54 protein-coding genes and 2 pseudogenes (1 of these 56 only partly in view) are annotated in these 55,232 nt (G+C 71.7%); 18 read left to right on the top strand and 38 right to left on the bottom strand.

What is annotated here, in order from left to right:
- A protein-coding gene (locus ACFWV2_RS24925) for a right-handed parallel beta-helix repeat-containing protein (protein WP_384407819.1) crosses the window boundary here: on the bottom strand, positions 1–459 show its start. Its footprint begins 1,974 nt before the window's first position; the window shows 459 of its 2,433 coding nt (coding positions 1–459); it begins with the start codon at positions 457–459; the stop codon falls past the left edge of the window.
- A gap of 168 nt (positions 460–627) precedes the next feature.
- Here ACFWV2_RS24925 and hmgA point away from each other — a divergent pair, with 168 nt between their 5' ends.
- The 3 genes from hmgA to ACFWV2_RS24910 all read left to right on the top strand — a co-directional run bounded on the left by hmgA (position 628) and on the right by ACFWV2_RS24910 (position 4,046).
- Positions 628–1,950 (top strand): homogentisate 1,2-dioxygenase, encoded by a 1,323-nt coding sequence (gene hmgA / locus ACFWV2_RS24920; RefSeq protein WP_384407817.1) that lies wholly within the window; start codon positions 628–630, stop codon positions 1,948–1,950.
- A 41-nt stretch (positions 1,951–1,991) separates the two neighbouring features.
- Positions 1,992–2,741: a GntR family transcriptional regulator gene (locus ACFWV2_RS24915; protein ID WP_384407815.1), complete on the top strand. Its 750-nt coding sequence runs from the start codon at positions 1,992–1,994 to the stop codon at positions 2,739–2,741.
- 153 nt (positions 2,742–2,894) lie between these two features.
- Positions 2,895–4,046 (top strand): type ISP restriction/modification enzyme, encoded by a 1,152-nt coding sequence (locus ACFWV2_RS24910; RefSeq protein WP_384407897.1) that lies wholly within the window; start codon positions 2,895–2,897, stop codon positions 4,044–4,046.
- Here the strand turns inward: ACFWV2_RS24910 and ACFWV2_RS24905 are convergent.
- On the bottom strand, positions 4,033–4,194 hold the full coding sequence (locus ACFWV2_RS24905; protein WP_384407813.1) for a hypothetical protein: 162 nt from the start codon (positions 4,192–4,194) through the stop codon (positions 4,033–4,035). The two genes, ACFWV2_RS24910 and ACFWV2_RS24905, sit on opposite strands and share 14 nt — an antisense overlap.
- A 115-nt stretch (positions 4,195–4,309) precedes the next feature.
- On the opposite strand from ACFWV2_RS24905, the gene ACFWV2_RS24900 reads away from it, so the two are divergent.
- The gene (locus ACFWV2_RS24900; protein WP_384407810.1) at positions 4,310–5,506 is read left to right on the top strand and encodes a CaiB/BaiF CoA transferase family protein; all 1,197 of its coding nucleotides are present in this window, start codon (positions 4,310–4,312) and stop codon (positions 5,504–5,506) included.
- Between the two features lie 245 nt (positions 5,507–5,751).
- On the opposite strand, the gene ACFWV2_RS24895 is transcribed toward ACFWV2_RS24900, so the two are convergent.
- Positions 5,752–6,024 (bottom strand): hypothetical protein, encoded by a 273-nt coding sequence (locus ACFWV2_RS24895; protein ID WP_030551510.1) that lies wholly within the window; start codon positions 6,022–6,024, stop codon positions 5,752–5,754.
- Between the two features lie 312 nt (positions 6,025–6,336).
- Here ACFWV2_RS24895 and ACFWV2_RS24890 point away from each other — a divergent pair, with 312 nt between their 5' ends.
- The gene (locus ACFWV2_RS24890) at positions 6,337–7,395 is read left to right on the top strand and encodes a protein kinase (protein WP_384407808.1); all 1,059 of its coding nucleotides are present in this window, start codon (positions 6,337–6,339) and stop codon (positions 7,393–7,395) included.
- On the opposite strand, the gene ACFWV2_RS24885 is transcribed toward ACFWV2_RS24890, so the two are convergent.
- On the bottom strand, positions 7,379–8,185 hold the full coding sequence (locus ACFWV2_RS24885) for an SGNH/GDSL hydrolase family protein (RefSeq protein WP_384407806.1): 807 nt from the start codon (positions 8,183–8,185) through the stop codon (positions 7,379–7,381). The two genes, ACFWV2_RS24890 and ACFWV2_RS24885, sit on opposite strands and share 17 nt — an antisense overlap.
- Before the next feature lie 645 nt (positions 8,186–8,830).
- On the opposite strand from ACFWV2_RS24885, the gene ACFWV2_RS24880 reads away from it, so the two are divergent.
- The 4 genes and pseudogenes from ACFWV2_RS24880 to ACFWV2_RS24865 all read left to right on the top strand — a co-directional run.
- Positions 8,831–9,661, top strand: coding sequence for a glycosyltransferase family 2 protein (locus tag ACFWV2_RS24880; RefSeq protein WP_384407804.1), 831 nt, complete (start codon positions 8,831–8,833; stop codon positions 9,659–9,661).
- Complete coding sequence (locus ACFWV2_RS24875) at positions 9,658–10,713, top strand: glycosyltransferase family 2 protein (RefSeq protein WP_384407802.1); 1,056 nt, start codon at positions 9,658–9,660, stop codon at positions 10,711–10,713. Before ACFWV2_RS24880 ends, ACFWV2_RS24875 begins: the two co-directional genes overlap by 4 nt.
- Positions 10,714–10,826: 113 nt before the next feature.
- Positions 10,827–11,591, top strand: coding sequence for a polysaccharide deacetylase family protein (locus tag ACFWV2_RS24870; RefSeq protein WP_384407894.1), 765 nt, complete (start codon positions 10,827–10,829; stop codon positions 11,589–11,591).
- Positions 11,592–11,601: 10 nt separating this feature from the next.
- A pseudogene (locus ACFWV2_RS24865) lies at positions 11,602–11,799 on the top strand (ATP-binding protein); the annotation flags it as partial.
- Between the two features lie 21 nt (positions 11,800–11,820).
- On the opposite strand, the gene ACFWV2_RS24860 reads toward ACFWV2_RS24865, so the two are convergent.
- Entirely contained in the window at positions 11,821–12,195 is a 375-nt protein-coding gene (locus tag ACFWV2_RS24860; protein WP_360794006.1) for a GntR family transcriptional regulator, read from the bottom strand.
- 74 nt (positions 12,196–12,269) lie between these two features.
- Between ACFWV2_RS24860 and ACFWV2_RS24855 the strand changes: the two genes are divergently transcribed.
- A complete protein-coding gene (locus ACFWV2_RS24855; protein WP_384407800.1) occupies positions 12,270–13,193 on the top strand; it encodes a GNAT family N-acetyltransferase in 924 nt (307 codons plus the stop codon).
- The gene (locus ACFWV2_RS24850) at positions 13,174–13,701 is read left to right on the top strand and encodes a DUF402 domain-containing protein (RefSeq protein ID WP_384407797.1); all 528 of its coding nucleotides are present in this window, start codon (positions 13,174–13,176) and stop codon (positions 13,699–13,701) included. The genes ACFWV2_RS24855 and ACFWV2_RS24850 overlap by 20 nt, the downstream gene beginning before the upstream one ends.
- Before the next feature lie 14 nt (positions 13,702–13,715).
- On the opposite strand, the gene ACFWV2_RS24845 is transcribed toward ACFWV2_RS24850, so the two are convergent.
- The 16 genes and pseudogenes from ACFWV2_RS24845 to ACFWV2_RS24770 form a co-directional block, all read right to left on the bottom strand.
- Positions 13,716–13,865: a hypothetical protein gene (locus ACFWV2_RS24845; protein ID WP_384407795.1), complete on the bottom strand. Its 150-nt coding sequence runs from the start codon at positions 13,863–13,865 to the stop codon at positions 13,716–13,718.
- A gap of 11 nt (positions 13,866–13,876) precedes the next feature.
- Positions 13,877–14,125: pseudogene (locus ACFWV2_RS24840) on the bottom strand (DUF6299 family protein); the annotation flags it as partial.
- Positions 14,126–14,449: 324 nt separating this feature from the next.
- Positions 14,450–15,613, bottom strand: a complete 1,164-nt coding sequence (gene xerC / locus ACFWV2_RS24835; RefSeq protein WP_384407793.1) for a tyrosine recombinase XerC — start codon at positions 15,611–15,613, stop codon at positions 14,450–14,452.
- A 61-nt stretch (positions 15,614–15,674) separates the two neighbouring features.
- Positions 15,675–15,914, bottom strand: a complete 240-nt coding sequence (locus ACFWV2_RS24830; RefSeq protein ID WP_384407791.1) for a helix-turn-helix domain-containing protein — start codon at positions 15,912–15,914, stop codon at positions 15,675–15,677.
- 485 nt (positions 15,915–16,399) lie between these two features.
- Complete coding sequence (locus ACFWV2_RS24825) at positions 16,400–17,872, bottom strand: ATP-binding protein (RefSeq protein WP_384407789.1); 1,473 nt, start codon at positions 17,870–17,872, stop codon at positions 16,400–16,402.
- A gap of 2 nt (positions 17,873–17,874) precedes the next feature.
- A complete protein-coding gene (locus ACFWV2_RS24820; RefSeq protein ID WP_384407787.1) occupies positions 17,875–18,747 on the bottom strand; it encodes a bifunctional DNA primase/polymerase in 873 nt (290 codons plus the stop codon).
- An 86-nt stretch (positions 18,748–18,833) separates the two neighbouring features.
- Entirely contained in the window at positions 18,834–19,286 is a 453-nt protein-coding gene (locus ACFWV2_RS24815) for a hypothetical protein (RefSeq protein ID WP_384407785.1), read from the bottom strand.
- A 12-nt stretch (positions 19,287–19,298) separates the two neighbouring features.
- Positions 19,299–19,487 (bottom strand): hypothetical protein, encoded by a 189-nt coding sequence (locus tag ACFWV2_RS24810; protein WP_384407783.1) that lies wholly within the window; start codon positions 19,485–19,487, stop codon positions 19,299–19,301.
- 42 nt (positions 19,488–19,529) lie between these two features.
- Positions 19,530–19,835 carry an RRQRL motif-containing zinc-binding protein gene (locus tag ACFWV2_RS24805; RefSeq protein ID WP_384407781.1) on the bottom strand — a complete coding sequence of 102 codons (306 nt, stop codon included), beginning with the start codon at positions 19,833–19,835 and terminating at the stop codon, positions 19,530–19,532.
- Positions 19,832–20,431 carry a hypothetical protein gene (locus ACFWV2_RS24800; RefSeq protein WP_384407779.1) on the bottom strand — a complete coding sequence of 200 codons (600 nt, stop codon included), beginning with the start codon at positions 20,429–20,431 and terminating at the stop codon, positions 19,832–19,834. Before ACFWV2_RS24800 ends, ACFWV2_RS24805 begins: the two co-directional genes overlap by 4 nt.
- A 228-nt stretch (positions 20,432–20,659) precedes the next feature.
- Positions 20,660–22,990: an FtsK/SpoIIIE domain-containing protein gene (locus ACFWV2_RS24795; protein ID WP_384407777.1), complete on the bottom strand. Its 2,331-nt coding sequence runs from the start codon at positions 22,988–22,990 to the stop codon at positions 20,660–20,662.
- Positions 22,991–23,073: 83 nt separating this feature from the next.
- Positions 23,074–23,397, bottom strand: coding sequence for a hypothetical protein (locus ACFWV2_RS24790; protein WP_384407775.1), 324 nt, complete (start codon positions 23,395–23,397; stop codon positions 23,074–23,076).
- A 30-nt stretch (positions 23,398–23,427) separates the two neighbouring features.
- Positions 23,428–24,624: a hypothetical protein gene (locus ACFWV2_RS24785; protein WP_384407773.1), complete on the bottom strand. Its 1,197-nt coding sequence runs from the start codon at positions 24,622–24,624 to the stop codon at positions 23,428–23,430.
- Positions 24,621–24,860 carry a hypothetical protein gene (locus ACFWV2_RS24780; RefSeq protein ID WP_384407771.1) on the bottom strand — a complete coding sequence of 80 codons (240 nt, stop codon included), beginning with the start codon at positions 24,858–24,860 and terminating at the stop codon, positions 24,621–24,623. Before ACFWV2_RS24780 ends, ACFWV2_RS24785 begins: the two co-directional genes overlap by 4 nt.
- A complete protein-coding gene (locus ACFWV2_RS24775) occupies positions 24,857–25,045 on the bottom strand; it encodes a hypothetical protein (RefSeq protein ID WP_384407769.1) in 189 nt (62 codons plus the stop codon). Before ACFWV2_RS24775 ends, ACFWV2_RS24780 begins: the two co-directional genes overlap by 4 nt.
- Positions 25,042–25,311: a hypothetical protein gene (locus ACFWV2_RS24770; RefSeq protein WP_384407767.1), complete on the bottom strand. Its 270-nt coding sequence runs from the start codon at positions 25,309–25,311 to the stop codon at positions 25,042–25,044. The genes ACFWV2_RS24775 and ACFWV2_RS24770 overlap by 4 nt, the downstream gene beginning before the upstream one ends.
- A 607-nt stretch (positions 25,312–25,918) precedes the next feature.
- Between ACFWV2_RS24770 and ACFWV2_RS24765 the strand changes: the two genes are divergently transcribed.
- Positions 25,919–27,052 carry an XRE family transcriptional regulator gene (locus ACFWV2_RS24765; protein WP_384407765.1) on the top strand — a complete coding sequence of 378 codons (1,134 nt, stop codon included), beginning with the start codon at positions 25,919–25,921 and terminating at the stop codon, positions 27,050–27,052.
- Here the strand turns inward: ACFWV2_RS24765 and ACFWV2_RS24760 are convergent.
- From ACFWV2_RS24760 to ACFWV2_RS24750, 3 genes are all read right to left on the bottom strand, one after another.
- Complete coding sequence (locus ACFWV2_RS24760; RefSeq protein WP_384407763.1) at positions 27,036–27,812, bottom strand: NUDIX domain-containing protein; 777 nt, start codon at positions 27,810–27,812, stop codon at positions 27,036–27,038. The genes ACFWV2_RS24765 and ACFWV2_RS24760 overlap by 17 nt on opposite strands.
- A 307-nt stretch (positions 27,813–28,119) precedes the next feature.
- A complete protein-coding gene (locus ACFWV2_RS24755) occupies positions 28,120–28,590 on the bottom strand; it encodes a hypothetical protein (RefSeq protein WP_384407761.1) in 471 nt (156 codons plus the stop codon).
- A gap of 101 nt (positions 28,591–28,691) precedes the next feature.
- Entirely contained in the window at positions 28,692–29,516 is an 825-nt protein-coding gene (locus ACFWV2_RS24750) for a hypothetical protein (protein WP_384407759.1), read from the bottom strand.
- Between the two features lie 610 nt (positions 29,517–30,126).
- Here ACFWV2_RS24750 and ACFWV2_RS24745 point away from each other — a divergent pair.
- A complete protein-coding gene (locus tag ACFWV2_RS24745) occupies positions 30,127–31,206 on the top strand; it encodes a lytic polysaccharide monooxygenase (protein WP_384407757.1) in 1,080 nt (359 codons plus the stop codon).
- Positions 31,207–31,296: 90 nt separating this feature from the next.
- Here the strand turns inward: ACFWV2_RS24745 and ACFWV2_RS24740 are convergent, their stop codons facing one another.
- From ACFWV2_RS24740 to ACFWV2_RS24725, 4 genes are all read right to left on the bottom strand, one after another.
- Positions 31,297–32,445: a hypothetical protein gene (locus tag ACFWV2_RS24740; protein ID WP_384407755.1), complete on the bottom strand. Its 1,149-nt coding sequence runs from the start codon at positions 32,443–32,445 to the stop codon at positions 31,297–31,299.
- A 218-nt stretch (positions 32,446–32,663) separates the two neighbouring features.
- Positions 32,664–33,542 carry an esterase/lipase family protein gene (locus ACFWV2_RS24735; protein ID WP_384407753.1) on the bottom strand — a complete coding sequence of 293 codons (879 nt, stop codon included), beginning with the start codon at positions 33,540–33,542 and terminating at the stop codon, positions 32,664–32,666.
- 166 nt (positions 33,543–33,708) lie between these two features.
- Positions 33,709–34,668, bottom strand: coding sequence for a hypothetical protein (locus tag ACFWV2_RS24730; protein WP_384407892.1), 960 nt, complete (start codon positions 34,666–34,668; stop codon positions 33,709–33,711).
- Entirely contained in the window at positions 34,665–38,123 is a 3,459-nt protein-coding gene (locus tag ACFWV2_RS24725; RefSeq protein ID WP_384407751.1) for a DNA polymerase III subunit alpha, read from the bottom strand. Before ACFWV2_RS24725 ends, ACFWV2_RS24730 begins: the two co-directional genes overlap by 4 nt.
- Before the next feature lie 170 nt (positions 38,124–38,293).
- On the opposite strand from ACFWV2_RS24725, the gene ACFWV2_RS24720 reads away from it, so the two are divergent.
- Entirely contained in the window at positions 38,294–39,337 is a 1,044-nt protein-coding gene (locus tag ACFWV2_RS24720) for a DUF3533 domain-containing protein (RefSeq protein WP_384407749.1), read from the top strand.
- Positions 39,338–39,443: 106 nt separating this feature from the next.
- On the opposite strand, the gene ACFWV2_RS24715 is transcribed toward ACFWV2_RS24720, so the two are convergent.
- The 8 genes from ACFWV2_RS24715 to ACFWV2_RS24680 form a co-directional block, all read right to left on the bottom strand.
- Positions 39,444–40,250 carry a DUF1684 domain-containing protein gene (locus ACFWV2_RS24715; protein ID WP_384407747.1) on the bottom strand — a complete coding sequence of 269 codons (807 nt, stop codon included), beginning with the start codon at positions 40,248–40,250 and terminating at the stop codon, positions 39,444–39,446.
- Entirely contained in the window at positions 40,247–41,536 is a 1,290-nt protein-coding gene (locus tag ACFWV2_RS24710) for an NtaA/DmoA family FMN-dependent monooxygenase (RefSeq protein ID WP_384407890.1), read from the bottom strand. Before ACFWV2_RS24710 ends, ACFWV2_RS24715 begins: the two co-directional genes overlap by 4 nt.
- A gap of 29 nt (positions 41,537–41,565) precedes the next feature.
- Positions 41,566–42,594, bottom strand: coding sequence for an LLM class flavin-dependent oxidoreductase (locus ACFWV2_RS24705; protein ID WP_384407745.1), 1,029 nt, complete (start codon positions 42,592–42,594; stop codon positions 41,566–41,568).
- A 79-nt stretch (positions 42,595–42,673) separates the two neighbouring features.
- Entirely contained in the window at positions 42,674–43,648 is a 975-nt protein-coding gene (locus ACFWV2_RS24700; protein ID WP_384407743.1) for an ABC transporter substrate-binding protein, read from the bottom strand.
- A gap of 42 nt (positions 43,649–43,690) precedes the next feature.
- Entirely contained in the window at positions 43,691–44,497 is an 807-nt protein-coding gene (locus tag ACFWV2_RS24695; protein WP_384407741.1) for an amino acid ABC transporter ATP-binding protein, read from the bottom strand.
- Positions 44,494–45,390 carry an amino acid ABC transporter permease gene (locus ACFWV2_RS24690; RefSeq protein ID WP_384407739.1) on the bottom strand — a complete coding sequence of 299 codons (897 nt, stop codon included), beginning with the start codon at positions 45,388–45,390 and terminating at the stop codon, positions 44,494–44,496. Before ACFWV2_RS24690 ends, ACFWV2_RS24695 begins: the two co-directional genes overlap by 4 nt.
- Positions 45,391–45,429: 39 nt before the next feature.
- Positions 45,430–47,235, bottom strand: a complete 1,806-nt coding sequence (locus tag ACFWV2_RS24685; protein WP_384407737.1) for an FAD/NAD(P)-binding protein — start codon at positions 47,233–47,235, stop codon at positions 45,430–45,432.
- Entirely contained in the window at positions 47,232–48,080 is an 849-nt protein-coding gene (locus ACFWV2_RS24680) for an amino acid ABC transporter permease (protein ID WP_384407735.1), read from the bottom strand. The genes ACFWV2_RS24685 and ACFWV2_RS24680 overlap by 4 nt, the downstream gene beginning before the upstream one ends.
- 433 nt (positions 48,081–48,513) lie before the next feature.
- Here ACFWV2_RS24680 and ACFWV2_RS24675 point away from each other — a divergent pair, with 433 nt between their 5' ends.
- Positions 48,514–48,993 (top strand): GNAT family N-acetyltransferase, encoded by a 480-nt coding sequence (locus tag ACFWV2_RS24675; protein WP_384407733.1) that lies wholly within the window; start codon positions 48,514–48,516, stop codon positions 48,991–48,993.
- Entirely contained in the window at positions 48,990–49,970 is a 981-nt protein-coding gene (locus ACFWV2_RS24670; RefSeq protein WP_384407731.1) for an ABC transporter substrate-binding protein, read from the top strand. Before ACFWV2_RS24675 ends, ACFWV2_RS24670 begins: the two co-directional genes overlap by 4 nt.
- Positions 49,971–50,004: 34 nt before the next feature.
- Here the strand turns inward: ACFWV2_RS24670 and ACFWV2_RS24665 are convergent, their stop codons facing one another.
- Positions 50,005–51,309, bottom strand: a complete 1,305-nt coding sequence (locus tag ACFWV2_RS24665; protein ID WP_384407729.1) for a DUF5685 family protein — start codon at positions 51,307–51,309, stop codon at positions 50,005–50,007.
- A 312-nt stretch (positions 51,310–51,621) separates the two neighbouring features.
- On the opposite strand from ACFWV2_RS24665, the gene ACFWV2_RS24660 reads away from it, so the two are divergent.
- Positions 51,622–52,056 carry a cell division protein SepF gene (locus tag ACFWV2_RS24660; protein WP_384407727.1) on the top strand — a complete coding sequence of 145 codons (435 nt, stop codon included), beginning with the start codon at positions 51,622–51,624 and terminating at the stop codon, positions 52,054–52,056.
- Positions 52,057–52,098: 42 nt separating this feature from the next.
- Here the strand turns inward: ACFWV2_RS24660 and ACFWV2_RS24655 are convergent, their stop codons facing one another.
- On the bottom strand, positions 52,099–53,880 hold the full coding sequence (locus ACFWV2_RS24655; protein ID WP_384407725.1) for an MFS transporter: 1,782 nt from the start codon (positions 53,878–53,880) through the stop codon (positions 52,099–52,101).
- 471 nt (positions 53,881–54,351) lie between these two features.
- Here ACFWV2_RS24655 and ACFWV2_RS24650 point away from each other — a divergent pair, with 471 nt between their 5' ends.
- Positions 54,352–55,155 carry a phosphatase PAP2 family protein gene (locus tag ACFWV2_RS24650; RefSeq protein WP_384407723.1) on the top strand — a complete coding sequence of 268 codons (804 nt, stop codon included), beginning with the start codon at positions 54,352–54,354 and terminating at the stop codon, positions 55,153–55,155.
- Positions 55,156–55,232: the final 77 nt, after the last annotated feature.

Genomic DNA, 55,232 nt, shown 5'->3' with positions numbered 1-55,232 from the left:
CGGGCACTGCCGCTGCTGCGCGTAGCTGAGGATCTGGTAGCCCAGCGCGGACGTGGGGGCCTGGAGGGTGGCGCAGGCCCCGGTGGGCGGGGGCAGTGAGGGCTCCTCCTCGTAGAGCCCGGGGAGGACCGCGATGGTGAGGCCGGGGCGGTCGACGGCGTCGACGGCCTGTTGGAGGTGGCGGTGGCCGTCCTGGACGCAGCGCTCGAACAGGGCGAGGTTGCGGGCCTTGAGCGGGGCCGGGAAACGGGAGATCCGGCGCTCGAACTCGGCTCGGTCGGTCTTGCAGACGACGAGGTCGGGTTCTCCGGTGCGGAGCTTCGGCACGCTGCCGGAGCCGTCGGGGAAGGTGACGGGCCGCTCCTCGTGGGCCTGGGCCCCGGGGGCGGTGAACAGGGCCGCGGCGAGCGCCGCGAGCACGACCGAGAGCGCGAGGACGAACCTTCGGGTCCAGGACATGCGCGTGAGAGTAGAGGATTGTTCATCTTTTTTGACCCCCTCGCGCCGGGATTGCCGGCAGGGGGTGTCCCCAGGGGCGCCCCGATGCCCGATGCCGTTGACGGGAGCCCCGCGGAATCCTACGGTCATCCATAGGATTCCCTTGCGGGCTCAGGACAGGAGCGGGCGATGACCACGGAGCAGGCCAGGAAGACGGCCGAGGCGCTCGGCTACAGCACCGGTTTCGGCAACGAGCACAGCTCGGAGGCGATCCCCGGCGCGCTGCCGCACGGCCGCAACTCGCCGCAGCGCGCCCCCCTCGGCCTCTACGCCGAGCAGCTGAGCGGCAGCGCCTTCACCGAGCCGCGGGCCCACAACCGCCGCTCGTGGCTCTACCGCATCCGCCCCTCGGCCGCTCACCCGCCGTTCACCCGGATCGACAACGGCGCGCTGCGCGGAGCCCCCTTCACCGAGACCGTGCCCGACCCCAACCGGTTGCGCTGGGACCCGCTGCCCGAGCCCGCGCCCGGCACCGACTGGCTGGCCGGCCTGTGGACCCTCGGCGGCAACGGCGACGCGACCCAGCGCGCCGGGATGGCCGTGCACCTGTACCACGCCAACGCCTCCATGGAGCGGGTCTTCGGCGACGCGGACGGGGAGCTGCTGATCGTCCCGGAGCGCGGCGGCCTCCTCCTCCGTACCGAGCTGGGCCTGCTCGCCGTCCACCCCGGCGAGGTCGCGCTGGTCCCGCGCGGGGTCCGCTTCCGCGTGGAGCTCCTGGAAGAGACCGCCCGCGGGTACGTCTGCGAGAACTACGGTGCGCCGTTCCAGCTCCCGGACCTCGGCCCGATCGGCGCCAACGGTCTGGCCAACGCCCGGGACTTCCGGGCTCCGGTCGCCGCCTACGAGGACGTCGAGGGTCCGGTCGAGGTGGTCAACAAGTACTGCGGCAACCTGTGGTCGGCGACGTACGGCCACTCGCCGCTCGATGTCGTCGCCTGGCACGGCAACCACACCCCGTATGTCTACGACCTGCACCGTTTCAACGTCATCGGGACGATCTCCTACGACCACCCCGACCCGTCGATCTTCACCGTCCTCACCTCGCCCTCCGACACCCCGGGGCTCGCGAGCGTGGACTTCGTGGTCTTCGCCCCGCGCTGGCTGGTCGGCGAGGACACCTTCCGCCCGCCGTACTTCCACCGCAACGTGATGAGCGAGTACATGGGCCTGATCGAGGGGGCGTACGACGCCAAGACGGCCGGGAAGGGCGGCTTCGTGCCGGGCGGCGGCTCGCTGCACAACATGATGTCCGCGCACGGCCCCGACCGGGAGACCTTCGACAAGGCCAGCGCGGCCGAGCTGAAGCCGCAGCGGGTCGACGACGGCCTGGCCTTCATGTTCGAGACCCGCTGGCCGGTGACGGCGACCCCGCAGGCCGCGGAGGCCGACCATCTGCAGAGGGGGTACGACGACGTATGGCAGGGTCTTGAGCGCCACTTCCGGCCGTAGTGTCTCGGCCGTAAGCCCGTAGCCTTCGTACGGAGAACCCCGTGACCGCCTTCGCTCCCGACTCGCTGGTCCTGAACCGCAAGCTGCCGCTCTGGTATCAGGTCTCGCAGTCGCTGCGCGCCTCGATACTGGGCCGCACGCCCGACGCCTCGCTGCGGCTGCCCACCGAGGAGCAGCTCGCGGCCCACTACGGCGTGAGCGTGCTCACGATGCGCCAGGCCCTCAAGGAACTGGAGCAGGAGGGCCTGATCAGCCGGCACCGGCGGCGCGGCACCTTCATCGAGCCCGGCGCCCGGCGCTCCACCCCGCGCCGGCTGCTCGGCTCGATCGACGCGATCGTGGCCCAGCAGTCGGGCGAGCGGACGACGGTCCTCGGCCACGGCACCGAACCGGTGCCGGGCGAGCTGGCGGAGCACTTCCCGGATCTGACGGAGGTGGTGGCGTACCGGAGGTTGCGCCGCGACGGCGAGAGCGATGAGCCGACGAACTGGGCGGAGAACGCGGTGCGCCCCGAGCTCGGCGCCGCGATCGACCCGGCCGATCTCGAGCGCTGGCCGATGACGAAGGTGCTGCGGGACGTCGTCGGGGTGCGGATCAGCCGCATCACGGACACGGTCGAGGCCCGTCTCGCCGATCCGGAGACGGCGGCGCTGCTCCAGGTCCCGCTGCTCTCGCCGATCCTCCACTACACCGGCGTGACCTACGACGAGTCGGGCCGGGTCGTCGACGTGGCGCGCATCCGCTACCGCGGCGACCGCTTCTCCTTCACGGTGACGGTGGAGGCGCAGTAGCCCGATGGGCGGCCGGAGCCTCACGGCGCTCGTTAACATGCGGGCGTGACGCAAGCCCCCGGAGCGCACGACGCGAACCACGGCGTCCCGAACGGTGACGGCGCGATCGGCGCCGTCCCGGACGGCGACGGCCTGCCCCTCCTCGACGACCTCATGCCGTGGTCCGTCGCGCCGCTGCGGTTCGGCCGCTCGTGGGTCGTGGCGCCGGACGCGCGGACGTTGCGGGCCCGCTGGGACCGGCTGGTGGCCGCCGAGGGGGCGGAGCGGGAGGCCCTGTTCCGGCCGAGTCGGGCGCGGACGCCCGCGAGCGCGGTGGCCGCGCTGCCGGGGCAGCGGACCTCGACCGTGCGCTGGGCCCGCGAGTCGGGGCCGTGCCCGGAGCCCGTGCGGGTCGCGTGCGGTCCGTTCGACGAGCAGTGGCTGCTGCCCGACCACCGGCTGATCGACGCCGCCAGGCCCGAGTTGTGGCGGGTCGCGGGGAAGCCGCAACTCTTCGCCGTCGAGCAGGGGTACGTGCGGGGCGCGGCGGGGCCCGCCGTCCTGGTGACGGCCGCGCTGCCCGGGGGCCGCTCCCCCGCCGGCCGGCCGGGCCGTATCCGCCCGCTGTTCCGGCGCCCCGGGGGCCGGGAGCCCAATGTGGCGCCCGGCCTGCTCGCCTTCCTCGGGGAGCGGTACGGGCACGGGGTCGACGCCCTGGAGTGGCTCGCGTGGACGGTGGCGGCGGCCCGGCCGTCCCCCGCCGGATGCCGGGTCCCCCTGCCCGCCGACCCGGAGGTCTGGGCGGCGGGCGTGACGCTCGGCCGGGCCCTCCTGGACGTCCAGGCGCGGGGCGCCCTGAGCGGGACGAAGCCGCGGCTGCCGGGCGGGCGCCGCCCCTATGTGCGGGCGGCGGTCCCGGCGCGGCCGGCGACGATGACGTACGACGGCGGGGACGAGGCCCTGTGCCTGGACGAGGGCAGGATCTCGCCCGTACCGGAGGAGGCCTGGGAGTTCCGTGTCGGTGGGGCCCGGGTCCTCGAACAGTGGTTCGCGCACCGGAGCGTTCCTGCGGAGCCGGGTTCCCTGGAGGCGATCGGGCCGGCGGCCTGGCCGCAGGAGTGGACCTCGGAACTGCTCGACCTGATCACGCTGCTCGCGCTGCTCGGGGCCCGCGAGCCGGAGCGGGCCGCTTTCGCCGCGGAGTCGGCCGGACGGGAGGAGCTGAGGGCCGCGGGGGTCCTCCCCCCGCCACCCGGGACCCGTCGCCCCGCCTCCGTCCTGGACCACCGGGAGGAGGGCCCGGAGGGGCAGTTCATGCTCCTGTGACCGGCGGTTCGAAGGAGCCGGGTCGCCGGGCGACGCCGGGGATGGAGATCTCGTCCGGGTCGACGGGCGCGGAGGACACGGCCGACGGAGGGGCGAGGTGCGTGTACGCGCCGGTGGCCGCCTGCCCTTCGACGTGGGCACCAGGCACCGCCGGCTCCCGGTCCTGCTCCTCCTCCGGCTTCTGCTTCGGACCGGGGCAGCCCCCGGGCCCGTGACGCACGTCCCGGTGACAAGGATCGCCCCCCAGGGTAGGCAGGGCTTCCATGAGCACTCAGCCACTCCCCCTCGAAGGAATCACGGTCGTCGCCGTCGAGCAGGCCGTCGCCGCCCCCTTCGCCACCCGGCAGCTCGCCGACCTCGGCGCCCGCGTCGTCAAGATCGAGCGCCCCGACGGCGGGGACTTCGCCCGGGGGTACGACACGGCCGCGCGGGGCCTCGCCTCCCACTTCGTGTGGTGCAACCGCGGCAAGGAGTCCGTGGCGGTCGACCTCAAGGACCCGCGCGGGCTCGGCCTCGTCCGGCGGATGGTGGCCGGAGCGGACGTCTTCGTACAGAACCTGGCCCAGGGAGCGGCGGCCAGGCTCGGCCTCGACGCCGCCACCCTGTGCGCCGCGCACCCGCGGCTGATCGCGGTGGACGTCTCGGGGTACGGCGCGGAGGGCCCGTACGCGCACAAGCGGGCGTACGACATGCTCGTCCAGTGCGAGGCGGGCCTGGTGTCGGTGACCGGCACCCCGGAGCAGCCGGTGAAGTCGGGGATCCCCGCGGCCGACATCGCGGCCGGGACGTACGTCTTCGCCGGTGTCCTGGCCGCGCTCGTACGGCGCGGGACGACCGGCCGGGGCGGTCCGGTGGAGGTCTCGCTCCTCGACTCGCTGGCCGAGTGGATGGGGCATCCGCTGCACCACGGGATGCACGGGGGCACGCCCCCGGCGCGAACGGGGCTCGCGCACGCGGTGATCGCGCCGTACGACGCCTATCCGACGGCGGACGGGGGCCTGGTCCTGCTCTCCGTGCAGAACGACAGGGAGTGGCGGCGGCTCGCCGAGCAGGTCATCGGCCGCCCGGAACTCGCCGACGCCCCGGCGTTCGCGACGAACACGGCGCGGGTGGCCGGGCGCGCGGCGACGGACGCGGTGGTGGCGGAGGCGCTGGCCCCGCTGACCGCGCCCGAGGCACTGGCCCGGCTCGACGCGGCGAGCATCGCCTGCGCCCGGCTCAACTCGGTCGCGGAGCTCGCGGAGCACCCCCAGCTGACGGCCCGTGACCGGTGGCGGGAGGTGGAGTCACCGGCCGGGCCGCTGCGCGCGCTGCTGCCGCCGATCGTCTTCCCGGACGCGCCGGAGCCGAGGATGGGCCGGATCCCGGCCCTCGGGCAGGACACGGACGAGGTACTCACGGGCCTCGGGGTGCCGGACGCGGAGGTGAGGGAGCTGAGGAGCGCGGGGGTGATCGCCTGACCTCGTGGCAGCCAGACCGGCAAGCACGGCTACGGGGCCCGCCGTGCCGGCCGTACGGCACGGCGTGCCTGCCGGCCCAGTCGTCCGGGCCGCCGGGTCGGCCCTCGGGCCGGGCGTACCCACCTCCGGGTACGACTGAGCGCCGGACGGGTGGGGACACGTCCGGCGGTGAGGCAGTCGGAGTCGTACGGGTGACCGGGCGGCAGCGGGCGGGACCTCGGGGTGCGCGGCCCGGCACCCGACTCCTAGCGGCGCGTCCCGAAGAGGGAGCGGCGCAGTCGGCGGAGCGGGGCGAAGAGCGAGACCCGCGCACTGCGGCTGCGGTGACCGTGCACCGGCGCCTCGTGCGTACGCGTCGTCAGCTCCCGCATCAGCAGCGTCGCCTCGGCCACCTCACGCTGGGGCACGGCTGGTCCGCCGAGCACCGCGAGATGACGGTCGAGGCGCGAACTCGTCGCGCTGCTCCCGCAGGTGATGGCAGGCACTCGCGGCCTGCTGCGCATTGCTATCTGTTCCATGTCACTCCCCACCCGTACAAGGGCACCCGACCCAGGGCAGGTTAACCCTATCGCCCCACTCTCACACCCGTGTATCCCGCCGACTGTCATCACGGCACTCGTACGAGGGTTGACGGTCACTGTGCGAATACATCCGATTCCAGGGCGAGTTGGACAGCACTCGAACACCTGCCGAACCGTCACGAACCATCCTGCACTCCGGACCGCCCCCCATCGGCATACGGACCGGTGTGATCTCCACCACCAAGATCGTCACACCGGTTCCGGTGACGGAACGGGGCCGGGACGACACCCCTCGGTTACCGTGGATCCATGACGGTGATCGCGGGTCGTTACCGGCTTCTGGACGTCCTCGCGGAGAGGGCGACGGGCACCGTCTGGCGTGCCCTGGACGAGACGGACCGGCACGAGGTGGCCCTCAAGGAGCCCCGGGTCCCGGCCGGGCTCCCGGCCGACGAGGTGCCCCTCCTGCACGCGCGACGCGAGCGCGAGGCGCGGGCGGCCGCCCGGATCTCCCATCCCGCTGTCGTACGGGTCCTCGGAGTGGCCACCGAGGACGGCCGGCCCTGGGTCGTGACGGAACTCGTCCGCGGCCTCACCCTCGCCGAGACGCTGGAGGCCGCCGGTCCGCTGCCCCCGCGCGAGGCCGCGCGCGTCGGCGCCGAGGTCCTCTCCGCGCTGCGGGCGGCACGGGAGGCGGGCGCCCCCCACCGGGGCGTGGAGCCGAGACACGTCCTGCTCGCGAACGACGGGCGCGTCCTGGTGACCGGCTTCGGTGCGGCGCCCGGGGACGACCCGGGGCAGGAGGCGGAGCTGAGGTCCCTGGGGGCGCTCCTTGACGCGGCGGCTTCGGCGCTGCCGTCGGCGGACGATCCGACCGGGGCGCTCCTCACCCTGATCGAGGGTCTTCACCACCCGGACCCCGCCCACCCCCTGACGGTGGCGGGGGCCGAGGACGAGCTGCGGCGGTCGGCCGCGGGCTCGAGGCGACTCCCCCCGGCGGGCCCCTCCGTCCCGGCGGAGGGTGAGCCGGGCGGCGGAGGCGGGGAGGGAAGGGACGTGGAGGGCGACGACGGACGGACCCGGACGGGGAGTTCCGCCGCACCGCCGCGCGGGGCGCACCCGCCGCACCACACGGCATCGCCCTCCGGGGCGCACCCGCCCCGGCGCACGGTGGCGACCCGGCGGCGTCACGTCCTCCTCGCCGGGGCGGTCGGCGCCCTGCTGATCGCGGGAGCGCTGACGTATCACGCCGTACGGGACGACGAAGGAGGCACCGGGCCCGGTCCCGGCGGTGTCACGAGCACCGCTCCGACCGGTCCCGGCGCCACGGACGGCGCGGTGGGCGGCCGGGTTACACCGCGTTCCTGAAGCTGGGCAGGTAGCCGCCGGACTGGCCGGCCGCGGTCGGGTGGTAGGACTCCCCGATGTTGAGCCAGTTGACGCTGTGCAGCCAGGCGGAGCCGGAGCAGATCTCGTGCCCGGTGAAGGCGGAGACGACGCTGGAGAACGTGTAGCCGTGGTCGGCGGCCCGCTTGGCGACAGCGGCGTTGAGGTGGTCGGAGGCTCCGTTGATGGCCCGGCGCTCGTTCTCGCTCAGGCCGGCGATGCAGTTGCCGCCGATCTGGTAGAAGCGCGGGTAACCGAGGACGACGACGCGGGCGGCGGGGGCCTTGTTCCTGATGGCCGTGTAGACGGAGTCGAGCTTGCCGGGGAGGGTGGAGTCCACGTAGCTCTTGGCCTGATTCACGCGGTTGATGCAGGTGGCTTCGGACTGCAGCACACAGGTCGTCATGACGTCGGCGAAACCGGCGTCATTTCCCCCGATCGTGACGGAGACCAGGTCCGTGGCGGTGGAGAGGGGTCCGAGCTGATTGGCGGTCACATCACCCGTTCGGGCGCCCGAGCAGGCCGTGAACGCGAAGGAGGACGGGGCGTTCGCGTTCTTCCACAGCACCGGATAGGCCTTCGTGGAGCGCTTGCAGTCGCCGCTCGCGCCGTCATAGCTCCCGGCGCCCACGCCGGAGGAGTACGAGTCCCCGAGCGCCACGTAGTCGAGTGCGGCGGTCTCGGCCGCCTGGGCCGCTCCCGCGCCGGTCAGGGCGAGTACGGCGCCGAGGAGGAGAGAGGACGAAAGGGCGGTGAATCGGGACAGTCTCATGGAACCTCCCTGTAGCAGGATCTCTGCGCTACCAGGTAGTAGCATCGGATCCGCCACACCGGAAGTGTTCATGTCAAAACTGGGAGTGAACATCATCCGATCCTCCGTCAACGACCAACGGGATTCGGCCAGGGCGGAACCGGAGCCTCCGGTCCCACCGAGCGAACGACGTGATCGAACGTGACCGCGACACGTTCGCACAGCAATGCACAAAAGTGTGATCCTGTCTCAGGATTCCCTCCTTCCCCACGCATTGATCGAATCCGACCGGGACGGCGACGCTTCTGACCGGCGAAGCTTCGCCAAACTGCGGAAAAGCAGGCCGCAGATCCGGGACTTGCCATACAGTCCCATTCATCAATACCGTCGTACATCTCACCCGCACCGGTCCATCAAGCACAGCGGCTCAGGGGAGGGCTCTAGCGTCGCGACGGATCCGGAGTGGGGCGCGGTAGGGGGGTGCCGTGCTCGGTGTTCGAACGTGCGCCGAGTCGCGGGTACCGCGCGGCCAGACATGCCAACTCACCGATCTCGTACAGAGATCGTTTCTGTGCGGGCGAGGTGAGAACCCCCCTTTCGAACCGGACACACCATCGGACCGCCCAAGGGGTGGGCGGCCCACCGGACGAGAGGGAGACCAGAGCCATGAGCTCGTTCCTGCGCCCATCCATCACGGGCCACGAATTGACCGAGCCGCGTCGAATAGCCGCCGAGTACCGGGCCATCACCTCACATCTGGCGATCACGCCGCCGGTGAGTGTGGTCATTCCGGCGATGAACGAAGCCGAAAATCTTCCGTACGTCTTCAAGACGCTGCCGGAATGGATACACGAAGTCGTCCTCGTCGACGGAAACTCCACCGACAGAACGGTCGACGTCGCCCGTGAACTCTGGCCGGACGTCAAAGTCGTCAAGCAGGTCGGCAAGGGCAAGGGCGACGCGCTGATCAGCGGTTTCGCCGCCTGCACCGGCGACATCATCGTCATGGTCGACGCGGACGGCTCGGCCGACGGCCAGGAGATCGTGTCCTATGTCTCCGCCCTCGTCGGCGGCGCCGACTTCGCCAAGGGTTCCCGTTTCGCCAACGGCGGCGGCACGGACGACATGACGACCATTCGCAGACTCGGCAACTGGGCCCTCTGCAGCCTCGTCAACCGCAAGTTCGGCGCCCGGTACACCGACCTCTGCTACGGCTACAACGCCTTCTGGCGCCACTGCCTCGACAAGATCACCCTCGACTGCACCGGATTCGAGATCGAGACCCTGATCAACATCCGGGTCGTCAAGGCCGGTCTCAAGGTGCAGGAGGTGCCGAGTCACGAATACAACCGCATTCACGGCGTCAGCAACCTCAACGCCGTGCGCGACGGGATCCGCGTCCTGAAGGTCATCCTCAGGGAGAAGTCCCTCGCCAAGGCGGCCCGCCGCAGGCCCGCCCCCTTCTCGGTCAACATCCCGCGTGGAGAGGTGTCTTGAGCGACCGCACGTCCCCGCACGGCTTCTCGGTGGTGATCTGCGTCTACACGGAGGAGCGGTGGGAGGACATCCTCGCCGCCGTCGACTCCGTACGGAAGCAGTCGCTGCCGCCGCTGGAGACGCTGCTCGTGGTCGACCACAACGAGCGGCTCCTCTCCCGGCTCACCGAGGAGTACGCGGACCAGCGGCTCCACGAGGAAGTGCGGGTGCTCGCCAACGCGGGCCCCCGCGGCCTCTCCGCGGGCCGCAACACCGGAATCGGCGCCGCCAGGGGCGAGTTCGTCGCCTTCCTCGACGACGACGCGGTCGCCGAGCGGGACTGGCTCCACCACTTCGCCGCCGCCTACGACGACCCGCGCGTCATGGCCGTCGGCGGCCGGACCCTGCCCGCCTGGGCGTCCGGCCACCGCCCGACCTGGTTCCCGGAGGAGTTCGACTGGGTCGTCGGCTGTACGTACCGGGGCCTGCCCCCGGGCCGGGTCCCCGTGCGCAACGTGCTCGGCGGCAACGCCTCCTTCCGCCGTACCGCCTTCGACGCGTCGGGCGGCTTCGCCACCGGCATCGGCCGGGACGGCGACCGCAGGCCCCTCGGGGGCGAGGAGACCGAGCTGTGCATCCGGCTCGCCAAGGCGCTGCCCGGGGCGATCCTCCTCATCGACGACCGGGCCGTCATCCACCACAAGGTGCCGGCCGTCCGTGAACGCTTCGCCTACTTCCGTACCCGGGTCTACGCCGAGGGGCTCTCCAAGGCTCTCGTCGCGCGGAGCGTCGGCTCGCAGAAGGGGCTGGAGTCGGAACGCCGTTACACGACCAGGGTGTTGCCGTCGGGCGTCCTGCGCGGACTGCGGGACGCGCTGTACGGCCGCTCCGGCGGTGCGGGCCGGGCCGGCGCGATCGTGACCGGCGTGGCCGTCGCGGCCGGGGGCTACGCCCTCGGCTCCCTCCGCGCGCGCAGGGGCGGGACGACCTTCTCGTGGGGACCGATCGAGGGGACCGGGACTCCCGGCGCCGCACGCGCCGAGGCCGGGGCTCCCGAAGGAGCGGCCTCGTGAACGACACCACCGTCCCGGCCATCGGGAACGAATCCGCCGCCGTGCCGGTCGCCGTGAGCGCATCCGCCGCCGTGCCGGACGTCGTGGACGACACCACCGCCGTGCCGGTCCTCATGTACCACGCCGTCGCCCCGGACCCCGCTCCCGCGACCCTGGGGCTCTCCGTCACCCCCGAGGCGTTCGCGGCGCAGATGGAGGTGGTCGCCGAGCGGGGGTTCACCCCGCTGACCACCGCCGGGCTCGCAACCGCCTGGCGCACCGGCGGTCGGCTGCCCGCCCGGCCGCTGCTCGTCACGTTCGACGACGGGTACGAGGGCGTGCACCGGTACGCGTTGCCGGTGCTCGCCAAGCACTCCTTCGTGAGCACCGTCTTCGTCTCCACCGGCTGGCTGCCCGGCCGGCACACGACCGGGGGCGCGCTCGACACGATGCTCGACTGGGCGCAGGTGCGGGAGCTCGCCGACGCGGGAACGGAGATCGGCGGACACAGCCACACCCACCCGCAGCTGGACCAGCTCGACGCGCGGCGGCTCCGGTTCGAGACGCTGCGCTGCCGGGAGATCGTCGCCGAGGAACTCGGTTCCGCTCCGGTGTCGTTCGCCTACCCGTACGGGTACTCCAGCCGCCGGGTCCGCCGTACGGTCCGGGAGGCGGGCTTCACGCAGGCGCTCGCCGTCGGCAACGCCCTGGCGCGGCGCCGGCAGGGGCCGTACGCGCTGGAGCGGGTCACCGTGCGCAGGTCGACGGACGTCGCGGAGTTCACCCGGCTCGTCGAGGGCCGGGCGATCGCCCGGAACTTCGCGGCGGACCGGGCCATGACGAAGGGGTACGCGCTGGCGCGGCGCGCCCGGGGCGCCGTGCGGGGCCACTGGATCTGACGTACCCCGGGCCGTCGTCCGCCCCGGCCGCTGCCTGGCCCGGATCGAGGTGGAGCCGCGGACCCGCGCGGAGCCGGTGCCCCGGCTCGGTCGCGAGGAGGACGTGCCGCGCGAGGGCGCGACGCTCGCGGAGCTGTTCGCCCTGCGCCGCGGCACGCCCCCGGCGGAGCTCCCGGAACCCCGCGACGCGGGGGCGGGCCCGTACCTGGAGGTCCTTCGTCTCCCGGTGTCAGCTGTCGTACGCGGCCCGGAGGGCCTCGCTCAGCGCCGCCTCCGCCGCCTCGCGGCTGAGGCCGAGGCGGCGCGCCTCCTCCGCGTACCGGGCGGCGGCGGTGGCGGCCAGGCGGGTCGCGGCGTCGCCCGCCGCGGCGACGAAGGTCCCGTGGCGACCGCGTGTCTCGATGACCCCGTCCGCCTCGAGCGCCTTGTACGCCTTGGCGACCGTGTTGGCAGCGAGGCCCAGCTGCTCCGCGAGCCCCCGTACCGTCGGCAGCTTGTATCCGACCGGCAGTCGGCCCGACCGGGCCCGTTCCGAGATCTGGGCACGCAGTTGTTCGTAGGGAGCGGTGGTGGATTCGTGGTCCACGACGATGGTGAGTGTCACGCCGCCGATTCTGCCCCCACCCCACCGGAAAAGGGGAGGCGGCGGTGAGCCCCCGACCCGTAGCGTGCGGCCCCATGACAACGATCGTGCGTGATGTGCGGGCCGAGGACGCCGAGGGTTTCGCCCGGGTCCGGCGGGCCGCGCTCCCCTTCATGCTCGCGACCGCCGAGCAGCTCGTGTTCGACTGGGCGCGCGCCCACCCCGACAGCCACTACCGCCCGCTGGTCGCCGTGACCGAGGACGGCGGGATCGTCGGCACCGCGCAGGTGGGGATCGCCCACGAGGCGGTCGAGCCGGGCATCGGCTTCGTCAACGTGTACGTGGACCCGGCGCACCCCGGGCGCGGCGCGGGGACGCTGCTGCTGCGGGCCGCCGAGGAGCACCTGGCCGAGCGGGGCGCGCACACCCTGTACAGCTGGGTCCTGGACGAGCCGGCCCACCGCGCGTGGGCCGAGCGGCGCGGCTACGCGCCGAGCCGTTCCGCGCACTTCCTCCGCCTCGACCTGGCCGGGGCCGAGCTGCCGCCGCTCCAGGCGCCGCCGGCCGGTGTCGAGCTGCGCACCGCCGAGGACTTCGCGGCCGATCCGCGGCCGCTGTTCGAGCTGGACGCGGTGACGACGGCCGACGAACCGGGCGACGTGGGGGCGCGGCTCGACGACTACGCGCACTGGCGGGCGACCACCTGGGAGCATCCTCTCTTCGACCGGGCGCTGACGACGGTCGCGGTGGTGGACGGCGTGCCGGCGGCGTTCAGCGCGGGGCAGACGGACGGTCTCGGCCGGTACGCCACGGGGATGACCGGGACGGCGCCGGCGTTCCGTGGACGGGGGCTCGCCAAGCTCGCGAAGAACGCCTCGCTGCACCGGGCCCGCGCCGCCGGGTGCACGGAGGCGTTCACCGGGAACGACGCCGACAACGGGCCGATGCTGGCGATCAACACGTGGTTCGGGTACGAGATCAGGGCGACGGAGGTACGGCATGTCCGGACGATCGGTTGAGGTCACCCTGACGAAGGCGGGCCGGACGAAGATCCGCTATCCGGCGGAGGTGCTGGCGGAGGACGGGGTCCGGCTCTCGGTGCGTGCCCCGTGGGCGGCGGAGGGCGTTCGGGACTTCGGGTTCGTGCGGTTCGAGCCGGGCGATGTCTTCGTGGAGCACTACTGGCGGGACCGCTGGTTCACCGTCAAGGAGGTGTGGTCCGCCGACGGGGCCCTCAAGGGCTGGTACTGCGACATCACCCGGCCGGCCGTGATCGACGGTTCCGGGGTGGTGGTGGAGGACCTGGACCTGGACCTGTGGGTGTCGGCGGACGGCAGCGAGGTGCTGCGGCTCGACGAGGACGAGTTCGCGGCGAGCGGGCTCGCCGCCTCCGACCCGGAGGCGGCGGCGCGTGCCGTGGTCGCCCTGGACGAGCTGGAGGCGCTCGGCCGCGAGGGCCTGGTAGAGCTGCTGGGCCGGAGACTTCCGTTCGGATCGAAACGGCGGGATCCGCACGAGAGGCCCTAGTCACCCCTGGCGCATCACCGCAGTTCGACGGCCGATGCCGTGACGGCGAGGAATTCGGGGGTGGGGAGGCCCGCCTTGCCGGTCGTGAGCTGCATGAGGGTGGCCTGGACCCGGGCGCGCCGGGCCGGTAGGCGGGGTCCTTCACGACGGCGGTGTGGATCCACTCGTGGAGGTGGCCGTCGCAGACGGCCCGGGTGCCGCCGATCCCGGCGGAGCTGTCGCCCTGGAAGAGGGTGGAGCCGACGAAGACGGGGCCGGCGCTGTCGTCGAGGCAGCGATAGCTGCCGGAGAGGGTCACGGTGCTGTCGCCGCCGACGGTGCCGTAGCCGTGGACGGAGAGGTCGTCGGTGCCTTCGGCGTGGGCGAGGGGAACGGCGGCGGAGGCCAGCAGGACGCCTGTGGCGAGGGCGAGTCGGACGCGCATGAGCGGGGTCCTTTCGGGGTGGGGGATGGTGCTGCCCGCCAGGGATACCCGATCCGGCCTCCGCCTGTCCGAAACTCACCCCATCGGCGGCGAGTTGAGGAGCTTCCGTCGGTGCATACGATCGTACGGTCCGCCCGCGCGGTGCTCCCCGACGCACCGCCCCGGGCAGCCCGAGCCCCGGGCGTTCCTGAGGCGGCTCTTTCCTCCGCCGTAAGCGCCTCGGAGGAGAGAATCTGCTGGTCGCCCGCCGCTTTGGCCACCTACGGCAGCCTCTGGGGAGCCAAAGCGGGAGCCACGCCGCTGGAGACGGCCCTACTTCTTCGCCTACTCAGCACCCGGGAAGATGTCGTCCATCGCCTCGGCCCCCTGAGTGATGACCGGGCGAAGCTGCTTCCGGTACACCCGCTCCGTCGTCTGCGTAGTGCTGTGGCCTGCCACACGGGCGATCACTTCGATCGGGATCCCGTGATCGGACAGCACAGACACGAAGCTCGTCCGGAGCTCCCTCGGCGTCCATGCTTCGGGGTTCTCGAACCCAGCCTCCTTGAGCAGAGTGCGGAACGCTCGGCGAACGTCCTCGGCGGTGCGCTGGTGGCCGCTGGCAGTGCCAAATACGAAGTCCTCATCGCTCCACGCGAGTCCCAGCAATTCTCGCTGTGCCTGCTGCGCCTCACGCAGCGAGCGCAGGATGGCTACGAGCTGCTGCGGCATAGCCAGGGTCCGCCGGCTCTTGCGCGTCTTTGTCTCGCCCGTGCGTCGTACGGACCGCCAGACTTCGATATGCGGCATCGTGCCGTCCGGAACGTCCAGCTTCACGTGGCTCCACATGAGGGGGCGTACCTCCTCGGTCCGGATGCCGACCAGCAGCGAGAGCGCGAGGTAGGCGTGGATCCAGGAACCGGGCATCGCACTGAGAGCGGCCTTGGCCTGAAGCAGGGTCAGGGACTTACTCGGACGTCCCGACTGGCCTTCCGGCGTCTCCACCAGTTCGGCCACGTTGCGGACCACCTTCCCCCTCCGCTGAGCATGAGCGATCGAACGCCTCAGAATGGAGAGCACCATCTGAAGAGAGCTGGTCGCCAGGACCATGGCCTTCTCGTCCAACCAGTGATCGAGCGCATCCGCCTCCAGGTCGCGTAGCTTCGCTCTCCCCAGGTCTGCCACCACATGGTTCTTGGCGAGGCTCCGGTACGTGTAGATGCTCGCGGCGTCACGCCCCTTGAGGCCGTGCTTGAGCCAGTCAGTAATGGCCTGCTCGACGGTATACGTGGCGGAGGCCTTGACCCCTGCGTCCAGCTCCTTCTTGAGCTCCCTCAGCTTGAGCCGGACCTCGGTCTTGGTCTTACCGGACACCTTCGGCCGATGCCGCTTCCCCGCAGGGGTGTAGCCGAGCGATACAGCTCCGATGAAGCGGTTCTTGGATTTGTCCCAGTAGATCGAGTCTTCTCCATTGCCAGCCCTGCGCGGCTGGCCGGACGAGTTGGGCATGCATGCCTTCCAATGACGGAGGGCCGCGCCGAGGTTCGGCGCGGCCCATGGGTGGAACGGGTCAGGCGGCTTCGGCCTCGCGCTTGAGCAGTTCGACGTAGTCGTCGATGTACTCGCTCGGCACGAGGCGCCGGCGTCCGATACGGACGGTGCGGAGCCGTCCGAGGCGGACCTCCTCGTAAGCCTTGGTCCGCTTGATGCTGAGGACCTCTGCCGCATCCTCAACTCGATGCAGGCGGCGGTACTCGGTGGACGGTGCAGCCGCTCCCCCGGTGCGCATGGTGGTTACGGCGGGTGCCATGGGGGCTCTCCTTTGGCCTACGGAATGTCGGGATGCCAGGGCCCAGGGGCGTCTCGGAGGAGGCGCGTCTGTCCGAGGTCAGGATTTCTGCGTCACTGCGTCATTCGCGTCACTAACGCCACTTGACCTGCGGTTTTCGGTGACGCAGGGGTTCTCGGGCTGTGTCACTGGTGACGCTGGTGTCTGTCACCGGTGACGCGGGTGACGCGGGGTGACACAGGATTCGGGCTCTGCGTCACCGCCTGTCGCCGCAGCTCAGGAGCCGTTTTCTGGCCGCTGGTGACACAGGTGACGCAGCGTCTCTCCTCTTAGGAAAAAGAGAAGGGGTGTCTCTGTTGTGGTGCGCCTTAGGGCGTGAAGAAGGAGCCGCTTCGCGGCGCGACCATCGGGTGGCGGCGTTGCCGCCGAAAGAGCAAGAGGAGCACTCCGCGCGGGGGCGCCGGGTGCTCCTCTTGCTTGTGCGCCGGCGGTCGTGGTGGCGCAGGTTAGAACGCCGACTGCTGCTCGTCGGCCGCGGGCGTGGGGCGGGTCAGTTCGATATAGCGGGCGGAGTTGCTGCGGCCCCAGTCGATGAGGAGGCCGCGTGCGGCGAGGACGGGCTGAAGGCGCTTCAGACGGTCGGAGAGGACCTTGCCGGTGGTCGGCCAGCCCTTGGGCAAAGGGCGGAAGTCCTCGCCGCTGTAGAGCTGCGTGAGGCCGTGCAGCCACTCGGCCGACGTCATGCGGACGGCCGTGCCGGGGTCGATGCCAGCGGCGTGCTTGAGGACGGTCTGTGCGAGCAGGTCGCCCTCGATGACGTCGTCGTTCAGGTCGTCCAGGCTGGCCCGGTAGGCGTCCAGCGCGCCGAGGCTGGACGCCGCGTCGAGTCGGGCGCAGAGGTGGGCGAAGTCGGCCATGCGCAGGTCGGTGGGGATGTCGGCCTGGGCGGCGCGGACCTTGACGGTGAGGTCGAGGATGGAGCCGAGGATGACGGGCAGCACCTCTTCGAACTCCGCCCACAGCTCCGCTTCGGTCCGCCGTACCCGGGGGCGTTCGAGACGGAGGGGGAGGAGTCGTTCGGCGAGGTCGGGGCGGATGACGCCGACGTCGATACCGGTCAGCAGCAGCGGCCGGCGGTAGCGGCTACGGACGACGTCGCCGTCGGTGAACAGCGCGCGTTTGATGGTCTCGGCGCCGGTGACGATGCAGCACATCAGGTCGGACAGGTCCGGGCCGAGGTGAGAGAGGTTGTCCAGGGCGGTGACCCATCCGGCCGCGACGGCCGTGATCAGGTTCTCCTCGTCCTTCGGGGCACGGCGCAGGTCGCCGCTCATGCCCTCGATGATCCGCACCAGCATCCGGCCGGCGGTGGACTTGCCCGCGCCCTGCGGGCCGGTGAGAAACGGAGCCGGGACCGGGGCGGACGGCCCCAGGCAACCGATCAGCCAGGCCAGGGCCAGGCTCTCGCCCTGGGCACTGGCGAAGTTGCACAGCCGCATCAGCAGGTCGATGCCCTTACCGTCGGTCTTCTCCACCGGCAGCGGCAGCTCGCCGGTGAGCTGGGTGCGCCGCCAGGACACCTCACGGGGGTCGGGGGTGAGGATCTTCCAGCCGGTGGGGTGGATGCGGACGGACTTGCCGTCGTCGCGGCCCAGGTCCAGCCAGGTCGCGCCGTCGAACCCGGGGGCGACCCGGATGTAGGTGGGCTGTACGTCCTCGGTCAGTGCGAGCACTTCGATCAAGTCCAGTGCCTCCTTGAGCGCGGTTCCGTTGAACACGCCGAACCCGTCCTTGAACAGGCCGACCATGAGTTCCTGCCGGTGGCTGCCCGTCGTCCCCTGCGAGCGGATCGGACGGGCCACGGGGTGGCCATTGCGCTGCGCGTACACGGTCCCGTCGACGGTGCGGAAGTACCGGAAATGCTCCTGCGCGTAGTCGGTGATGACCTCGCGGGCCGGGGTCTTCTCGTCCTCGGACATGGCTACATCCCCAGAGCCGTGCGGGCGTTGGACCACGCGTCCGTGCAGTGCCGGGAGGACTCCCCCTTGGCCTGCGCGGCGGTGAACAGCCGGGCGATGTGCGTCTCGGTGAGGCAGCCGCACCGGCCATGGGCGGCCAGCACCGCCAGGAACGTCCGGTACACGGTCGTGTGGACCGCGCTGGTCGCATCGGCGATCCGCTGCTCGGCCATGACGATGCCACGCTCCAGGTAGGCGGGTGAGCGGTGGCGGCATTCCCCGCCCCTGGTCAGCGTGGGCACGGCGGCGGCGCGCGGCGCCGGTCGGACGGCGGTGGGCTCCTTCACGGCCAGCGCGCGCACGGCTTCCGGCAGTGCCGTCATGGTGCCGGTGCCGGGGCCGAGCCACCGGGCGTAGGACATCAGGGACTTGATGTCGACGCCCTCACGGACGTGGTTCACCGAGCGCGTGGTGCCCTGGTAGATCCAGTGCTCGCCGCGCGTCGTGGCGACGGTGCGGGTGGGCGGGAGGGTCTGGCGGGCCCAGGTGATGGCGTCGGCGTTGTCGAGGTCGACCACGGTCACTCCGGCGCCGCCGGGGTGGTAGCCGACGGCCCCGGCGTACCTCCACGCGGTCTCCCAGGCCGGGGAGGCGATGACGTCCGGGCCGGTGGTGGCGGCGGCCCAGGCGTGGCACGGCATCGGGCACTGGCAGGGGCCGGGGACCTTCATGTTCGGCCGTCCGCCGCACGCGTTGTTGGCGCAGCTCTGGCAGTTGCCGAAGGGGCCCTTTCCGACGCGCAGCGGCAGGACCGGTAGTCCGTCGGTGGCCAGCTCCAGGGCCACATCGAAGAGGTTGGCCCCGGCGTCTCGCTGGATAGGGAGGACATGAGTCATGCTGGGTGTCTCCAGTTCTCTAGACAGTGCTGGTGTGCGAGGGCGGCCCCGGTTCTTTGGCGAGATGGGGGCCGCCCTCGGCGTAGCTACTGGTCGGTGGTGTGGCGGGCGTACTGCTGGCGGACGTAGTAGCGGGGGTCGCAGATGACGGCCGCGTGGTCGACGTCCATGAGCTGTCGGGCGGCCTGGATCGCGGCCTCGGCGGTGTCGGGGGCCTTGTCGTCACCGAGGGCGATGCGGTCGAGCAAGGCGGCCTTGCGGAGCCAGAACTCGCGGCTGGTCTCGGTGCCGAACGTCCTGTCGGCGGCGGTGCGGGCGACCCACCCGATCTCGCTGATGACGCTCGGGGCGGTGGCGTAGGCCTGATCCGGCGTCGGCCACTCCTGCGCGGCGGGGCGGTGGTCGGCGCTGATGTGGATGCGGGTCTGTCCGCTGTCCTGGGTGGTGCGGTAGGCGGACCAGACGGTGAAGGTGCTGCTGAGCGCGTCGATGGCGCGGGGGGCGTCGTCGGCGTGGCAGGTGATCCGGATCTCGAACACGCGAGGGGCCTCTCAGAGGTTGGAAGCGGCCTGGATGAGGGATTCGGTGAGCTGGTTGATGGGCCTGGCGGCGCCGGTGGAGGCGAGGAAGAACCCGAACCCGGCGGCGGTGAGCGCGCTGCCGTAACCGAGGTTTCCGGCGCGGAGGAGGAAGTACAGGACGAGACCGAAGAGGGCGACGAGCGAGACGGTTATGGCCATGCGGGGGCCTCCCTGGCTGTGGGCGGTGGTGATGTGGGCGGGTCAGGTGGTGGCGCAGTCGGGGCAGGTGCCGAGCGAGGTGGGGATGCAGTAGCCCCGGTCCAGGCGGCAGGCGGGGCAGGTGCGGCGGGCGCGCATCATCGCTTCGTGCGAGCGCCAGCGGCCCGGCGTCATCGGCTTGATGGGCAGGGCGTGCTGGGTGTCGTAGAGGTAGGCGTAGCGCCAGCCGTGGCGCCAGTAGCGGATCTGGGCGATCGGGTCGTGGCCGCCGGGGCGGAGTCCGGCGGCGCGGAGCTGGCGGCGGGTCATGAGCCCGGCCGGGGCGAGGTTCTTGCGGTAGGTCGTCACCGGCCTTCCTGGCGGGCGTGGGTGGCGGCGGTGCGGACGAGGGTGAGGACTTCGGCGCGGGTGCGACCCTGCGCGTCGTTCCAGCGGTGGTAGGGCTCGCTGATCCCCCGGGTGCCAAGGGCGGTCTGGAGGTGGTGGCCGGCGGTGCGGGCGGTGGTCTCGTCGCCGTAGCCGAGGCGGAAGAGCACGGCCTGCGCGCCGAGGATGCAACGGCGTCCCGAGGTGGAGCGGAGGGAGCCGCGGTGCCATCCGTAGCGCTCGATGACGAGGGCGGTGAGCTCCAGGTGTTCGGCGACGCTGATCTGACGCCCGCCGCCGTGGAGCTGGCGGAGCAGCGGGAAGTTCAAGACCCAGTCGGGCAGGAGGCGCAGCGCGCGGGTCGGGGCGGCGAGGACCGGCGTGGCCGTCGCCGGGGCCGGGGCCGGGGCGCCGAGGGCTTCGGCAATGAGCTCGGCGGTGGTCTTGGTGACGAGCGGGTGGGCGGTGGTGCGGACGCGGGCGGTGAGGTACTGCTCGATCTCGCGGACCAGGAGCGCGGCCTCGACGGCCAAGTCGGGGGCCGGAACGGCGGGGGCGGTGAGGGCCTGGGCGGTCACAGTGCCTGACTCCTTATGTGCTGGTTTGGTCCAGGGCGGAGACCCGGACAGGGCCCGGGCGGGTCCGCGTTGTCGCAGTTCAGAGCGGCGGGCGACTCGGACAGATCCGGGCCCGACCCGGACGCGGGCGTCCGGGTCGAGCCCTCCGACGTCCGGGTCAGGGCCCGGTTTGCCCGGGGTCATTCCGGGTCAATCCGGGCGCCTGTCCGGGTCGTGTCCGGGGTGGAATCAGGCGGTGAGCCCGAATCGACCGGTCGCGGTGGCCTCGACGCGGGCGAGCGGGTAGCCGGTGACGCGGGTCTTTTTCTCGCTCCACGGCCGCTTGGCCTTCTCCTCGTCCGTGCGCTGGATGAGGGCGCCGAGCTTCTCGGCGGTGACCGGGTGGCCGGCGGCCTTGAGCTCGTCGACGAGAAGCTGTCCGGGCAGCCACTCGGCCGGGCCGTCGTCGGTGGCGTGAGCGGCGAAGGTGTCGAGGACGACGGCCAGGAGTAGGGCGTCGTTGTCGCCCTGGGCCCGGAGTTGGTCGACGAGCGGGACCGGCCCGTTGGGCAGGGTCCCGGCCTTGCGGCGCCACTCGGTGGCGCGCTCCAGGAGGGTTTCGACCTGCTCGTCGGTGTAGTAGTCGGCGCGGACCATGGTGGGGTTGGTGCCCTCGGCCCACAGAAGGCCGGCGCCCCGCATCTCGGACTGGATCGTCTTCGCCGAGTAGCCGCTCGCGGCGGCGCCCTTGCCGAGGATCGTGTCGGAGGCCTCGGGGGTGGTGCAGCGCAGCGCCCACCGGATGGAGAGCAGGTCCCGGAGGCTGGTGTCGACGACGTCGGATCCGGGCTTCTGGGTGGCGCAGAAGGTGATGATCCCGGCCGCCCGTCCCCGGGAGACGAGGTTACGGAGCTTGCGGGTGATCTTCTTCCCGAACTCGTCGTCGGTCGTGTAGAGCATGAGCTCGTCGACCCACAACAGGAGCTGCCGCAGCTCGGGGTGCTTGTTGGCGAGTTCCTCGGTGACCTTGCGCTTGCCGAGCTTCTTCAGCAGCGCGTACCGGGCCTTCATCTCCGCCAGGAGTTCATCCAGCATCTGGCTGAACGCCTCGGGGTCGGCGTCACCCTCGTAGCGCTCGCAGAGGTGCTCGAAGGGCTCCAGGTCGCCGCCGCCCTTGCCGTCGGCGAGCCAGAGGATGACGCGCGGGTCGAGCGCGGCCGCGAGCAGGATCGTGTTGCCCGAGGCGGACTTGCCCGCGCCGGGCTCGCCGCCGATCAGGCCGGAGCGCTCGACGACGGAGATGGACTGGTGGATCCCGCGCACGTCGGGGCCGATGGAGATCCGGCCCCAGAAGTCGGCGGCCGACTCCAGCGCGAGCAGCGGGCCCGGTGCAGCCTTGTCGGTGAACGGCAGGTCGCGGGAGACGTAGAGCTCGATCCGCCCGGCCCGGCCCCGTTTGGCGACGGAGACCTGAGCCTCCTCCACACCGAACGCGGCGGCGAGTTCGTCGGTGGCGCGGATGGCCTTCTTCGCCGGGACGCCGGGCGGCAGGTCGAGGACGGCCGTCCAGGCGCCGCGGGTGTCGAGCATCGGCATCTGCACGACGCCGAGGGTCTCCTCGGAGCCGATGACCTTCGCCGCGCGGAAGGTCTGGTCGAGCATCGGGGCGGTCATCCGGTCGCCGTCCCCGAGCGAACGCCAGTCCGACGTCCAGTCGGCCTCCTCGTCGTACGGCTTGCGGCCGACGAACGCGCCCCCGGCGAACGTGGAGAGAAGGCCGGCGGCTAGGCCGATGCCGCCGCCCATGACGTAGCCGGTGCCGATCGCGGTGAGCGGCGGGCCGTAGACGACACCGGCGCGCAGGTTGCGGGCGCGGTTGCGGTCCTTCTTCGCCTTCTTGTGCAGGAGCACCGCTTCTTCGGCGGCCTTCGTCGCCTTCTCCGCCGCCTTCATCGCGAGCTCCTTCTTGGAGCCGAGGATGCGCGGGGTGAAGCGGGCGTGCCGGGCGGCGAGTCGGGCCTCCCGCGTGAGGACGTGCGCGGTGTGGGCGGCGGACTGGACGCGGACGCCCTCGAAGCCGACGACCCACTCGTGCGCGCGGCGGGTGCCCCGGCCGAACTGGCGGAGGTGACCGTGCTGGGTGGGCTGGCGGCGGACCCAGCGGCGGAAGTCCCGGCGCCGGGCCCGGTAGAAGACGCCGGACCAGGCGGCCCAACCCTCCGGCGAGTACATCCAGGCGGGGATGAGGGGTGCGTCGTCGAAGTCGTCCAGGTCCACGGTCCCGGTGAACTTGCCCGGCCGGACGACCGGCTCGGCGGCCGGGGTCTTGTCGAGGATGACCCGGGCGGTCTCCAGGACCACGGTCCGGTCGTCCGGGCCGATGCCCGGCGCCACGGTCGGCATCGGCGGGACGACGACGGCCGGGCCGGGGTCGTCGGGGAGGTCCGACCAGTCGTCGGCCGCCGGGGCCGGGGCCGGGGCGGGGAGGGTGGGGCGGAGGAAGGTGACGGTCGCGATCGTCGGCTCGGCCGACGAGAGCGGGGTGGAGGGGGTGTGCGGTTCGACATGGTTCTCGGTCATGCTTGCTGTGCCTCCTGGTGAGGTAGCGGGGCCCGGCCGGTGCTGCCAGGCGAGGGCCGGGCCCCGCGTACTTGGGGTGTGGGTCAGGAGCCGAGGTGGGGGCCCGCCACGTGGCGGGCGCCGGCGGCGTCGATGAGCCAGACCTCGGGGGCGGTCTCGAAGCGGACGCGGTAGCCGCGGGTCGTGGTCCGCTCGATGCCCCGCCGGTCGCGCAGCGCGCGGCCGATGGCGTCCTGGGGCGAGCGGGCACCCTCGACGAGGACGGTGCGGATGCCGGACGGGGCGACCGGCCACGTGACCGTGTGCGCGGGGACCTTGCGGGTGACGGCCGGGTCGGCTTTGTCGGCGGCGGCGACATTCTCGGTGACGAACTGCGGGTCGAGCGGCTTGCGGCTGAACAGACCCATGACGGGCCCTCCCTGGAATCGGTGGGTGGATCAGGCGACGTGCAGGCGACGCTGCTCGATGACGCGGTCGCGGAGGACGACGGCGTCCTCGCGGCGGATCTGGAGCTTCTTGGCCAAGCCGGTGGCGGAGATCTGCTTGCCCTCGGCGATGAGATCGGCGGCGGCGGTCAGGGCGTCCGGCAGGAGCGCGTTCAGCTCCTCGTCGGACCGTCCCCGGGGCCCGGTCTCGCGTGACTTCTCGGCGGGCGGTTCACCCGTGTCCGACCCAATTCCCGTCTGGGATCCGGGGGTCTGGGTCAGTTCGGGGAAGGGGTTGAGCCGGGCGGCCTTGAAGCCGGTCTCCAGCAGCTCGTCGCGGACGCTGTCGCCGAGCTCGAACGCCGCCCCGAGCTGGAGAACGGCCTCGGTCGCCGTGGCGTAGAGCTGGGCGGACAGACCGGGCTCGGCGCCGGTGTGGATCCGCCACGCGGCGGCGAACGCCGACTCGTCGTCCAGGACCCCGTACGGCAGGGCGGCCTGGAGCTTGACCGCCTGCTCGACGATCTGCGGGTGGTGCTTGCGCCGGGCGGAGAGGTGAGCGCGGCGGGCCTTGTCGGCCTGCTTCTGCTCCTTGGTCTTGCCGTTCGAGCCGTGGGTCTTGAGGTCCCAGATGTAGATCGCGAACAGCGAGGATGCGCCGAGGACGAACGCGACCCACGGGTGCTCGCCGTACGCCTCCAGGCCGTGCCAGAAGTTCACCGCGGCCGCCACGGCAGCCACGGCCCAGGTGCCGATCCGGTACTTCCTCGGCTCGCGGCCAGCGTCCTCGGCCTGCTTGCCCATGAACGTGATCGCCCAGGCACCGCCCTCCAGCATCGCGGCGAGCAGGCCGGCCATCGGCGCCGCCACACTCGCCCCGGTCAGGGCGCCGACCTGGGAGAGGATCGCCGGGACGATCGAGGCGACCATCACGAACGCCACGAACAGCGTGGCCGGGTTGGTCTTCAGCCAGCGGATGAGCTTGGCGCGCTTGGCGGCGGCGGCCGCCTTCTTCGCCGCCTGCTCCGCGAGCTTGGCCTTCTTCTCGGCCTGCTCCTGGCGGCGCTTGGCCTCGGCGTCCTTGCGCTTCTCCTCCGCCCGGGCGGCCTCCCGCTGCTGGGTGGCTTCGAGCTCCAGCCGCCGGTCCTCGCGGTCCTGGGCCCGCTCGGCGGCCCGATCGGCCCGGCGGTCTTCGCGGTAGCTGCTCATCGGGTACCTCCGGCAGGGGTCGTGATCCCGTACAGGACGTCGGCAAGCTCCTTGCGGAGCTTCGGGGAAACCCGGGCGATCCGGAACCGGCGGGCGAACCGCTCGTCGAGACCGGCGACCGCGCGGGCGATCGTCTCGGTGATCAGGCTCAGCAGCGCCACCGTCCCGGCCAGCAGGCCGAGCGTCAGCTCCAGGACGGTCAGCACGAACAGCACGGTCTGGGCGAGGGTCTTCACCGCTCCTCACCCGCTTCGGCGAACTCCTCGTACCGGTCGGCGCGGAGCAGCAGACGGTCGACGCCGATCACGCCGAGAGCGGCGATGGCACCGACGTAGGTGAGGTCCTGGACACCGATGATCTGGCCCCAGATCTCGACGCCGACGCACAGGCTCAGCAGGAGGTAGTAGGCGAGGGTGTTCACGCGACACCTCGCTCGAAGCCGAGGGCGAAGCTGCGAGGGAAGGCCAGGACCCGGGCGCCGAGCAGGCCCCGGTAGTGCGCGACGTCCTCGACGTCGACCCCGGTCACGGCCTCCGCCTCCAGGACGCCGACGATGTCGCGCAGCGCGTCCTGACCGGCGGCGGAGTCGAACTCAAGCGGTGCGACCGGGTCGGCGTCGAAGCCGAGCGCGGCCTCGATCAGCTCGGTCTGCGTAACGATCCGCTGACCAGCAACGATCACGTTCATGGGTCGTACTTCCTCTCAGGGTGGGACGGCCCGAACCGAGGCCCCGGGTCTAGCCACCCGGGGCCTCTCGCCGTCAGAACCAGGAATCTCCGGCTCCCCTCAACCCCGCCTGTACGAGACAGGCGGAGGAGGCAACCGGCCGCAGCGAGGGCTGCGGAAGTCGTGGGGTACTGCATCGGACCTCCGACTCGCGTGGTGCCGCTGACTCCGGGGAGGTCCGATTCCCGAAGCGCGTTGCGGCGTCAATGTCGGCCACGCGGTTCTTTAGAGCCGACTGCGTGCCCCCCTACGGGGTGTGGGGCCCGGTTGTGACGCGGGCCCGGTCTCTGTCGGCTGGTCTCCACTCGCCACCGGCCGGAGCTGTCACGGCCGTCGTGCTGCGGTGGATCACGCTGTTGAGTTGAGACGCACCGGAGCCGGACCCTGCGGTCCATCTGGTGCGCACCAATAGATTGACATCTGGTGCGCACCAGATGCAACCCCTCCTTCGGGTTGCGTGTCGGTGTGCGACTCCAGAGAACGGCCCGAGTTGGGTGTCTCGGTAGCCAACTGGGGTTAACCTCAAGGGGGTTAACCGGCTCTCACCTGGGGCTTTACGGGAGGCAGCGTGGCTACGGGGTTAAAGGCAGTGAGGACCGCGCGAGGGTGGTCACAGGATCGATTGATCTACGAGATGCGGCGGTTCGCGGAGCAACGGCTGCTCGACATCGCCTCGGCGGCGAGCCTTAAGACCTACATCTCGGAGTGGGAAAACGGACGGCGCACCATGACGGACCGGTACGCCGCGATCCTCCGGCCGCTCCTGGGCATCACGGACGACGAACTGCGCGGCACGGCGGCCATGCAGGAGTCGCAGGCGGACGGCTACGCGGATTTGCTGAGCCGGATCGATGCGGCGGGCAGCCTGAGTGAATCCATGGTCCCGTCGTTCCTGGCCCAGACGGAGCTACTCCGCACCATGGACCGTCAGATGGGCGCGACCGGCTTGGTCGACCAGATGAACGGCCACCTGGCGGCCATGGAAGAGGCGCTCACCTTCGCCGTACTGCCGGGGATGCGGAAGCCCATCGCGACAGCGCTCGCAGGAGCGTCCACCCTCGCCGCATGGCAGGCGCTGGACGCCGGCGCTGTGGACAGGGCATGGCGGAGGTACGAGCTCGCCAAGAAGGCCGCGCAGGATGCCGAGTCCCCGCTCTACCTTGCCCATGCCATGGGGGAGCAGGCGTACGTGCTCGCGGACGCTGGCCGACCTAAGCTCGCGATCGAGCTGGTGCGAGACGCGCAGCGCGTCCAGCCTGAGCGTCAGTCGCCGCGGCTTCGGGCTTGGCTCGCGGCCGCCGAGGCCGAACTGTGCGCAGCGGCTGGGGAGGGCAGAGGGTGGGAGGCGCAGGCGGCTCTTGAACGGGCGGCATCCCTGCTACCCGACGACGGGGAGGTGCGCGATGCCGACATGTTGAGCATCTTCCTCAACACGGACCACCTGGCGAGGTGGCGTGGCAACGTCCTCGCCAAGCTCGGAGACGCGTCAGCGATGGATGAGCTGTACGCCTCCTTGGACAGCGCGGACGCGTCCTTCGTGCGCGCGAGGTCCGGGCTGCACTGCGATCTCACGCAGGCGCATCTGGCCCGGGGAGAGCTGGACGACGCCCGGTCCCACCTGCAAAAGGCCCGGCTGCTGGCGAACCGCACGGGATCCGTGCGGTATCGCCGTCGTGTGGAGCTGCTTACCGGTCGCCTCTAGTTCGGGACGCCAGGATATGGAGAAGGGCCACGAGGGTGCCTGACCCCATGAGCTTGCCCTCGGACATAAGCCGGGGGATGTCGTCGAGGGGGATCCACGCGACCTCGCCGGCCTCCTCCGCGTCCGTGGGCTCGCCGACCTTCTCGGCGCCACGGGCCACGAAGATTTCGTGCGGCGAGTCGACCATGCCGATCATCGGCTGATAACTCACGACGTGCTCAACGGGGCCGGGACGCCAACCGGTTTCTTCCTCGGTCTCGCGTACGGCCGTGGCGGCGGCGTCCTCGCCCGTATCCACGATCCCTCCAGGAAGCTCCCAACCCCATTGCTGGGGGACGAAGCGGTACCGCCACAGCATGAGTACACGGTCTTGCTCATCAACCACAGCCGTCACGGCCACTCGGAAGAGCCGGACCACGTGATGCTCGAAGCGCTCGACCCCAGGGGGCTCTACGTCGACCAAGTCCAGATTGACCCAACGGTTCTCGTAGACGTGGCGGGAGCCGTGGATCTTCCAAGGCTCCATCTCCGCCGGCGTTGGAGCGCTGTCGCCGCCAAGGATCCTGTACGAGCTTCGATCATGGGCCTTGATGAAGTGCTCGCTGACGAGACGTGCGAGTACCTGACGCAGCGCGGTGCGACCGATCTCAAGCTCAGCACTCAACATCCGTTCGGACGGCAGTTTGTCGCCGGGGCCGTACCGTCCCGACTCAATCCATGAGCGGATCGTCTCGTAGACCCTCTGTGTCTTGGGTCCCATCCTTGGCGCACTCTCCCCTATCGACTGCTTGTGTTGGCCAGCGTAATGGCGCCTGCGGGCAGATGACTCACCCATCACCGTCTCCCTACCCCCAGGCGTTCGTTGCTGAAGAGACTCGGCACCCACACTTTGCGAGGTTGAGGAGGGTTGGGCGGGGTTCGCAAGGAACGAGCGTCCCCAGTTCACCCACTCAACCTCCGGATAAATCTCATCAAATACACGACTACCCTTTCAGGCCTACCTCTTGCTTAGCCGCTTGCCTCCATACGCGACCGCCCCCTTCAAAGAGAACAATGACCAACACCCCCTAGTCACCGCTGCGGAACTGCAGAGCAGGTGACCTTTCAGGCTCGACCGCATCCCTATCTGAGACATTGATCAACATGTTGAATAGCCACACGAGGCGAACCGCTCTGGCTGCACCAAGCACCAAGAGAGCCTCCGCGAGCCATCCGTATTCACCAATCGACTTGGACTTATCGATGACGAGAAGAAAGAGGCAGCCAGCCGAAAGCAAAAGCATTCCGCTTAAGATACTCGACCAATTGCGCCGCAAGCTGCGCCCGAAACGTCTACGCAACTCTCGCATGTCGCGACCGTTTGAGCTCGCATATTGCGCGATCGCTGCAGTGGCGAAGCCGCCAACCAGCGCCGATATCGAAGCGACCGTGGTATAGATGTCTTTCCTGCGATCCGCGACCACCCCCTGCAATACATGTGACTCCGAGGCCGCGCGCGAGATGAACACATGCGCCCCTACCACCAGCGCAACGATCAACCAATCGACGGCCGGCGTTTCACTCCAAAAATCTTGGATTCGACGCGGTATTAATCTTCTGCCCGACACAACAGCACCCCCTGCCTTAGAGGGGACCGAGCCTACCGGTCGACACTGACAGCCGCCCTGATGTCGCGCTCCTTGTCGCGGGCCACCTGCATGATCGCAGCGACGTTTGCCTCATAGCGCGGTCCGCTAGCTACCGGACTCACCTCCACCCGGCATTTAGCCGTAATGTGATGCTTAATGAAATCTAGAGGCTCGTCATTTTCCTCACCCTCACTGTCAGGGAGGGTGACTAGGGCGCGAGCCCTATCGACACCTGTCGACCCCTCTAGGTAGCCCAGTTCAGTCATCAGCGACTGAATGTCCCCCTGCAACCTCCGCTGACCGCGAAGTCTCGCCACGGGACCGGGACCATCCTTCCTCGGGATCTCAATCTTCAAAGTGATCCTGTGATCTGGGTAACGGGAATCCCCCAGTCGCACGAAGCTCGAGAGGCCCCCCTCACCGTCCGGCGGAGCAATAGCTGGACTGGGACGGTAGCTGAACTCAAAACTATGAACAGCACTCGCCTTCTCAAGCTTCTCCCAAACATTATTCGCAATAACGGGCCACAGGGCGATCTCATACTCGACAGCCTGACATGAATTCAGCCACCGCTGGATTGCAGAGGCTCGCGGAGATCCAGGCTTACCCTGAAGAATTCCGATCACGTTCCCAAAATTCAGAAATGAAACGGTTGTCGTATCAATCGTCCCCTTATTCCCTTCGAGTCGAATATCCTCGATGTGACCGTGATCGAGGTCGACAGTCTGAAGCTCACTAGTCCCGATACGTCCGACTAACAGATGCAGGGAACCAGAACTTCTAACTGCCTGCCCAATGAGACTTTCAGACCTGTGGGTACAGATCCTCCCTGCCACCGGCGTACGCTCTACTTTATCTAGAAAAACCTGCCAATCCGAATGATCCATTCGCGCATTTGCTGCATCTTTAGCGCGCACAATTTCAAAGAAGGCAACAGTGCCCACACGGGTAGCCATGGTCCCCCCACGCTCGCCGGCCCTGGTAGCAGAGAAGACTCCAGGATCCTCGGAGCGATCAAGCTGCGCAAGTGCCTGGTGCACCTCCACTTGGCAAGGTGCACATCTTGCGATCAAAGTGACACTTTCCGGGGCCTATATCGAACACCAGATCCCATGAATTGCTGTGAGGGCATCCAGGCTGCAGCAACGCCTAGAAGCAGTGAAGACGTTGGCGTCGCTCCCTGTGTGGCTCCCCGGGAGAGCCACACAGGGAGCCACCGCACACGACATCCAGCGGACGTCGGCGGACGTCCACGAACCAACAGGGCCCGGCAGCCCGGCGCTTCGGAGCCCGACGGCAGGCGCTCCCTGAGGGCACTCTTACCTCCGCCTTAAAGCGGTCCTAAGAATCGTCCCCCTGTCTTCTCCACCGGCTTTTTCGCGGACGCGGCGGCTAGCTTGCTGGGCGACCCCCCACGCCCCACCCTCGTGAAGGAGCTGTCCCCCCATGACCTCTCGCCGTACCGCCGCAGCCGTCACCGCCGGCACCGTACTGGCCCTGACCGGGCTCAGCGCCGGGTCCGCGTCCGCGCACGGGTCGATGACCGATCCGGTGAGCCGGGTCTCGGCCTGTTACGCGGAGGGGCCCGAGTCCCCGAGGTCGGAGGCGTGCAAGGCGGCGGTGGCGGCGAGCGGGGCGCAGGCCTTCTACGACTGGAACGCGGTGAACATCGCGAACGCCGCCGGGAAGCACCGGGAGCTGATCCCGGACGGCAAGCTGTGCAGCGCGGGCAACGACAAGTACCGGGGACTCGACCTGGCGCGGGCCGACTGGCCGGCGAGCGGCATGAAGTCCGGCGCGCACACCTTCCGTTACAAGGGGACCGCGCCGCACCGGGGCTCGTTCGAGCTGTACGTGACGAAGGACGGGTACGACCCGTCGAAGCCGCTGACGTGGTCGGACCTGGAGGAGCGGCCGTTCGCGACGGTGACGAACCCGCGGATGGAGAGCGGCGACTACGTCTTCGAGGGCACGGTGCCGAACAGGTCCGGCCGCCACCTGATCTACTCGGTCTGGCAGCGCTCCGACTCCCCCGAGGCGTTCTACACCTGCTCGGACGTGGTGTTCGGGCAGGACAACGGCGGTACGGCCCCGGCGCCGACCGCCTCCGCGCCGAGCGACGAGCAGATCGAGGAGGGCCAGGACGAGTCCTCGGTCGAGCACGGCGGCCACGGGGACGCCGACCCGGCCACGGGCGCGGAGGAGACGGCGGCGGCGCCGGCCGCGGGCGGCTCGGCCACGACGGCTCCCGCGCGGGAACCCGCGGAGGAGTCCGCGGGCGAGCCCACGCAGGGTACGGCGCTGGAATCCACAGGGGGGTCCACAGGCGGGGCGGCGCAGGAGTCCACGGAGACGCCGGCGCAGGAGCCCGACGGGCTCGCCCCCGCCGCCGGTTCGGGCTCCGGTGAACGGCTGGCCGAGACCGGTGGCGACGCCGCCACCCCGTACCTCGCGATCGGCGGCGCCGCCGTGCTCGCGGTCGGCGCGGCCGTCCTCTTCGGCTCGACCCGGCGTCGCCGGGCCTGAGGACCTGCCGGGCGGGCGCACGCCCGGAGCGGGCGCGCGTCCGCCCGGGCGGCACGAGGCTGCCCGGGCGGAGGTGGCCTGCGGTGGGCCTCAGGTGCTGTCCGCCGCGCCTGCCATCCTCGTATGACGGACCACCGCCGCGCCGGTCAGGAGGACCACGGCCACGGCGCTCAGCAGTGCCAGGGCCTTCGCCCAGGCGAGGGTGGTGCCGAGGCTGCTGCTCAGCAGGTCGACGGTGCGGGCGCTCGCGACTCCGTGGAGCGCGATGACAACGATGGCGAGCCCCGCGACGGCGGCCCAGACGAGCAGGGTGTCCCGGGCGGCGAGCCACACCGCGCCCACCAGGCAGAGCACGGTGACGACCACGGACACGGTCTCCGCGTCGCCGCCGCCGGAGCGCAGACCCGCGAGGTCCGTCGGCAGGTGGAGGAGGCCGCAGACGAACAGCGCGATCGCCGTCGGCCAGCGCAGCGCGGACCGCAGCGCCGGGGAGGTGCTGTGGCTGCCGGGCCCCGTGGCCAGTCCGCCGTCGAGGGTCGACCTCGGGCGGTCGGCGGCGCCCTTGCCCCGCTTGGGGCCGGCGTCTCCACCGGTGTCGCCGTCCCGGCCCGGTCCGGCCTTGCGCTCGGCGGGCTGCCAGTCGCTGCTGTCGGTCCCGAGGATGCCGACGAGCCGCACCACGTCCTCGATCGGCCGGCCGACCGCCGCGGCGCGCAGCGTGGTCTCGGCCTGGTGGAGGTCGTACCCCGAGGCGTTCAGGAGGGCGAGCAGCTGCCGGACCTCGTCCAGGGGGCGGGTGACGGCGGCCGCGCGGAGTGCCACGTCGGCGGGGCTGGACAGTTCGCCGGTCTCCTGGAGCCGGGCGACCAGTGCCGCGACCTCCGCCACGGGGCGCTCGGTCGCCGCGGTCCGCAGCAGCGTGTGCACCGCCTCGTCACCGGTCTCGTCCCTGCTCTGGGGCTCCTTGGCCGGGGTCACCGGCTCGTCCTCGCCTTTCGGCTCCCTGACCGGGACCACCGTCACGACCGGGACGGCCGGGGGCAGGGCCGGCCGGGTGGGGAGGGGCGGCGGGAAGAGCGTGGAGGCGGGGGGCGGGGTGGGAGTGAGGGTGGGGGGCGGAGTCGGGGCCGGGGTCGGGGTCTGGGAGACAGCCGAGTGGAGGGTCGGGCCGCGGGCGGGCCCTGCGGTCGGTTCTATCTCGTCTTCCGCCGGGTGGGCGGGGGGAAGGTCGGTGGTCATGTCACAGGCTCCATTCGTGAACATTCCGCAGGCGTTCACTGAGGCTGTCTCGTGATGCGCCAGAAACGCACGCTTGACACCGATTAGCCCCCATCCGATGACGCTGCGCCATCAGTGGGCGGTCTTATGGAGCCGATGGGGTGACACAACTGCCGCGACGTGCCGCGACGGTGCGGCCGGGACCCCCGCGGGGATCCCGGCCGTCGTCCGGATCTCGGTCAGCCGACCACCGAGAGGCAGGTCGTCGGGGTGGCGCGGGCCGGGTCGAGGGCGTTGGCCACCTCGTGGAAGGCGACCCGGTCCACCGTGCCGATCGCCACGTGCTCGGACAGGTCGAGCGCGCACTTGTCCTGGATGAGGACGTTGGTGACGTTCGGGCCGGACAGGAACTGTGAGCGGTACGGGGTGACGACCTCGTCGTAGCGGGTCGCGATGACGTGGTAGCGGACCCCGGGGACGGTGTCGCCGCCCTCGTTGAGCGCGGTGAGGAAGGGCGAGCCGGCGATCTGGTCGGCGAGGCCCGGGGTGGTGGCGCTGATCAGGTCCTCGGCGCCGGGGAAGTGCGGGAGCAACCTGGTGAGGCCGAGGAGGGTGGTGCCGTGGTTGTCGGGGGCGATCCCGATGAGCGCGTTCACCTCGTCGGCCCCGCCGAGGAACTTGAGGTACCAGCGGGGCATCATGCCGCCCTGGGAGTGTCCGACGAGGTCGACCTCGGGGGCGCCGGTGGCGGCGAGGACCCGGTCGACGTAGCTGTCGAGCTGTCCCGCGGACGTGGCGATGGGACCGAGCCCGTGGAAGAACGGCACGTTCGGCAGTCGGCCGTAGTCCAGGGAGAAGACGCAGTACCCGCGGTTGACCAGGTACGGCGCGAGGACGAGCCAGTTGTCGACGGAGTTCCCGAAGGTCCCGTGGACGAGGACGACGGGGCGCGGGTGGGCGGCGGAGGGCTTGCAGGAGAAGTCGTTCCAGCCCCTGCTGGTGGTGGCGGTCTCGGCCTGGGCGGAGGCGGCGGTGGTCGGGGCGAGCGTGGCGGCGACGGCGAGGATCAGGACGGACAGCGCTCTGGCGGCGTGCTTCCAGGGACTCCGGGGCAGCATCGGGCGGTCTCCTTGCGGCTCAAGGGAGAGGTGGGGTGGGACGCCCTGCGGTCCGGACCACAAGTGGGGATGCGCTTCAGCCAAGCTACGCACGGGTAGCCTCGGCTGGGAAGTTACGCGTCGGTAAAAAGTGATTTGGCGTCAGAACTGCCTGGCTGTAAGGCAGTTATGCCGCGAGGGAGCCGGGGAGGATCGCACGCGGGCCGAATCTCGCCCGTGCCCGGTCGGCCACCGCCTCGATCCGCCGGGCCTTGTCGTCCGCCGGGTCCAGGGACAGCTGGTGCGCGGCCCCCTCGGCGCCCGTCAGCCCCTCGGCGCGCAGGGCGATGCCCCGCACCCGGGCCCGCTGGAGGCCGAAGGAGTCGTGGAGGGCGTACGCGAGGGTGGTGAGGGCCGCCGAGTGGGCGCCGGGTTCGGGCAGGGCGCGGCTCCGGGTGGTGGTGGTCCGGTCGGCGTACCGCACGGTGACGGCGAGCGCGCGGCACACCTGCCCCTCCGTCCGCAGTCGGGTGCCCAGCTCCTCGGCCAGCGAGAGGAGGGCCCTGCGCTGTTCCGTCCGGTCGGTCTCGTCGCGCGGGAAGGCGCGTTCGGCCGCGACCGACCGGGAGGCCGCGTGCGGAACGACGGGGGTGCGGTCGATGCCCCGGGCCCGTTCCCACACCTCACGGCCGGCTTTCGCGCCGAGGAGCCGCTGGAGCACGGCGAGCGGCGCGTCCGCGACGCGTCCGGCGGAGTCGAGCCCGTAGCCGCAGAGGGTACGCGCGGTGGTCCGGCCGACGCCGTCGAGCGCGACGACCGGCCGGTCGCGCAGGAAGGCGGCGGGATCGTCGACGACGAGGGTGACACCGGGCCGGGCCTCACGGGCGGCCATCCGGGCCAGCATCGGGTTGGGCCCGGCGCCGATGACGCAGTCGACGCCGTACAGGGCGAGCGCCCTGACCCGGATCACGGAGGCGAGCTCGGCCGGGGTCCGGTCGAAGTAGCGCAGCGCGCCGCGCACGTCGGCGAGCGCCTCGCCGGGCGGGGCGGCCTCGACGGTCGGGGTGAACTCGCCCAGGAGGTCGACGAGTCGGGGGAAGAGGACTTCCCCCGGCGGTGCGAGCCGGAACCGTACGCAGAGGATCATCCCGCGCTCCCCTGACTGCTGTGCCACAGCTTCCTTCCGCTCGTGACGCCTTCGCCGGCCGGCTTGAGGTCGGCCCAGGGGTTCATCTCGTACCCGGTGGGCATCGTGATGCGGCGGCCCGAGTCGCCGCTCTCGCCGGACGGCGCGGGTTCGGCGAGGCGCTCCCCCACCGCGTGCAGACCGCCGGACGCCCGCAGTTCGACGAGTTCGGCGAGGTTCCAGGCGGCGGCGCCGACCACGCTGACGCTGCGGGGGCCGCGCCGCTGCACCACGCCCCGGACGAGGAGCAGCCAGGAGTGGAAGACGGTGTGGGCGCAGCGCTCGTGGGCGTCGTCGAAGAAGGCGAGGTCGACCAGGCCGGTGCCGTCGTCGAGGGTGGTGAAGATGATCCGCCGGCCGGAGCGGATCGGCGGGGTCTGGGTGGCGGCCTTGGCGCCCGCGACGAGGACGGTCCGGCCGTGCGGGGTCTCGCGGAGGCGCTGGGCGGAGACGACGCCGAGTTCTTCGAGGAAGGCGCGGTGGTCGCCCATGAGGTGGCGGGAGGCGTCCATGCCGAGGATGCCGAGTTCGGCGCTGAGGCGTTCCGTCTCGTCGAGGTCGGGGAGACCGACGGGGGCGGTCTTCCCGCCCTGGGCGAGGGGGAGCTGCCCGCCGTGGGAGGCGGCTCCCCGCTGGACGCGCCGGAGTTCGGTGAGGTGGAGGAGGAGGTCGCGGCGGTTGGCGCCGAAGGCGTCGAGGGCGCCGACCTGGGCGAGTCGTTCGGCGACGGGGGTGCGGGGGCGGGCCCGTTCCCAGAAGTCGAGGAGGGAGGCGTAGGGCTGTCCGGCCTCGATGCGGGCGCTCTCGTTCTCACCGATGCCGTGGACGTCGGTCAGGCCGAGCCGGAGTCCCCACCGCACCGGTGAATCAGACACCAGTTCGATACGGTGGGCGACCGCCGACCGGTTCACGTCGAGCGGCAGCACCGGCACCCCGCGCCGCCGCGCGTCCGCGAGCAGCAGCCGCTTGGGGTACATGCCGGGGTCATGGGTGAGCAGCCCGGCGTAGAAGGCGGCCGGGTGGTGCGCCTTGAGCCAGGCCGACTGGTACGTCGGGACGGCGAAGGCCACCGCGTGCGCCTTGCAGAAGCCGTACGAACCGAAGGCCTCCACGATCCCCCAGGTCCGGGCGACGACCTCGTCCGTGTATCCGCGCGCCGAGGCCTGCCGGGCGAACCAGAGCTTGATCCGGCCCTGCGACTCGGGGTCGGAGAGCCCGCGCCGCACCTGGTCGGCCTCGTCCCGGCGGCAGCCGGTCATGATCCGTACGATCTCGATGATCTGCTCGTGGAAGACGACCACGCCGTACGTGTCCTTCAGCGTCTCCTCCAGATCGGGGTGCGGGTAGCGGGCGGGGGCGCGGCCGTGCCGGGCCTCCACGAAGGGGCGGACCATGTCGGCGGCGACGGGCCCCGGCCGGAAGAGCGAGATGTCGACGACGAGGTCGTGGAACGTGGCGGGCTGGAGCCGGCCGACCAGGTCGCGCTGGCCCGGCGACTCGATCTGGAAGCAGCCGAGGGTCTCGGTGGAGCGGATGAGCCGGTACGTCTCGGGGTCGCCCTCCGGGATCGCGTCGATGTCCGGCCGGGTGCCCGTGGCCCGCTCGACCTCGGCGACGGCGTGGGCCATCGCGGACTGCATCCGCACCCCGAGGACGTCCAGCTTGAGCAGCCCGAGGTCCTCCACGTCCTCCTTGTCGAACTGGGACATGGGGAACCCCTCGCCACTGGTGGGCACCACGGGGGTACGGGTGAGCAGCGAGGCGTCCGAGAGCAGCACCCCGCAGGGGTGCATGGCGGTTCCGCGCGGCAGCGCGTCGAGCGCCTGGACCAGCTCCCAGAGCTTCCCGTACTTCTCCTTCTCCCCCGCGAGCGCGCGCAGCTCGGGCAGCTCGTCGAGGGCGACGAGCGCGTCCCGGGCGCGGATGTGCGGGAAGGCCTTGGCGATCCGGTCGATCTCGGCCGGATCCATGGAGAGGGCCGCGCCCACGTCCCGTACCGCGTGGCGGACCCGGTAGGTCTCGGGCATGGCGACGGTGGCGACGCGCGCGGTGCCGAAGCGGTCGATGATCGCCCGGTACACCTCCAGGCGGCGGGCGGACTCCACGTCGATGTCGATGTCGGGCAGGGCGGTGCGGCGCTTGGAGAGGAAGCGTTCCATCAGCAGGCCGTGCTCGACCGGATCGGCGTGGGCGATGCCGAGGAGGTGGTTGACGAGGGAGCCGGCGCCGGAGCCGCGGGCGGCGACCCGGATGCCCATGCCCCGGACGTCGTCGACGACCTGGGCGACCGTCAGGAAGTAGGTGGCGAAGCCGTGGTGGGCGATGACGTCCAGCTCGCGGTGCATCCGGTCCCAGTAGTCGCGCCGCTTCTCGTACCCCTTCAGGATCATGCCGGCGGCGGCCCGGGAGGTGAGGACGCGCTGGGCGGTGCGGTGCTCGGCGCCGACGAGGTGCGGTTCGGGGAAGTGGGCGGAGCCCATGCCGAGGTCGTCCTCGGGGTCGACCAGGCAGGCGGCGGCGACCGCCGCGGTCCGGTCGAGGAGCCGGTCGGCGGTGTCCCTGCGGAAGCCGGCGGCCTCGACGATCCGCTCGGCGGCGGCCCGCATCCCGTCGGGTCCTTCGAGGCCCTTGAGCCAGGCCTCGCCGCTGTCGAGTTCCCTGCGGGGGTCGATGGGGACCAGGCGGCGGGCGGAGTCGAGGACGTCGGCGACCTGGCCCTGGCCGGTGTCGGCGTAGCGGACGGCGTTGCCGATGACGGGCCGGACGCCCTGCTCGGCCGCGAAGCCGACGGTCCGGGCGGCGAGCCGGAGGGAGCCGGGCCCCGCGCCGGTGCGGCTGTGGTCGACGGCCATGAGCCGCAGCGCGTCGCCGCACCGCTCGCGCCAGGGGGCGAGCAGCCGGGCGGCCCGGTCGGGGCGTCCGGCGGCGAGGGCGCGGCCGACGTCGGACGCGGGGCCGAGCAGGACGAACACGTCGTCGTCGCGCAGGGCGGGCCAGGGCAGCAGGGGCCGCTCCCCTCCTCCGGCGTGGGCGGCGGTGACCATCGCGCAGAGGGAGGCCCAGCCGGTGCGGGAGCGGGCGAGGAAGACGGCGCGGGGCGCGGACTCGTCGATGAAGGCCCCGCCCCGGACGGGCACCCGCCGGGCGGACGCGCGGTCGGCGGCGGGTCCGGGGGCGTCGGCGGACCCGGGGACGCGGGACGCCTCGTACGCCAGGTCCACGCCGAACAGGGGGCGGATGCCCTCCTTCGCGCAGGCCTTGGCGAAGCGGACCGTGCCCGCGAGGGTGTCGCGGTCGGTCAGGGCGAGCGCGTCCATGCCGCGCTCGGCGGCGCGGGCGGCGAGCCGCTCGGGGTGCGAGGCGCCGTACCGGAGGGAGAAGCCCGACGCGGTGTGCAGGTGCGTGAATCCCGGCATGGCGCACCTCCCGCACTCGCGCATCGATTCGTACGTACGTTCCCACCCCCTTGCTCTTCACCCTAACCCATTTCGAACGTCCGTACGATAAGCCGGGTGGGCCTGCCTCCCCTCAGCCATTCGGGCGCGGCCCACCTGCGGAAACACCCCCTGCCCCGGAGCGTGAGGGCATGAGCCTCGTCGACGAACTGAAAAGCGCCGTCACGCCCCGAGCCGCCCTCCTGGTCGTCGGCGTCCTCGCCCTCCAGCTCCTGTTCATCGCCTCGTACGTCGGGGCGCTGCACCACCCCAAGCCGAGGGACGTTCCCTTCGGCGTCGTCGCGCCGCCGCAGGTCTCCGCCCAGCTCCTCGGGCAGCTGGAGAGGCTCCCCGGCGACCCGCTCGACCCCCGTACGGTCACCGACGAGGCCGAGGCGCGGAAGCAGATCCTGGACCGGGACCTCGACGGCGCCCTGATCGTCGCCCCCCGCGGCCGCACCGACACCCTGCTCGTCGCCTCCGGCGGCGGCACCGTGCTCTCCTCCGCCCTGGAGACGATCTTCACCCGGGTGGAGGGGGCACAGCAGCGGACCGTCCGGACGGTCGACGTGGCCCCCGCCTCGCCGGGCGACTTCGACGGACTCTCCGCCTTCTACCTCGTCGTCGGCTGGTGCGTGGGCGGCTACATCTGCGCCGCGATCCTGGCGATCAGCGCGGGCTCCCGGCCCGCGAACCGCGAACGCGCGGTCATCCGGCTGGGCGTCCTCGCGCTCTACTCGGTCCTCGGCGGTCTCGGCGGCGCGGTCATCGTCGGCCCGATCCTGGGCGCCCTGCCCGGCGGCGTCGCCGCCCTGTGGGGGCTCGGCACCCTGGTCGTCTTCGCCGTCGGCGCCGCCACCCTCGCCCTGCAGGCGGTCTTCGGGATCGTCGGCATCGGCCTGGCGATCCTGCTGATCGTGATCGCGGGCAACCCCAGCGCGGGCGGCGCCTTCCCGCTGCCGATGCTGCCCCCGTTCTGGAACGCGATCGGCCCCGCCCTGCCACCGGGCGCGGGCACCTGGGCGGCGCGCTCGATCGCGTACTTCAAGGGCAACGACATGACCGGCTCGATGCTGGTCCTTTCGGCCTGGGCGGTCGTCGGCGCGGCGATCACCCTGGTGATGTCCTCGCTGAAGCGCGAACCCGAGTCGGAGCCGGCTTCCGCCGGCGGCCCCGGGACGCCGGGGAGAGGCTGACCCGGTACCGGGCGAGGGCCCCGGGAACCGGCTGGTGGAACGTGGTGCCCCCGCCGTCGCGGCCGGGGGCACCCCTCGTCCGTGCCCTCTTCGCGTCGAACCCTGGTCAGGAGAGGTTCAGCCGCCGCTCCCCCGCCGCGACGGCGGTGTCCAGCGTGTTCCCGGGCGGAGGGAACGGGCAGATGAAGTGGTCCGCGAAGGCGCACGGCGGAAGCAGCGCGCGGTTGAAGTCCACCGTCACCGAACCGTCCGCCGCCGGGGCCGCCGGGCGCAGGAAACGGAAGCGGTAGCTGTCCCGGCCGCTGGTCGCGTCCGCGAAGACCGCCCACAGGGAGCCGTCGTCCTCGACGGCCACCTGAAGGGTGTGCGCGCCGCCGTGCAGGTCGAAGACCAGCTCGCCGGCGAGCCCGAGACCGCGCTCCCGGCCGTCGGCGTTCTCGACCCGCACGCTGCGGGTTTCCCCGTACGGACGGAAGACACCGGGCACCACCCAGCGCTCGTCGAACGCGGTGGCCTCGATGCCCCGGAAGGCCCGCCGCGCCTCCGAGCCGGGGTCGAAGTCCCGTACCGCCCAGAGCCCTTCGCGCCGCAGCACCACGAGCCGTCGCCCCGCCGACTCGACCCGGGACTCGTGGACCGGCCCGTGGTCGGCGGTCAGCCGGACCGTGCCGGTGAAGGGCTTGCCGTCGACGGTGAGCGCGTCCTCGGCGTCCGCCGACAGGAGCACCTCCCCGCCGTCCTCCCGCCACTCACCGGGAACGGCCGGAAGCCGTCCCTCCGGGAAGTCCGCGAGCCAGTGGGTGCCGGTGAGGGAGAGCGGGCCGTACGGGGAGGAGACCGCGGCCTCGCGCTGTTCGTGCCAGTGCCGCCACTCCTGCCCGGCCTGCCCGTCCTGCTGGGGGTCCGTGCTCATGACGCTCCGCCTTTCCCTGCGGGTACGGTCAGCCCGAGGTGTGCCCGCAGCGTCGTGCCGGAGTACTCCGTACGGAACACTCCGCGCTCCTGGAGCAGCGGGACGACCTGGTCGACGAAGTCGTCGAGCCCCCCGGGGGTGAGGTGCGGGACGAGGATGAAGCCGTCGGCGGCGTCCGTGGCGACGAACTCGTCCAGGGCCGCTGCCACCGTCGCCGGACTGCCCACGAAGGACTGCCGGCCGGAGGACTCGACGATCGTCTGACGGATCGAGAGTCCCTTCGCCTCGGAGAGCGCCCGCCACTTCTCGGCCACCGCCAGCGGATCGGCGACCCGCACCCTGCCCTGCACGAGCGTCGAATCGAGGTCGGGGTCGATGTCCGGAAACGGCCCGTCGGGATCGTAGGCGGACAGGTCGCGGCCCCAGATCTGCTCCGCGGCGAGGATCGCGTTCTGCGGGGAGACCTGCTGGTGACGGATCTCGGCGGCCCGCTCCCGCGCCTCGGCGTCGGTGTCCCCGAGGACGTACGTCACCCCCGGCATGATCTTCAGGTCGCCGGGGTCCCTCCCGTACCGGGCGAGCCGCCCCTTGACGTCGGCGTAGAACTCCCGGCCGGCCTCCGGGGTGGAGTGCCTCGTGAAGATCACGTCGGCGGCCGATGCGGCGAACTCCCGCCCCTCGGCGGAGTCCCCCGCCTGGATGACGACCGGATGCCCCTGCGGCGGGCGCGGGACGGTGAACCCGCCCTCGATGCCGAACTGCGGGCCGCTGTGGGCGAAGGGCCGCGGGGGGCCTTCCGGGGCCCAGGAGTCCCACAGCTCCCTGGCGGTGGCGAGGAACTCGGCGGCCCGGGTGTACCGGTCGGCCCGGTCGAGGTAGCCGCCGCGCCGGAAGTTCTCGCCGGTGAAGGCGTCCGACGAGGTGACGACGTTCCAGGCTGCCCGGCCCGCGCTGAGGTGGTCGAGCGAGGCGAGCCGGCGGGCCAGTTCGTACGGCTCGTTGAAGGTGGTGTTGACCGTGCCGGCCAGGCCGAGCCGGTCGGTGACGGCGGCCAGCGCGTTCAGGACGGTGATCGACTCGGGCCTGCCGACAACGTCGAGGTCGTGGATGCGCCCGTTGTGCTCGCGCAGCCGCAGCCCCTCGGCCAGGAAGAAGAAGTCGAAGAGCCCACGCTCCGCGGTCCGCGCGAGGTGCTCGAAGGAGGAGAAGTCGATCTGCGACCCGGAGCGCGGATCGGCCCAGACGGTGGTGGAGTTGACGCCGGGGAAGTGCGCGGCGAGATGGATCTGCTTCTTCCGGCCGCCCGCGGGGATGCTCACGCGCCCGCTCCCGTCGTCGCGTACTGGCTGACGGGGCGGGTGAGCCCCAGGTGGTCGCGGAGGGTGGTTCCCTCGTAGGCCGTACGGAAGAGGCCCGCGTCCCCGAGCCGGGGCACGGTCTCCGCGGTGAACCGCTCCAGGTCCCGTTCGGGCACGGCCGGGACGAGGTGGAAGCCGTCGACCGCGCCGCCGCCGTGCCAGCCGGCGATCAGTTCGGCCAGCGCCCCCGGCCCGCCCTCGTACGTGTCGAGGTCGACGGTCGCCGAGAGCAGGACCCGCAGCTGCGCGGGGTCCCGGCCGTGGGCGCGGGCGCTCCGGCGGAGGTCGGCGCGCAGGGCGGCGGCCTCCTCGGCGGAGGCCGCCCGGATCAGGGCCACGTCGGCGTGGTGGGCGGCGGTGTCCCGGGCGGCGGGGCCGGTGGCATCGACGACGGTCACCGGGTTGCCCTGGGGGGGCCGGGGCACGATCGAGGGGCCCTTGACCGAGAAGGTCGCGCCCTGGAAGTCCACGTGATGCAGCTTGCGGCGGTCGACGAACCGGCCGGTCGCCACGTCACGTATCTCGGCGTCGTCCTCCCAGCTGTCCCAGAGCTTGCGGGAGACCTCGGCGACCTCGCCCGCCTCCTGCCAGAGCGCGGCCGGGGGCGGGACCTCCCGGCGGCCGAAGAGCCGGGCCTCGGCCCCGGTCGGGGAGACCGCGATCCGCCAGCCCGCCCGGCCCCGGCTCACCCAGTCGAGGGTGGCGACGGCGGCCTGGACGTGGAAGGGCTCGGTGTGGGTGGTGGTCACGGTCGGGACGAGGCCGACGGAGCGGGTCTCGGGCGCGACCCGGGCGAGGACGGCGAGCGCGTCGAGGCCGGGCCGGGCGAAGGAGTCGTCGTGGGTGACGAAGTCGAGCGCGGCGGCCTCGGCGAGCCGGGCGAGCGCGACCGTGTACGCGGCGGAGGTCGGGGGGACGGTGCGCGGGGCGCCGCCGGGGCCCGGGGCGAGCTCGGCGGCGAGGTGGAGCGGTCGGGTGCTGGTCATGCGGTCTCTCTCGGGACGGAGCGGGCGGGACGGTTCTCGTGCCACGGATCTCGCGGCGCGGAGCGGGTCCCGGAACGGGTCAGTTCTTGGTGCGGGGCAGGCCGGGCGGGTTGATCTCCGACTTCTTCACGGCCTCGCCGTCCAGGCCCCAGCGCTTGAGGACCTGTGCGTAGGTGCCGTTCCCGATGACGTGGTCGAGGGCGGCCGCGTAGGCGGCGACGAGACCGCTGTCCTTCTTCGTGGTGGCCGCGATCTTGCCCTGGAGCCCGGCGCCCGCCCCGGAGAACCTGCCGACGATCTCGGTCTGTCCGGCGGAGAGCACGTGGTAGGCGGCGACCGGGTTGGGCCCGAGGTAGCCGTCGATCCGGCCGGACTGGAGCGCCAGGTAGTAGTCCGAGGTGTTCTGGTAGTACGTGATGTCGACGGGCGGCCGGCCGGCCTTCACGTTCTGCGCGGACCAGTCGACGAGGATCTTCTCCTGGTTGGTGCCGGAACCGACGGCGATCTTCCTGCCCGCCACGTCCTCGGGGCCCTTCACCGTCCAGCCGGAGCCCTTCTTCGCCTCGAAGGCGAGGTCGTCGAGGCGGTAGGTGGCGAAGTCGTACTTGTCCTTGCGTTCCTCGGTGACGGTGACGTTGGAGAAGACGCCGTCGTACTTGCCGCTGTCGAGGCCGACGAAGAGGTTCTCCCAGGAGACCGGGTTGAACTCGGGCTTCAGACCGAGGGTGTCGGCGACCAGGGTGGCGAGGTCGACCTCGACGCCGATCAGCGTCTTGTCGTCGGTGGCGCGGAAGGCCAGCGGCGCGTTGCTGGTCGCGGAGACGCCGAGGACGAGCGTGCCTCTCTTGCGGACGGCCTCGGGCAGCTGCGCGGCGATGGCGTCGACCTTGGCGGTGTGGACGCGGTTCTGCTCGGGGGCCAGGTTGATACCGGCGCCCTTCTTCCCCTTCGGTCCGGTCGTCTCGACGGCGGCGTCACCCGCGCCGCAGGCGGTGAGGACCCCGAGGGCGGTGAGCGAGGCGAGGGCGGTGAGGACGGAACGACGGGTCTTCATGGCGATGCTCCTGTGGGAGTGGGGAGGGGAAAGGGAGGCTGGTCAGAGGACCTTGGAGAGGAAGGCGCGGGTGCGCTCGTGGCGCGGGCTTTCGAGCACGTCGGCCGGCGGTCCCTGCTCGACGATCCGGCCCTCGTCCATGAAGACCACGGTGTCGGCGACCTCGCGTGCGAAGCCGATCTCGTGGGTGACGACGATCATGGTGGTGCCGGAGGCGGCCAGGTCCTTGATGACGTCGAGGACCTCACCGACCAGTTCGGGGTCGAGTGCGGAGGTCGGCTCGTCGAAGAGGAGCAGACCGGGTTCGAGGGCGAGCGCGCGGGCGATGGCGACCCGCTGCTGCTGCCCGCCGGAGAGCTGCTTGGGGTACGCCTCCGCCTTGTCGGCGAGTCCGACGCGGGTGAGCAGCTGCCGGGCCGCGGCCTCGGCGTCCTTGCGGGGTCGCTTCAGGGCCGAGACGGGGGCCTCGACGATGTTCTCCAGGACGGTCAGGTGCGGGAAGAGGTGGAAGTTCTGGAAGACGAAACCGATCCGGGTGCGCTGCTTGAGGATCTCCCGCTCGCGCAGCTCGTAGAGCTTGTCGCCGGAGCGGCGGTAGCCGACGAGGGTGCCGTCGACGCTGACGGTGCCGCTGTCGACCTTCTCCAGGTGGTTGATGGTCCGCAGGAGGGTGGACTTGCCGGAGCCGGAGGGGCCGAGGACGACGGTGACCTCGCCCGCGCGGACGTCGAGGTCGATGCCGCGCAGGACGTGGAGCGGGCCGAAGGTCTTGTGGACGTCCCGGATCTCGACCTTGGCGGTGGCGGTGGCAGTGGCGGTGGCGGTGGCGGTGGCGGTGACGGAGCTCATCGGACGCTCCCCTTCGCGTAGTGGCGTTCGACGAAGTGCTGGACGACGGAGAGCGCGGTGGTGAGCAGGACGTACCAGGCGGTGGCGACCATCAGGAGCGGGACGACCCGCCCGTTGCGGCCGTAGACGACCTGGACCTGGTAGAAGAGTTCGCCGATCGCCATGACCGAGACGATCGAGGTGCCCTTGAAGAGCGAGATGATCTCGTTGGCGGCGTTGGGCAGGATCGAGCGCATCGCCTGCGGCAGGACGATCCGCCGTACCTGCCGCAGCCTCGGGATGCCGAGGGAGGCCGCGGCCTGCGACTGGCCCTCGTCCACGGCGAGTACGCCACCGCGGACGATCTCCGCCGCGTAGGCCGCCTGGTGCAGGGCGAGGCCGAGGACGGCGGCGCTCATCTCGCCGACCAGGCCCGTGGTGTCGAAGGAGAGGAAGGCCGGTCCGAAGGGGATGCCGAGGCTCAGCTCCTGGTAGAGGTAGGCGAGGTTGAACCAGAAGAGCAGCTGGACGATGAGCGGGATGGAGCGGAACGCCCAGATGTAGCCGAAGGACACGGACCGCAGGAACGGGCTTGCCGACAGGCGCATGAAGGCGAGCACGATGCCGACGGCGAAGCCGAGGGCGGTGCCGTAGAAGGTGAGCTGGAGGGTCACCCAGACGGCCTGGAGGATCGTCTCCGTGGTGAAGAACGCGGCGAAGACGTCCCATTCCCAGCCGGGGTTGGTGACCAGTCCGTGGGCGAACTGGACGAGCAGGACGGCGGTGGCGGCGACGGCCACCCAGCGCCAGGGGTGACGGACGGGGACGACCACGAGCGCGGCGGGCGCCGGTGACGGGACGGGCGGGTCCTTCACGACGCTTTCGGCGGCGGGCGGATCGCTGGTGAGAGCCATGGCGGTTCCTCGGAAAGGGGGCGGGGGGAGCGGCGCGGGTCAGGCGTTCAGCGGGACCGGGAGCCGACACTCCAGGTCGCGCAGGAGGGTCAGCGCGGCCCGCGCGGTGACGTCGTTCTGCCTGAAGGCGACCCCGCCGGTGCGGGGCCGGGTGAAGGCCCCGCCGGCACGGGCGGTGGTGGGCGGGCCGAGGGCGAAGCGGCGCGGGTGGGGTCGCCCGTCCCGCTCCAGGACCCGGCCGTCGGCGGGGTCGACGACGAGCAGGCCTTCGGCGGTGGCCCGTGCCCCCTCCTCGTACAGGGCGCGGAGCAGCGGACTGCCGGTGCGTTCGAGGGTGGGGTCGGGGAGCCGGGCCTCGACCAGGGCGCGGGCCTCGGTCCAATGTCCCGGTACGGCGGCGGACGCGGCCCGGAAGAGTCCGCGGTCCTCGTCGGTCTCGATGGTGACCCGTGGGCCGAGGAAGCGCACCACGCCGGCGCGCGAGAGGGCGAGGAGCTGGTGCAGCCGGGGGCCGGGCGGCCCGGAGGCGAGGTAGCTGAAGAAGCCGTGCCACCAGCCGTCGGGGTCGAGGCGCTTGCCGAGCCGCAGGAGCTGGCCGTAGACGGAGAGGAGGGCGGCGAAGACGGCGGCGTCGGGACTGTGGGCGGGGTCGTGGCGGCGGACGAGGTCGTCGGTGATGTAGTCGCGCAGGCCGTGCTGGAGGGCTTCGGCGGAGGCGAAGCGGATCCCGTCCAGGGGGTGGTCGAGGGCGTCGAGGTCGAGCCGGTCGGCGGGGTCGGGGACGGCGGCGGCGACGACGGCGGCGAGTTCGGCCCCGCGTGGCGGCGCTTCCCCGTACGCCCGCTCGAAGTCGTTCCAGGCGAGCGCGGTCCGCTCGGGGTGGGTGGAGAAGAGGCGGTGGTAGTGGGCCCAGCCGAGTTCCTTGTCGACGAGGGGCCAGACGTCGCGCCGGAAGTCGAGCGGTCCGGTCCGCCGCAGCAGGGCGTCGGTCTGCTCGGTCCCGAAGAACCGGGGCAGCGGGGGCCGTTCGCCGTCGAGGTGGTAGCCGATCTTCGAGTGGTACGGGACTCCCCGCCGCGAGCCTACGTGCAGCACCGGCTCCCTGCCCGAGGGTACGTAGACGAGCGCGTCGCCCTCGCCCTCGTACCGTCCGCCGCGGCCCTCGGTGAGCAGCACCATCAGGTCGACGAAGGCGAGTCCGAAGCCGCGGACGAGGACGTCCTCGCCGGCGGGCAGGGCGGTGAGGTCGGTGTCGGCGGTGAAGTCGGGCGGCAGGTGGAGGAGTTGGTGGCGGGCGGCGAAGGCGGCCAGGGCCCGCTGCTCCAGGTCGGGTTCGGCGTCCAGGTGGCCCACGGTGAGGACGACGAGGTCGGCGGGGAGCGGCGCGGCGGCGCCGTCGAGCCTGACCCGCTGGCGTCCCTCGCGGGGGCCGGCGACCCGCACGGCGGTGGTGCGGTGTTCGTGGACGGTGACGGAGGCGGGCAGGGACGCCAGGGTCCGTTCGTACACCCAGCCCAGGTAGGCGCCCTGCTGTGGCCGGGTGGGGAAGGTGCCGCCGTCGATGCCGGCCCATTCGGCGAGGGTGGGCCCCGGCCGGACGGGCCCTTCGAGGTCCACGGTCTCGTCGGTGAACATGGTGACGTCCTCGGCCCGGGAGTTCATCCAGAGCAGCGGGGACTGGCCGGTGCGCCAGATGCGGCCGGGGCCCGGTGGGTGCGGGTCGACGAGGTGGACGTCGAGGGGGCGGTCGCCGTACAGCTCGGGCAGGTTGGCGGCGAGACGTTCGAGGAGACCGGTCCCCCGCGGCCCGGCGCCCACGATCACGATCGACGGGCGGTGGCTCATCGCGCACCCGCCGTGCCGCGGGCGTAGTGCCGCTCGACGTAGTACTGGCCGATGCCCAGGACCGAGGTGACGGCGACGTACCAGAGCGTGGCGACGAGCAGCAGCGGGATGATCTCGTAGGTGCGGTGGTAGACGAGCTGGGTCGAGTAGAGCAGGTCCTGGACGGCGATGACGGAGACGATCGACGTGCCCTTGAGGGTGCCGATCAGCATGTTCCCGGCCGGCGGGACGATCGCGCGCATGGCCTGCGGCAGCACGATCCGGGAGAGCCGGCGCCACCGGCCGAGCCCGAGGGACTCGGCGGCCTCGGTCTGGCCACGGTCGACGGAGAGGATCCCGCCGCGGACGACCTCGGCGGCGTAGGCGGCCTCGTGCAGGGTGAGGCCGATGACGGCGACGGACACGGGGCCGAGGAGGTTGACCGTGTTCACGCCGAGGATCTGCGGGTAGAGCGCTCCGATGTTGAACCAGAAGAGCAGCTGGACCAGGATCGGAGTGGACCGGAAGAACCAGACGTAGCCCCAGCTCACCGCGCGCAGAACGGGGTTGGCGGAGAGCCGGAGCACCGCGAGCAGGGTCCCGAGGACGAAGCCCAGGGCCATGACGAGGGCCGTCAGCCACAGGGTGAGGCCGAGGCCGCGCAGGACGGACGCGGACGTGAAGTAGGCGGCGACCACGTCCCACTGGAAGGCCTCGTTGCGGACGACGGAGACGAGACCGAGCCCGAGGAGGACGAGCACCAGGGCGGCGGCGGTCCACTGACCGGCACGGCGGGCGGGAACGATACGGAGGGGTGGTGCGGCCGGCGGGGCCGTGGAGGGGGGTGTGGCGAGGGTCGCGGACATGCGAAGGCTCCGTGGATGCCGAAGGGCGGATCGAACACGGGGGTGCGCCTTCACATGCGCCGAACACGGATCCGGGCCCCTCAGCCCGAACCGCCCTTCGAGGCTATGTGGTCAACACGGGCCTCTGTCAAGGGTGTCCGCACTGTGAGCCGCACGTCTCATCTCGGTTGACGGGGGCACGGATGCCTGTTCCACTGGGGCCATGCATCCGCAGCAGCAGCTGGTCAAGCGCTCCCACATCGACTTCGGTCGCGTGTGGTCCTCTTCCTGTTGAGCCGACCCTCTGCTCTGCCCCGCCCGCGTGCTGTCCTCCGCGGCGCCTTCACATACAGGCCCCTCATGGGTGCCTGAGCTCCCCCTCCCCTCGCCCTGCCCTGCCGTCCTCCCTCCTCCTGAGGGACGACGCCGCATTCCTTCGTCCTGAAGGACCGTCATGACCTTCGCGTTGTCCGTGCACCGGACCACGACCACCGACTCCCTGGCGCGCCCGCTCCTCGACGAGCTGGCGCACGAGTACACGACCCGCTACGGCTCCGCGCACGATCTGAGCCGCTACCCGGCGGAGGAGTTCGCCCCTCCCCACGGCGCCTTCCTGCTCCTCCTGGAGCAGGGCAGGCCGGTGGCGGGCGGCGCCTACCGCCGCTACGACGCACGCACCGCCGAGTTGAAGAGGATCTGGACCCACTCCGCGCACCGCAGGCGCGGACTCGCCCGTCGCGTCCTGACCGTGCTCGAACGGGAGGCCGCCGTCGGCGGTTACTCCCGGCTCTACCTGACGACGGGCCCGCGACAGCCGGAGGCCAGGGGCCTCTACCTGGCGAGCGGCTACCGCCCGTTGTTCGATCTGACCGCCGATCCCGAGACGATCGGCCCGCTGCCGTTCGAGAAACTCCTGGAGAACCCGAAGCCATGAGCACGCGCACGAGTACGGGTACCGGCGCCGGTACCGCCCGCACCACCCTCGCCTTCGCGCTGATCACCGCGGCCGCGCTCACGCTCACCGCCTGCACGGGAGGCGAGTCCGCGACGGCTCCGGCCGGGGCGGCGGGTGCACCCGGGGGAACGCTGCCGACCGAGGACGTGGTGGCGGCGGTCGTGAAGAACGAGGCCGCGGCGAAGTTGCTCCCCGCCGACGTACGGCAGCGGGGCCGCCTCACGATCGCCTCCTCGGTCGCGACCCCGCCCAGTTCGGCCTATCTGCCGGACGGCCGGACCGTGGTGGGCGTGGACGCCGACTTCGCGGACGCCGTGGCGAAGGCCCTCGGCCTGGAGCTGAAGCGCGAGGTGGTCGGCTTCGAGGCGATCCTGCCGGCGCTCGGCAGCGGCAAGTACGACGTCGGCACCGGGAACTTCGGCGTGACGGAGGAGCGGCGCAGGACCATCGACTTCGTCACGTACGTCAACGACGGGCAGGGGTTCGCGAGCCGGAGCGACAGCCCGCTGAAGGCGGTCACCGACCTCACGCAGCTGTGCGGTCTGAAGGTGGCCGTGAACGCGGGCACCACCTTCGAACGGACCCTGGAGCAGAACAGGGGACGGTGCGGGGAAGCCGGGAGGAAGCCGTACGAGGTGAACGTCTACAGCGAGACGGGGGCGATCTGGATGTCGCTCCGACAGGGCCGCAGCGATGTGGTGATGAACACGATCAACGGCGTGCGGTACGCGGTGACGCAGCAGAAGGACGTGAAGTTCCTCAACGAGTACCGACGGCTCGACGTCGGCTTCGCCTTCAGGAAGGGCACCCCGCTCGCGCCCGCCTTCCAGGCCGCGGTGAACGGCCTGAAGGCGGACGGGACGTACGACAGGATCCTGCGGAAGTGGGGGGTGACGGCGTCGGGGATCGAGCGGTCGGAGATCTCCCCGCCGGAGATCCCGGCACCGCGAAAGTGATGTCCGGGGACCCCGGCGAAGCGCGGACGGCGCGTCAGCAGTCGCAGCCGCAGCCGCAGTCGCCGCAGCAGCCCTCCCCCTCGCAGCAGGAGGAGCAGTTGCTGCAGCAGTCACAGCAGTCGCAGCAGTTGCCGGGGTCGCACTGCTTGCAGAGCCCGTCGCGCCGCTGACGGCTCCAGGGGTCCTCGAAGCCCCCGCAGCACATCTGGCAGGTGCAGGCCAGGCCCACCCAGAGGGCGCATCCGGCTATCAGCCCGCGCCGGTTCGGCGGTCCGGGCGGGAACGGCCCGCCGGGACCTCCCGGACCGCCGGGACCGGGGGCGTACGGCCCTCCCGGACCGCCGGGGCCGCCGGGACCAGGGGCGTACGGGTGGCCGGGCCCCGGGCCGTCGGGGGCGTACGGGTTCCCCGGCACCGGTCCCTGGCCGTGGCCGTGGGCGGCTCCGTGGCCCTGCCCCGCCCCGGGGGTGACGTGCGAGCAGCTCGTCGTGCCGAAGGCGCGGTTCACCGAGGTGCGCAGTTCGTGGGCGAGGAGGACGTGGGCCAGCCTGCCGTCGGCGAACTCGGCGTCCCGCAGCGCGAGCCGGATGCCGTGGAGGGCGTCGTCGGCGAGCCTGCGGGCCTCCTCGCGGGAGGTGCCGGTCGCGGTGAGCGGATTCCAGGCGCCACTCGCCGCGTCGGCGGTCTGGTCCTCGACGGCGTCCAGGACGTGCGCGAGGCGGCCGAAGAGGCGGCCCGCCTCGGCGAGCGGCTCCGCGTTCCCCGGCCGTCCCGCGAGGACTGCGGTGTGGGCGAAGGCGGCCGCGGTCGCGGTCTCGGTCGGTTCGGTGACGGCGAGCAGGGAGGTGCCGGGGCCCGCGAGGTCCTCGATCCCGGTCTGGCGGTCGACGGCGTCGACGAGGACGGCCGTGTCGAAGCCGAGGGCACGGCCGGTCCTGGCGCCTGCCCTGTCCCAGGAGCGGGCGACCCGGCGTGCCGCGGCGGCGACGGGCCGCCGGGCCAACAGGCCGTCCCGGTCGGCGACGTGGTCCCGCACCTTCGCCGAGGCGAGGACGAGCGAGACGGCGGCGGCGAGGCGCGCGCCCTCTCCCCGGGCGACGGGGGCGGTCCGCATCCCGCGCAGGGGGCAGGGGCCGGCGGTGCGCCGCCCACCGGCGACGGCGCCGGTCTGAGCCTCCGTCAGGACGGAGACGATGAGGCCGTCGTAGTTGGTGACGACCCGGGCGAACTGGCCGTGGTCGGCGCGAAGTGCCAGGCAGAGGCCGCAGAGATGGGCCATCCACTCGACTTTCAGGCCATCGGTGAGCCGATGGGCGCAGGGCCTGACGATTCCGAACAAGAGACTCCCCCGAGAACTGTGCGCGGCGCCGCCGAGCGGCCTCGCGGCATGGTAACGAGCGGGGGCGTTCACCCGTACGCGCCCATCGTCACCCTTCCGGCCAGACTTTCATATTTTCAGCTACATGGCCCTCCCCCACCCCCCGCATACCGCAAGATTCCTGATGAATCGCCAGCAAAAGGTGCTCACGTTCTGCACCAGTACCGTCACGAATCCTCAGCGCGGCGCCCAACCGCTTGGCGCGCGATCCGCATCATGGACGACGATAGGGATATGCGGAACCACAAGTGACCGCGCTGAAAGGAGGCGTCCATGGGATCGGTGCGCAAGGCAAGTGCCTGGCTGGGACTCGTCGAGGACAACGACGAGCGTTACTACGACGACGAGTACGCCGACGGTGCCGAGGGCGGCGACGCCTGGGTGACGGACCCCCGGGTCCGGGTCGCCACGGACACCGCCGAGGACCGGGGCCGCCGTATCGCCACCGTCTCCCCGGACGGCTTCCGGGACGCCCGCGGCATCGGAGAGCTCTTCCGCGACGGGGTTCCGGTGATCGTGAACCTGACCGCGATGGAGCCCGGCGACGCCAAGCGCGTGGTCGACTTCGCCGCCGGTCTCGCCTTCGGTCTGCGCGGCTCCATCGAGCGCGTGGCGACGCGGGTCTTCCTGCTGACCCCGGCCGACACCCAGATCGTCACCGGCGACTCGGGCCGCCGCCGGCAGGACGGCTTCTTCAACCAGAGCTGAGCGGGTCCGCCGGCCCTGCCGGACACCACCCGGGCGACCTGGTCAGCGCGCCGGACGCCCCGATCCGGCGGGCTCGATCGCTTCCCGGGTGACGGGCACCCGCGACACCGACGACCGGGAGAGCCCGGAGGGCTCGGGACACGCGACCGCTTCCGGGGGCCCCGAGGACTCCACGGGGCCCGGACACCCCGCCCGCTCCGCGAGACCCGGCACCTCGGCCGTGTCCGGAAGACCACGCACCGACTGCTTCGCGAGACCCGGAACCGCCGTCTCCTCCGAATCGGCCGGGCAGTCCATCACCCGGGGCAGGCGCCGCGCCATCGCCGCGCCGAGCAGCAGCAGCCCCGCGCTCACGAAGAGCGTGACGTGCAGCCCGTCCACGAAGGCGTGCCGGGCGGCCTGGTGCAGGGCGCCGCCGGCCGCGCCGCCCAGCTGGTCGGCGACCTGGTAGGCCTCCCCCAACGAGTTCGCCGCGGCCGCGCTCGCCTCCGCGGGCACCCCGGGGACGGAAGCGAGCCCGGGGGCGTACGCCGCGTTCATCACGCTGCCGAGCAGGGCGATGCCCATCCCCGCGCCGAGCTGGTACGAGGTCTCGCCGATCGCGGCCGCGCCGCCCGCGCTCCGCTGCGGCGCCTCGCTGAGCATCGACTCGTACGCCGAGAAGAGCGTGGTCTGCAGACCGAAGCCGAGCAGGACGAAGCCCGTCGTGAGCAGCAGCGGCCGGTCGTGCTGCCCCATGAAGGTGAGCAGCAGCACGGCGGCGGCGGTGAGCACGAAGCCCCAGCCGACCATCCGGCGCGGCCCGACCCTGCGCAGGGTGTACGAGCCGGTGGCGCCCGCGGCCATGGCGGCGAAGGTGAGCGGAAGCAGCCGGAGCCCGGTCTCCAGGGGCGTGAGGCCGAGGACCAGCTGGAGGTACTGGACGGCGATCAGCTCGAGGCCGACCAGGGCCAGCATGGCGAGCACGATGCAGCCGACCGAGGTGGTGAAGGCCGCGCGGGAGAAGAGCCGCATGTCGATCAGGGGGTGCGGGCGCCGCTTCTGCCGCCGTACGAAGAGGACGAGGAGCGCGGCGCCGAGCAGTAGCGGCCCGGCGGTCGGCAGGGCGAGGAGCGGGTCGCCGGCCCCCGCGCGCTTGACGCCGAGGACACAGCCGAGGACACCGGCGGCGGCCAGGAGCGCGCCGAGGACGTCCCAGGGTCCGTCGGCGGCTCCCCGGGACTCGGGGAGGAGTCGTCGCCCGAGCGGCAGGATCAGTGCCATCAGCGGGATGTTGATGAGGAAGACGGAACCCCACCAGTAGTGCTCGACGAGGAAGCCGCCGAGCACCGGTCCGGTGGCGGCGCCGACCGCGGCGACCGCGGTCCAGACGCCGATGGCGGTGGCGCGCTCCCGCCGGTCGGGGAAGACCGCCCGGAGGATGGAGAGCGTGGCGGGCATGATCATGGCGCCGCCGACGCCGAGCAGCGCGCGGGCCGCGATGAGGACCGAGGCTTCGGTGGCGAGCGCGGCGACCGCCGAGGCGATGCCGAACAGCGCGTAGCCGAGGAGGAGGACTCTCCGCCGTCCCACCCGGTCCCCGAGGGTGCCGAAGAGGATGAGGAGCGAGGCGCAGATCAGGGGGTAGGCGTCGACGATCCAGAGGAGCGCCGTGGAACTGGGGCGCAGGTCCTCGGTGAGCGAGGGGACGGCGACGTGGAGGATGGTCGCGTCGAGGGCGACCATCAGGAGACTGACGCAGAGGACGAGGAGGACGACCCAGCGGTTGGCTCCGGCGCCGACGGCGGCACGCGATGGTCCTTGGGCCGTGTTCGTCCGCGACATGTCCGTACCTCCCAGTGAAGCTCTCGCGCTCGGCGGGCCCCGACCAGGGCTTATGCCCCTGGAGCGGCCCGGCATCGACGGGCGAGTGAGCCGTCAGCGTACGCGAGTTCACGCCCCGGGCGCGTGGTGCAGCTCTCACCCCGGCGGGCCCGCCGGTGTGGCGTACGCCACTCGGGGCGGCCCGTGCGTCGCATGCAATTCCGTACGGACGTCCGTTTGAAGCAATTCCCTCGTGTTCAAACACCCTTCCGGAATCGCGCTTACGGCAATAGGGCGGAAGGTCATCTGATTTCCTGACGGACGACGGCAATAGGTCGGCCACTGAGACCTACTCCACATCACATCAACATCACGAAGGGAGCGGATCGACCGGGTCGGCTTCTCACTCCCTGTAACGTCGATTGGGTGCGTACCGACATCTTTGCCCGGCTGGACCGGGAGCCGGAACCGCCGAAGATAGAGGTCCCGCGGATGACCCGCACGCGTCTCGCCCTCTTCGGCGGGACGTCGGCGTTCTATCTCGTCATGGTCGTCGCCGTGCTGCTCTCGACGTGGCTGGTGACCCTCGACTGGAAGATCATGCTCTTCCGGCCCTACCAGCAGTGGCCGGAGATCCACGGTTTCCTCGACTACTACGTCGTCCTCGGCCAGCGCGGCCCCACGGCCGTCATGGTGGCGGCCTGGCTGGGCTGGCGCTCCTGGCGCCAGCACACCCTGAGGCCCCTGCTCTGCCTCGGTGCCGCCCTGCTGCTGCTCAACGTCTCGGTCGGCTCGGTCAAGCTGGGACTCGGCCGCCTCGGACCCCACTACGCGACCCAGGTCGGCTCCGCCGAGCTCTTCGCGGGGGGAGATATATTCCCCTCCGGTCACACCGCCAACGCGGTCGTGACCTGGGGCATCCTCGCCTATCTGGCGACCACCCCGCGGGCCAGGCGCTATCTGTCGGCGCTCTCCGCGGTGGTCGCGCTCGGCGTCGGTCTCACCACCGTCTACCTCGGTACGCACTGGCTGAGCGACGTCCTCCTCGGCTGGGCGGCCGGGCTCCTCATCCTGCTCGCGCTCCCGTGGTGCGAGCCGGTCATCGCCGTGGCGGAGTCCTGGATCCTCGCCGTGCGTGACGGAGTGCGGGAGCGGCTGCGGGACCGTCGCCGTCTGGTGCCCTCGCTGCCGGTGGCCTCCGGCGGCCCCCGCCCGGGGTTCTTCCCGGGAACCGAGGAACCGGTCAGGGAGACGGTGGGAGTCGCCGCCCACCGCACTCCCGCGACCGGCGGCTGACCCCCGCCCCTCCGGGCATGCGAAGGGCCCCGGCCGGGAGCGGGCCGGGCCCGTAGCAATCCCCCGAAGACGACCCC

This window comes from Streptomyces sp. NPDC058671 (genome assembly GCF_042716475.1).
Classification (GTDB): Bacteria; Actinomycetota; Actinomycetes; order Streptomycetales; family Streptomycetaceae; genus Streptomyces.
This window is presented reverse-complemented; position numbering and strand designations above follow the sequence as displayed.

Coding starts and splice junctions, on each gene's coding strand:
- ACFWV2_RS24690 (WP_384407739.1), bottom strand. CDS start 45,390: ATGGCTCTCACCAGCGATCCGCCCGCCGCCGAAAGCGTCGTGAAGGAC.
- ACFWV2_RS24820 (WP_384407787.1), bottom strand. CDS start 18,747: ATGACTCATGTCCTCCCTATCCAGCGAGACGCCGGGGCCAACCTCTTC.
- ACFWV2_RS24830 (WP_384407791.1), bottom strand. CDS start 15,914: ATGGCACCCGCCGTAACCACCATGCGCACCGGGGGAGCGGCTGCACCG.
- ACFWV2_RS24855 (WP_384407800.1), top strand. CDS start 12,270: ATGACAACGATCGTGCGTGATGTGCGGGCCGAGGACGCCGAGGGTTTC.
- ACFWV2_RS24785 (WP_384407773.1), bottom strand. CDS start 24,624: ATGAGCAGCTACCGCGAAGACCGCCGGGCCGATCGGGCCGCCGAGCGG.
- ACFWV2_RS24650 (WP_384407723.1), top strand. CDS start 54,352: ATGACCCGCACGCGTCTCGCCCTCTTCGGCGGGACGTCGGCGTTCTAT.
- ACFWV2_RS24715 (WP_384407747.1), bottom strand. CDS start 40,250: ATGAGCACGGACCCCCAGCAGGACGGGCAGGCCGGGCAGGAGTGGCGG.
- xerC (WP_384407793.1), bottom strand. CDS start 15,613: ATGCCCAACTCGTCCGGCCAGCCGCGCAGGGCTGGCAATGGAGAAGAC.
- ACFWV2_RS24730 (WP_384407892.1), bottom strand. CDS start 34,668: ATGATCCTCTGCGTACGGTTCCGGCTCGCACCGCCGGGGGAAGTCCTC.
- ACFWV2_RS24895 (WP_030551510.1), bottom strand. CDS start 6,024: ATGGAACAGATAGCAATGCGCAGCAGGCCGCGAGTGCCTGCCATCACC.
- ACFWV2_RS24675 (WP_384407733.1), top strand. CDS start 48,514: ATGACCTTCGCGTTGTCCGTGCACCGGACCACGACCACCGACTCCCTG.
- ACFWV2_RS24795 (WP_384407777.1), bottom strand. CDS start 22,990: ATGACCGAGAACCATGTCGAACCGCACACCCCCTCCACCCCGCTCTCG.
- ACFWV2_RS24870 (WP_384407894.1), top strand. CDS start 10,827: ATGTACCACGCCGTCGCCCCGGACCCCGCTCCCGCGACCCTGGGGCTC.
- ACFWV2_RS24880 (WP_384407804.1), top strand. CDS start 8,831: ATGAGCTCGTTCCTGCGCCCATCCATCACGGGCCACGAATTGACCGAG.
- ACFWV2_RS24720 (WP_384407749.1), top strand. CDS start 38,294: ATGAGCCTCGTCGACGAACTGAAAAGCGCCGTCACGCCCCGAGCCGCC.
- ACFWV2_RS24900 (WP_384407810.1), top strand. CDS start 4,310: ATGAGCACTCAGCCACTCCCCCTCGAAGGAATCACGGTCGTCGCCGTC.
- ACFWV2_RS24695 (WP_384407741.1), bottom strand. CDS start 44,497: ATGAGCTCCGTCACCGCCACCGCCACCGCCACCGCCACTGCCACCGCC.
- ACFWV2_RS24725 (WP_384407751.1), bottom strand. CDS start 38,123: ATGCCGGGATTCACGCACCTGCACACCGCGTCGGGCTTCTCCCTCCGG.
- hmgA (WP_384407817.1), top strand. CDS start 628: ATGACCACGGAGCAGGCCAGGAAGACGGCCGAGGCGCTCGGCTACAGC.
- ACFWV2_RS24735 (WP_384407753.1), bottom strand. CDS start 33,542: ATGCTGCCCCGGAGTCCCTGGAAGCACGCCGCCAGAGCGCTGTCCGTC.
- ACFWV2_RS24770 (WP_384407767.1), bottom strand. CDS start 25,311: ATGAACGTGATCGTTGCTGGTCAGCGGATCGTTACGCAGACCGAGCTG.
- ACFWV2_RS24670 (WP_384407731.1), top strand. CDS start 48,990: ATGAGCACGCGCACGAGTACGGGTACCGGCGCCGGTACCGCCCGCACC.
- ACFWV2_RS24760 (WP_384407763.1), bottom strand. CDS start 27,812: ATGGGACCCAAGACACAGAGGGTCTACGAGACGATCCGCTCATGGATT.
- ACFWV2_RS24655 (WP_384407725.1), bottom strand. CDS start 53,880: ATGTCGCGGACGAACACGGCCCAAGGACCATCGCGTGCCGCCGTCGGC.
- ACFWV2_RS24825 (WP_384407789.1), bottom strand. CDS start 17,872: ATGTCCGAGGACGAGAAGACCCCGGCCCGCGAGGTCATCACCGACTAC.
- ACFWV2_RS24910 (WP_384407897.1), top strand. CDS start 2,895: ATGCCGTGGTCCGTCGCGCCGCTGCGGTTCGGCCGCTCGTGGGTCGTG.
- ACFWV2_RS24705 (WP_384407745.1), bottom strand. CDS start 42,594: ATGACCAGCACCCGACCGCTCCACCTCGCCGCCGAGCTCGCCCCGGGC.
- ACFWV2_RS24700 (WP_384407743.1), bottom strand. CDS start 43,648: ATGAAGACCCGTCGTTCCGTCCTCACCGCCCTCGCCTCGCTCACCGCC.
- ACFWV2_RS24790 (WP_384407775.1), bottom strand. CDS start 23,397: ATGGGTCTGTTCAGCCGCAAGCCGCTCGACCCGCAGTTCGTCACCGAG.
- ACFWV2_RS24685 (WP_384407737.1), bottom strand. CDS start 47,235: ATGAGCCACCGCCCGTCGATCGTGATCGTGGGCGCCGGGCCGCGGGGG.
- ACFWV2_RS24660 (WP_384407727.1), top strand. CDS start 51,622: ATGGGATCGGTGCGCAAGGCAAGTGCCTGGCTGGGACTCGTCGAGGAC.
- ACFWV2_RS24740 (WP_384407755.1), bottom strand. CDS start 32,445: ATGACCACCGACCTTCCCCCCGCCCACCCGGCGGAAGACGAGATAGAA.
- ACFWV2_RS24810 (WP_384407783.1), bottom strand. CDS start 19,487: ATGGCCATAACCGTCTCGCTCGTCGCCCTCTTCGGTCTCGTCCTGTAC.
- ACFWV2_RS24890 (WP_384407808.1), top strand. CDS start 6,337: ATGACGGTGATCGCGGGTCGTTACCGGCTTCTGGACGTCCTCGCGGAG.
- ACFWV2_RS24885 (WP_384407806.1), bottom strand. CDS start 8,185: ATGAGACTGTCCCGATTCACCGCCCTTTCGTCCTCTCTCCTCCTCGGC.
- ACFWV2_RS24745 (WP_384407757.1), top strand. CDS start 30,127: ATGACCTCTCGCCGTACCGCCGCAGCCGTCACCGCCGGCACCGTACTG.
- ACFWV2_RS24680 (WP_384407735.1), bottom strand. CDS start 48,080: ATGTCCGCGACCCTCGCCACACCCCCCTCCACGGCCCCGCCGGCCGCA.
- ACFWV2_RS24850 (WP_384407797.1), top strand. CDS start 13,174: ATGTCCGGACGATCGGTTGAGGTCACCCTGACGAAGGCGGGCCGGACG.